Source organism: Streptomyces lavendofoliae, assembly GCF_014649735.1.
GTDB lineage: Bacteria > Actinomycetota > Actinomycetes > Streptomycetales > Streptomycetaceae > Streptomyces > Streptomyces lavendofoliae.
Genome location: NZ_BMTP01000005.1, coordinates 1 through 55,688, shown reverse-complemented (window position 1 = coordinate 55,688; position 55,688 = coordinate 1). Strand labels below are relative to the sequence as shown.

59 protein-coding genes and 4 tRNA genes (1 of these 63 running past the window's edge) are annotated in these 55,688 nt (G+C 71.7%); 25 read left to right on the top strand and 38 right to left on the bottom strand.

Going from position 1 to position 55,688, the window contains the following annotated elements:
• From fusA to IE109_RS11065, 5 genes are all read right to left on the bottom strand, one after another.
• Window positions 1-1,353, bottom strand: the 5' portion of a protein-coding gene (gene fusA, locus IE109_RS11085) for an elongation factor G (RefSeq protein ID WP_189550645.1). The gene continues 774 nt to the left of window position 1, outside the view; only the first 1,353 of its 2,127 coding nucleotides appear in the window; its start codon is at window positions 1,351-1,353; its stop codon lies off the left edge, out of view.
• Window positions 1,354-1,391: 38 nt separating this feature from the next.
• Window positions 1,392-1,862, bottom strand: coding sequence for a 30S ribosomal protein S7 (gene rpsG / locus IE109_RS11080; RefSeq protein WP_031076642.1), 471 nt, complete (start codon window positions 1,860-1,862; stop codon window positions 1,392-1,394).
• Between the two features lie 2 nt (window positions 1,863-1,864).
• Window positions 1,865-2,236, bottom strand: coding sequence for a 30S ribosomal protein S12 (rpsL, locus tag IE109_RS11075; protein WP_003948652.1), 372 nt, complete (start codon window positions 2,234-2,236; stop codon window positions 1,865-1,867).
• A gap of 219 nt (window positions 2,237-2,455) precedes the next feature.
• Window positions 2,456-3,340, bottom strand: a complete 885-nt coding sequence (locus IE109_RS11070) for a hypothetical protein (RefSeq protein ID WP_189550644.1) — start codon at window positions 3,338-3,340, stop codon at window positions 2,456-2,458.
• Window positions 3,341-3,520: 180 nt separating this feature from the next.
• A complete protein-coding gene (locus IE109_RS11065) occupies window positions 3,521-4,006 on the bottom strand; it encodes a transcriptional regulator (protein ID WP_189550643.1) in 486 nt (161 codons plus the stop codon).
• Between the two features lie 212 nt (window positions 4,007-4,218).
• On the opposite strand from IE109_RS11065, the gene IE109_RS11060 reads away from it, so the two are divergent.
• From IE109_RS11060 to IE109_RS11050, 3 genes are all read left to right on the top strand, one after another.
• On the top strand, window positions 4,219-4,545 hold the full coding sequence (locus IE109_RS11060; protein ID WP_189550642.1) for a WhiB family transcriptional regulator: 327 nt from the start codon (window positions 4,219-4,221) through the stop codon (window positions 4,543-4,545).
• Window positions 4,546-4,704: 159 nt separating this feature from the next.
• Complete coding sequence (locus tag IE109_RS11055; RefSeq protein WP_373297683.1) at window positions 4,705-5,511, top strand: hypothetical protein; 807 nt, start codon at window positions 4,705-4,707, stop codon at window positions 5,509-5,511.
• Window positions 5,508-5,720: a MerR family transcriptional regulator gene (locus IE109_RS11050; RefSeq protein WP_189550641.1), complete on the top strand. Its 213-nt coding sequence runs from the start codon at window positions 5,508-5,510 to the stop codon at window positions 5,718-5,720. Before IE109_RS11055 ends, IE109_RS11050 begins: the two co-directional genes overlap by 4 nt.
• A 160-nt stretch (window positions 5,721-5,880) precedes the next feature.
• On the opposite strand, the gene IE109_RS11045 is transcribed toward IE109_RS11050, so the two are convergent.
• Window positions 5,881-6,168, bottom strand: coding sequence for a hypothetical protein (locus IE109_RS11045; RefSeq protein WP_229890891.1), 288 nt, complete (start codon window positions 6,166-6,168; stop codon window positions 5,881-5,883).
• 333 nt (window positions 6,169-6,501) lie between these two features.
• Between IE109_RS11045 and IE109_RS11040 the strand changes: the two genes are divergently transcribed.
• The 4 genes from IE109_RS11040 to IE109_RS11025 all read left to right on the top strand — a co-directional run bounded on the left by IE109_RS11040 (window position 6,502) and on the right by IE109_RS11025 (window position 8,496).
• Entirely contained in the window at window positions 6,502-6,903 is a 402-nt protein-coding gene (locus IE109_RS11040) for a hypothetical protein (protein WP_189550640.1), read from the top strand.
• A gap of 167 nt (window positions 6,904-7,070) precedes the next feature.
• Window positions 7,071-7,655, top strand: a complete 585-nt coding sequence (locus IE109_RS11035) for a phage tail tube protein (RefSeq protein ID WP_189550639.1) — start codon at window positions 7,071-7,073, stop codon at window positions 7,653-7,655.
• Between the two features lie 125 nt (window positions 7,656-7,780).
• Window positions 7,781-8,071, top strand: a complete 291-nt coding sequence (locus IE109_RS11030) for a hypothetical protein (protein WP_189550638.1) — start codon at window positions 7,781-7,783, stop codon at window positions 8,069-8,071.
• An 8-nt stretch (window positions 8,072-8,079) separates the two neighbouring features.
• Window positions 8,080-8,496, top strand: a complete 417-nt coding sequence (locus tag IE109_RS11025) for a hypothetical protein (RefSeq protein ID WP_189550637.1) — start codon at window positions 8,080-8,082, stop codon at window positions 8,494-8,496.
• A gap of 60 nt (window positions 8,497-8,556) precedes the next feature.
• Here the strand turns inward: IE109_RS11025 and IE109_RS11020 are convergent, their stop codons facing one another.
• Window positions 8,557-8,982 (bottom strand): hypothetical protein, encoded by a 426-nt coding sequence (locus tag IE109_RS11020; RefSeq protein ID WP_189550636.1) that lies wholly within the window; start codon window positions 8,980-8,982, stop codon window positions 8,557-8,559.
• A gap of 68 nt (window positions 8,983-9,050) precedes the next feature.
• On the opposite strand from IE109_RS11020, the gene IE109_RS11015 reads away from it, so the two are divergent.
• The 9 genes from IE109_RS11015 (at window position 9,051) to IE109_RS10975 (ending at window position 17,055) form a co-directional block, all read left to right on the top strand.
• Window positions 9,051-9,677 (top strand): hypothetical protein, encoded by a 627-nt coding sequence (locus IE109_RS11015; RefSeq protein ID WP_189550635.1) that lies wholly within the window; start codon window positions 9,051-9,053, stop codon window positions 9,675-9,677.
• Between the two features lie 46 nt (window positions 9,678-9,723).
• Window positions 9,724-10,836, top strand: coding sequence for a hypothetical protein (locus tag IE109_RS11010; protein WP_189550634.1), 1,113 nt, complete (start codon window positions 9,724-9,726; stop codon window positions 10,834-10,836).
• Between the two features lie 179 nt (window positions 10,837-11,015).
• Window positions 11,016-12,275 (top strand): hypothetical protein, encoded by a 1,260-nt coding sequence (locus IE109_RS11005; protein WP_189550633.1) that lies wholly within the window; start codon window positions 11,016-11,018, stop codon window positions 12,273-12,275.
• A complete protein-coding gene (locus tag IE109_RS11000) occupies window positions 12,262-14,637 on the top strand; it encodes a hypothetical protein (protein ID WP_189550632.1) in 2,376 nt (791 codons plus the stop codon). The genes IE109_RS11005 and IE109_RS11000 overlap by 14 nt, the downstream gene beginning before the upstream one ends.
• Entirely contained in the window at window positions 14,634-14,885 is a 252-nt protein-coding gene (locus IE109_RS10995) for a hypothetical protein (RefSeq protein WP_189550631.1), read from the top strand. The genes IE109_RS11000 and IE109_RS10995 overlap by 4 nt, the downstream gene beginning before the upstream one ends.
• On the top strand, window positions 14,882-15,529 hold the full coding sequence (locus tag IE109_RS10990; protein ID WP_189550630.1) for a hypothetical protein: 648 nt from the start codon (window positions 14,882-14,884) through the stop codon (window positions 15,527-15,529). Before IE109_RS10995 ends, IE109_RS10990 begins: the two co-directional genes overlap by 4 nt.
• A 120-nt stretch (window positions 15,530-15,649) precedes the next feature.
• Complete coding sequence (locus tag IE109_RS10985; protein ID WP_189550629.1) at window positions 15,650-16,555, top strand: peptidoglycan-binding protein; 906 nt, start codon at window positions 15,650-15,652, stop codon at window positions 16,553-16,555.
• Window positions 16,556-16,568: 13 nt separating this feature from the next.
• Window positions 16,569-16,805 carry a hypothetical protein gene (locus IE109_RS10980; protein ID WP_189550628.1) on the top strand — a complete coding sequence of 79 codons (237 nt, stop codon included), beginning with the start codon at window positions 16,569-16,571 and terminating at the stop codon, window positions 16,803-16,805.
• Window positions 16,792-17,055, top strand: a complete 264-nt coding sequence (locus tag IE109_RS10975) for a hypothetical protein (protein ID WP_189550627.1) — start codon at window positions 16,792-16,794, stop codon at window positions 17,053-17,055. The genes IE109_RS10980 and IE109_RS10975 overlap by 14 nt, the downstream gene beginning before the upstream one ends.
• A gap of 68 nt (window positions 17,056-17,123) precedes the next feature.
• On the opposite strand, the gene IE109_RS10970 is transcribed toward IE109_RS10975, so the two are convergent.
• The 10 genes from IE109_RS10970 to IE109_RS10925 form a co-directional block, all read right to left on the bottom strand.
• Complete coding sequence (locus IE109_RS10970; protein WP_189550626.1) at window positions 17,124-21,038, bottom strand: DNA-directed RNA polymerase subunit beta'; 3,915 nt, start codon at window positions 21,036-21,038, stop codon at window positions 17,124-17,126.
• 129 nt (window positions 21,039-21,167) lie between these two features.
• Window positions 21,168-24,653 (bottom strand): DNA-directed RNA polymerase subunit beta, encoded by a 3,486-nt coding sequence (gene rpoB, locus IE109_RS10965; RefSeq protein ID WP_189550625.1) that lies wholly within the window; start codon window positions 24,651-24,653, stop codon window positions 21,168-21,170.
• 538 nt (window positions 24,654-25,191) lie between these two features.
• A complete protein-coding gene (gene rplL, locus IE109_RS10960) occupies window positions 25,192-25,575 on the bottom strand; it encodes a 50S ribosomal protein L7/L12 (protein ID WP_189550624.1) in 384 nt (127 codons plus the stop codon).
• A gap of 114 nt (window positions 25,576-25,689) precedes the next feature.
• The gene (gene rplJ, locus IE109_RS10955; protein WP_189550623.1) at window positions 25,690-26,220 is read right to left on the bottom strand and encodes a 50S ribosomal protein L10; all 531 of its coding nucleotides are present in this window, start codon (window positions 26,218-26,220) and stop codon (window positions 25,690-25,692) included.
• A 735-nt stretch (window positions 26,221-26,955) separates the two neighbouring features.
• Window positions 26,956-27,903 (bottom strand): SCO4651 family lipoprotein, encoded by a 948-nt coding sequence (locus tag IE109_RS10950; protein WP_189550622.1) that lies wholly within the window; start codon window positions 27,901-27,903, stop codon window positions 26,956-26,958.
• A gap of 169 nt (window positions 27,904-28,072) precedes the next feature.
• The gene (gene rplA, locus IE109_RS10945) at window positions 28,073-28,801 is read right to left on the bottom strand and encodes a 50S ribosomal protein L1 (protein ID WP_189550621.1); all 729 of its coding nucleotides are present in this window, start codon (window positions 28,799-28,801) and stop codon (window positions 28,073-28,075) included.
• 81 nt (window positions 28,802-28,882) lie between these two features.
• A complete protein-coding gene (gene rplK, locus IE109_RS10940; protein WP_064069966.1) occupies window positions 28,883-29,317 on the bottom strand; it encodes a 50S ribosomal protein L11 in 435 nt (144 codons plus the stop codon).
• Between the two features lie 160 nt (window positions 29,318-29,477).
• Window positions 29,478-30,371 carry a transcription termination/antitermination protein NusG gene (nusG, locus tag IE109_RS10935; RefSeq protein WP_373297682.1) on the bottom strand — a complete coding sequence of 298 codons (894 nt, stop codon included), beginning with the start codon at window positions 30,369-30,371 and terminating at the stop codon, window positions 29,478-29,480.
• 77 nt (window positions 30,372-30,448) lie between these two features.
• Window positions 30,449-30,736: a preprotein translocase subunit SecE gene (secE, locus tag IE109_RS10930; RefSeq protein ID WP_064069968.1), complete on the bottom strand. Its 288-nt coding sequence runs from the start codon at window positions 30,734-30,736 to the stop codon at window positions 30,449-30,451.
• A 102-nt stretch (window positions 30,737-30,838) separates the two neighbouring features.
• Window positions 30,839-30,911 (bottom strand) — tRNA-Trp (locus IE109_RS10925).
• 194 nt (window positions 30,912-31,105) lie between these two features.
• On the opposite strand from IE109_RS10925, the gene IE109_RS10920 reads away from it, so the two are divergent.
• Both IE109_RS10920 and IE109_RS10915 read left to right on the top strand, forming a co-directional pair.
• Entirely contained in the window at window positions 31,106-32,332 is a 1,227-nt protein-coding gene (locus IE109_RS10920) for a pyridoxal phosphate-dependent aminotransferase (protein WP_189550619.1), read from the top strand.
• A 137-nt stretch (window positions 32,333-32,469) separates the two neighbouring features.
• A complete protein-coding gene (locus tag IE109_RS10915; protein ID WP_229890888.1) occupies window positions 32,470-33,561 on the top strand; it encodes an adenosine deaminase in 1,092 nt (363 codons plus the stop codon).
• Window positions 33,562-33,693: 132 nt separating this feature from the next.
• Here IE109_RS10915 and IE109_RS10910 read toward each other — a convergent pair whose 3' ends face one another.
• From IE109_RS10910 to IE109_RS10885, 6 genes are all read right to left on the bottom strand, one after another.
• Window positions 33,694-34,749, bottom strand: coding sequence for a UDP-N-acetylmuramate dehydrogenase (locus IE109_RS10910; RefSeq protein WP_189550618.1), 1,056 nt, complete (start codon window positions 34,747-34,749; stop codon window positions 33,694-33,696).
• A gap of 289 nt (window positions 34,750-35,038) precedes the next feature.
• Window positions 35,039-35,467: a MaoC family dehydratase gene (locus IE109_RS10905; RefSeq protein WP_189550617.1), complete on the bottom strand. Its 429-nt coding sequence runs from the start codon at window positions 35,465-35,467 to the stop codon at window positions 35,039-35,041.
• Between the two features lie 4 nt (window positions 35,468-35,471).
• On the bottom strand, window positions 35,472-35,927 hold the full coding sequence (locus IE109_RS10900; RefSeq protein WP_189550616.1) for a MaoC family dehydratase N-terminal domain-containing protein: 456 nt from the start codon (window positions 35,925-35,927) through the stop codon (window positions 35,472-35,474).
• 85 nt (window positions 35,928-36,012) lie between these two features.
• Window positions 36,013-36,177 (bottom strand): 50S ribosomal protein L33, encoded by a 165-nt coding sequence (gene rpmG, locus IE109_RS10895; protein WP_003948671.1) that lies wholly within the window; start codon window positions 36,175-36,177, stop codon window positions 36,013-36,015.
• A gap of 88 nt (window positions 36,178-36,265) precedes the next feature.
• A tRNA-Met gene (locus IE109_RS10890) sits at window positions 36,266-36,338 on the bottom strand.
• Window positions 36,339-36,382: 44 nt separating this feature from the next.
• A tRNA-Thr gene (locus tag IE109_RS10885) sits at window positions 36,383-36,455 on the bottom strand.
• A 450-nt stretch (window positions 36,456-36,905) separates the two neighbouring features.
• Here IE109_RS10885 and IE109_RS10880 point away from each other — a divergent pair.
• A complete protein-coding gene (locus IE109_RS10880; protein WP_189550615.1) occupies window positions 36,906-38,138 on the top strand; it encodes an amidohydrolase family protein in 1,233 nt (410 codons plus the stop codon).
• Between the two features lie 34 nt (window positions 38,139-38,172).
• Window positions 38,173-38,829, top strand: coding sequence for an SDR family oxidoreductase (locus tag IE109_RS10875; protein ID WP_189550614.1), 657 nt, complete (start codon window positions 38,173-38,175; stop codon window positions 38,827-38,829).
• Window positions 38,830-39,016: 187 nt separating this feature from the next.
• On the opposite strand, the gene IE109_RS10870 is transcribed toward IE109_RS10875, so the two are convergent.
• A tRNA-Tyr gene (locus IE109_RS10870) sits at window positions 39,017-39,098 on the bottom strand.
• A 205-nt stretch (window positions 39,099-39,303) separates the two neighbouring features.
• On the opposite strand from IE109_RS10870, the gene IE109_RS10865 reads away from it, so the two are divergent.
• From IE109_RS10865 to IE109_RS10855, 3 genes are all read left to right on the top strand, one after another.
• Window positions 39,304-39,792: a YajQ family cyclic di-GMP-binding protein gene (locus tag IE109_RS10865; protein WP_064069978.1), complete on the top strand. Its 489-nt coding sequence runs from the start codon at window positions 39,304-39,306 to the stop codon at window positions 39,790-39,792.
• Window positions 39,793-40,065: 273 nt separating this feature from the next.
• Window positions 40,066-40,566: a methylated-DNA--[protein]-cysteine S-methyltransferase gene (locus IE109_RS10860; protein ID WP_189550613.1), complete on the top strand. Its 501-nt coding sequence runs from the start codon at window positions 40,066-40,068 to the stop codon at window positions 40,564-40,566.
• Entirely contained in the window at window positions 40,563-41,285 is a 723-nt protein-coding gene (locus IE109_RS10855; protein ID WP_189550612.1) for an alpha-ketoglutarate-dependent dioxygenase AlkB family protein, read from the top strand. Before IE109_RS10860 ends, IE109_RS10855 begins: the two co-directional genes overlap by 4 nt.
• On the opposite strand, the gene IE109_RS10850 is transcribed toward IE109_RS10855, so the two are convergent.
• The gene (locus tag IE109_RS10850; protein ID WP_189550611.1) at window positions 41,249-41,518 is read right to left on the bottom strand and encodes a GlsB/YeaQ/YmgE family stress response membrane protein; all 270 of its coding nucleotides are present in this window, start codon (window positions 41,516-41,518) and stop codon (window positions 41,249-41,251) included. The genes IE109_RS10855 and IE109_RS10850 overlap by 37 nt on opposite strands.
• Before the next feature lie 86 nt (window positions 41,519-41,604).
• On the opposite strand from IE109_RS10850, the gene IE109_RS10845 reads away from it, so the two are divergent.
• Window positions 41,605-42,819, top strand: coding sequence for an APC family permease (locus IE109_RS10845; RefSeq protein ID WP_189550610.1), 1,215 nt, complete (start codon window positions 41,605-41,607; stop codon window positions 42,817-42,819).
• A gap of 131 nt (window positions 42,820-42,950) precedes the next feature.
• On the opposite strand, the gene IE109_RS10840 is transcribed toward IE109_RS10845, so the two are convergent.
• The 13 genes from IE109_RS10840 to IE109_RS10780 all read right to left on the bottom strand — a co-directional run bounded on the left by IE109_RS10840 (window position 42,951) and on the right by IE109_RS10780 (window position 54,945).
• Window positions 42,951-43,343 (bottom strand): YccF domain-containing protein, encoded by a 393-nt coding sequence (locus tag IE109_RS10840; protein WP_189550609.1) that lies wholly within the window; start codon window positions 43,341-43,343, stop codon window positions 42,951-42,953.
• The gene (gene htpX, locus IE109_RS10835) at window positions 43,340-44,203 is read right to left on the bottom strand and encodes a zinc metalloprotease HtpX (protein WP_189550608.1); all 864 of its coding nucleotides are present in this window, start codon (window positions 44,201-44,203) and stop codon (window positions 43,340-43,342) included. The genes IE109_RS10840 and htpX overlap by 4 nt, the downstream gene beginning before the upstream one ends.
• Window positions 44,204-44,349: 146 nt before the next feature.
• Window positions 44,350-44,805, bottom strand: a complete 456-nt coding sequence (gene mscL / locus IE109_RS10830; RefSeq protein WP_189550607.1) for a large conductance mechanosensitive channel protein MscL — start codon at window positions 44,803-44,805, stop codon at window positions 44,350-44,352.
• A 38-nt stretch (window positions 44,806-44,843) separates the two neighbouring features.
• A complete protein-coding gene (locus tag IE109_RS10825) occupies window positions 44,844-46,376 on the bottom strand; it encodes an NADH-quinone oxidoreductase subunit N (RefSeq protein ID WP_189550606.1) in 1,533 nt (510 codons plus the stop codon).
• Entirely contained in the window at window positions 46,373-47,926 is a 1,554-nt protein-coding gene (locus IE109_RS10820) for an NADH-quinone oxidoreductase subunit M (protein WP_189550605.1), read from the bottom strand. The genes IE109_RS10825 and IE109_RS10820 overlap by 4 nt, the downstream gene beginning before the upstream one ends.
• A gap of 27 nt (window positions 47,927-47,953) precedes the next feature.
• Window positions 47,954-49,993: an NADH-quinone oxidoreductase subunit 5 family protein gene (locus IE109_RS10815; protein ID WP_189550604.1), complete on the bottom strand. Its 2,040-nt coding sequence runs from the start codon at window positions 49,991-49,993 to the stop codon at window positions 47,954-47,956.
• Complete coding sequence (gene nuoK / locus IE109_RS10810) at window positions 49,990-50,400, bottom strand: NADH-quinone oxidoreductase subunit NuoK (protein WP_189550603.1); 411 nt, start codon at window positions 50,398-50,400, stop codon at window positions 49,990-49,992. Before nuoK ends, IE109_RS10815 begins: the two co-directional genes overlap by 4 nt.
• Window positions 50,400-50,951, bottom strand: a complete 552-nt coding sequence (locus IE109_RS10805) for an NADH-quinone oxidoreductase subunit J family protein (RefSeq protein ID WP_189550602.1) — start codon at window positions 50,949-50,951, stop codon at window positions 50,400-50,402. Before IE109_RS10805 ends, nuoK begins: the two co-directional genes overlap by 1 nt.
• Entirely contained in the window at window positions 50,948-51,595 is a 648-nt protein-coding gene (locus IE109_RS10800) for a NuoI/complex I 23 kDa subunit family protein (protein WP_189550601.1), read from the bottom strand. Before IE109_RS10800 ends, IE109_RS10805 begins: the two co-directional genes overlap by 4 nt.
• Window positions 51,595-52,563: a complex I subunit 1/NuoH family protein gene (locus IE109_RS10795; protein ID WP_189550600.1), complete on the bottom strand. Its 969-nt coding sequence runs from the start codon at window positions 52,561-52,563 to the stop codon at window positions 51,595-51,597. The genes IE109_RS10800 and IE109_RS10795 overlap by 1 nt, the downstream gene beginning before the upstream one ends.
• Complete coding sequence (locus tag IE109_RS10790; protein ID WP_189550599.1) at window positions 52,560-53,963, bottom strand: NADH-quinone oxidoreductase subunit C; 1,404 nt, start codon at window positions 53,961-53,963, stop codon at window positions 52,560-52,562. Before IE109_RS10790 ends, IE109_RS10795 begins: the two co-directional genes overlap by 4 nt.
• Window positions 53,960-54,544, bottom strand: a complete 585-nt coding sequence (locus IE109_RS10785) for an NADH-quinone oxidoreductase subunit B (RefSeq protein ID WP_189550598.1) — start codon at window positions 54,542-54,544, stop codon at window positions 53,960-53,962. Before IE109_RS10785 ends, IE109_RS10790 begins: the two co-directional genes overlap by 4 nt.
• A complete protein-coding gene (locus IE109_RS10780; RefSeq protein WP_189550597.1) occupies window positions 54,535-54,945 on the bottom strand; it encodes an NADH-quinone oxidoreductase subunit A in 411 nt (136 codons plus the stop codon). Before IE109_RS10780 ends, IE109_RS10785 begins: the two co-directional genes overlap by 10 nt.
• A gap of 181 nt (window positions 54,946-55,126) precedes the next feature.
• Here IE109_RS10780 and IE109_RS10775 point away from each other — a divergent pair.
• A partial coding sequence (locus IE109_RS10775) for a sensor domain-containing protein (RefSeq protein WP_189550596.1) occupies window positions 55,127-55,688 on the top strand: 562 nt, incomplete at its 3' end.

The following is a 55,688-nucleotide window of genomic DNA, read 5'->3' as shown; positions in this document are numbered from 1 at the left end:
CTGGAAGGAGGGGTCCTCCTCCGCGAGACGCTGGATGGCGACACCCAGCTTCTCCTGGTCACCCTTGGACTTGGGCTCGATGGCGACCTCGATGACCGGCGCCGGGAAGTCCATGGACTCCAGGATCACCGGGTTCTTCTCGTCGCACAGCGTCTCACCGGTCGTGGTCTGCTTCAGACCCATGACGGCGATGATGTCGCCGGCGCCCACCGAGTCGATCTCCTCACGCTTGTTCGCGTGCATGCGGTAGATCTTGCCGATGCGCTCCTTCTTGCCCTTGACCGAGTTCAGCACCGAGGTGCCGGACTCCAGGCGACCGGAGTAGATCCGGACGAAGGTGAGCTTGCCGAGGTGCGGGTCGCTCATGATCTTGAACGCCAGCGCCGACAGCGGCTCGTCGTCGGACGGCTTGCGCTTGACGACCGTCTCCGCGTCCTTGACGTCGTGGCCCTCGATGGCCTCGATGTCGACGGGCGAGGGGAGGTAGCGCACGACCGCGTCGAGCAGGGGCTGGACGCCCTTGTTCTTGAACGCGGTGCCGCAGAAGACCGGGGTCACCGTGGTGCCGGTGCCCTTGCCGGAGGCGATGGTGATGCGACGGATCGCGGCGTACAGCTGCTCCTCGGACGGCTCCTGGCCCTCCAGGTACAGCTCCATGATCTCTTCGTCGTTCTCGGCCACGGCCTCGAGCAGCTTGCCGCGGTACTCCTCGGCAGCCTCGGTGTGCGTGTCCGGGATGTCGACGATGTCGTACATCTCACCCTTGGCCGCCTCGGCGGACCAGACCAGGGCCTTCATACGAACGAGGTCGATGACGCCCTTGAAGTCGGCCTCGGCGCCGATCGGGAGCTGCATGACGATCGGCTGGGCGCCCAGGCGGTCGCTGATCATGTCGACACAGCGGTGGAACTCGGCGCCGGTGCGGTCGAGCTTGTTGACGAAGCAGATACGCGGAACGCCGTAGCGGTCCGCCTGACGCCACACGGTCTCGGACTGCGGCTCAACGCCGGCGACGCCGTCGAACACCGTCACGGCACCGTCGAGCACGCGGAGCGAACGCTCCACCTCGACGGTGAAGTCGACGTGGCCCGGGGTGTCGATGATGTTGATGGTGTGGTCAACGTCTTCCAGCGGCCAGTGGCAGGTCGTCGCGGCAGACGTGATCGTGATGCCGCGCTCCTGCTCCTGCTCCATCCAGTCCATGGTGGCAGCGCCGTCGTGGACTTCACCGATCTTGTACGAGACACCGGTGTAGAACAGGATCCGCTCGGTGGTGGTCGTCTTGCCCGCGTCGATGTGGGCCATGATCCCGATGTTGCGGACCTTGGCCAGGTCAAGCGAAGTGGTAGCCATAAGGCTTCAGTCTTCTCTCGGTCTCGATGTGGGTGCGACTACCAGCGGTAGTGCGCGAAGGCCTTGTTGGACTCGGCCATCTTGTGCGTGTCCTCACGCTTCTTGACCGAAGCACCGAGGCCGTTGGAGGCGTCGAGGAGCTCGTTCATGAGGCGCTCGGTCATGGTCTTCTCGCGACGGGCGCGGGAGTAGCCCACGAGCCAGCGGAGCGCGAGCGTGGAGGCGCGACCGGGCTTGACCTCGATCGGCACCTGGTAGGTGGCGCCACCGACGCGGCGGGACTTGACCTCGAGGGACGGCTTGACGTTCTCGAGGGCGCGCTTCAGCGTGATGACCGGGTCGTTGCCGGTCTTCTCGCGGAGGCCTTCCATGGCGCCGTAGACGATCCGCTCGGCGGTGGAGCGCTTGCCGTTCAGCAGGATCTTGTTGATGAGCGAGGTCACCAGAGGAGAGCCGTAGACCGGGTCGATGATGACCGGGCGCTTCGGGGCGGGGCCCTTACGAGGCATTCTTACTTCTCCTTCTTGGCGCCGTAGCGGCTGCGGGCCTGCTTGCGGTTCTTGACACCCTGGGTGTCGAGCGAACCGCGGATGATCTTGTAACGAACACCCGGCAGGTCCTTCACACGGCCACCACGCACGAGCACGATGGAGTGCTCCTGCAGGTTGTGTCCCTCACCCGGAATGTAAGCGGTGACCTCGATCCCGCTGGTCAGACGCACACGCGCGACCTTACGCAGGGCCGAGTTCGGCTTCTTCGGGGTGGTCGTGAACACACGCGTGCAGACGCCGCGGCGCTGAGGAGAACCCTCGAGTGCGGGCGTCTTGTTCTTCTCGACCTTGTCCTGCCGGCCCTTCCGGACCAGCTGCTGGATCGTAGGCACTACTTCTCCGGTTTCTGTGTGCCGTGTAGTAAAGCTAACCTGGAACGTCGCCGACCCACGCGGTCGGGTGTGTCGAATACCGCGTACTCCCGCCGCGAGGCGGAGAAGGGCGCGGATCGCGGTGGCCGTTCACGGCTCGCCGTGCGGTTGCAGACACGCACAGGAGCCCAGGCACACCCCAGGCACAAGGTCTGAGCGTACCTACCGTACGGACCTGGGTCAAAACAAATGCTCTTGCCCCGAGCGGGCCCCGGGCGCGGCGCGGGCCACGGCACCCGCCACGCCCGGGCCGGCGAGGGCGCTCGCCGGGCCCGCGCACACACCGCGCGCCGGCCTCCGGCGGGGGCGGGGGGTGGGGGTCAGGGGGCGTCGCCGGGGGCGCGACGGCGGCCGGGGAGCGGCGGGATGGTGGGGACCCTGGAGTGCGGTGACTTGGCGACGAGCCCGGGGCGGGTGGCGCCAGGGTCGCGCGCCTCGGGGTCCTGCTCCTTGCCCTTGGCCCCCCCCGCGGCCGGGCGCGCCCTGGGCGCCGTCCCGCTCGCGGCGGGGGGCGGCGGCGCGGCGGTCCTGCGTGTCCCGGGAGCGCCGCCGCTCGGGTGCGCCGGGGCCGGCGCCGGTGCGGCCGGCGGGCGGGGCGGACGCCTCGGGGCGGCGGGGGGCGGGGGCGCGGGGCCCGTCGGGGGCGGGGCGCGGGTCGCCCGGCCCGGGGGTCGCGTCGTCGGGGTCCCCGCCTGCCGCGTCCCGGCCGTCGCCGTGCGGGAAGGGGATGACCGCCGCCTGGCCCGGGGTGCGGCCGACCAGCCGCAGGCGGCGGGCCTGCGCGATGCGGCGGGCCTCCTCCAGGACGGGTTCGTACTGGTCGGCGGCGTCGCGCCAGCCGTTGACGTACGCCTCGAACTCGCGGCGGGCCAGTTCCTCGCGCAGCAGCACCACCACCTCCTCGGGCGCGTGGCCCTCCAGGTGGCGGCCCAGGGTGGCGAACAGCGTCGGGAGGTCGGCGGCCGGTTCGGGGAGTCCGCGGACCGGGCCCCGCGCCCCGGGCGCTTCGGGCTCGCTCTCGCGCGGGTCGCCGGTCGGTCGGGAGCACCCCTCGCCCTCGACCATGACACTCTCTTCCGCGACCCGTCGCTGCCGGTTCCACCACTGCCGCTTCCACCGCTGCCGCCGGTACGGCCTCGCCGGCGACCCGGGCGTGCGGCGGCGTTCCCGGGGCGTGGGCGCCGCCGGGACGTTCAGCCTGCGAAATCGTGGGGACAGGCGTCAACAGCTTAGAGAACGGCCGCGTCAGGCCTGGCGGGCACCCTTGGCGTCCGCGGGTCTCGGCCCCGCGGCCGCGTCGTGCTCGGCGCGGGCGGGCGACCAGCCGGGCAGGAACTGCCCCGCGACACGGATGAACATCTCCCGCTGCTCGGGCGGGATGCCGAGCCCGGCCGCCGCCTGTTCGAGCGTGAGGGCGGCGGGCGCCGTCTCCTCGGCGGGCGGTACGTCCTCCGGGAGGCCGGGCAGGGGGAGGTCCTCCTCCGTCAGGCGGCCCGACTTGATGAGCATGTCGCGCACCGGGATGCGCAGCACGTGCGCGAGCCGGCGCATGGTCTCCAGGTCCGGCATGCTCTGCCCCTGAAGGAGCCGGGTGATGGCCGCCCGGTGCACCCCCGCCTCGTCGGCGAGGCGGGACTTGCCGCCGCCGCGCGGGCTGTCGATGTCGTACCCCTGGCGTCGGATCACTCCTTCGATCCAGGCAGTGAACTCTTCCAGTTCGCCGGCAGACATGGGCAACGTCCCTCCCTTCGCGGTGGCGACCAGAGTATCGCGCTTGCACGCACGAACTACGCGCTATCGCGCACGCAATTGTGAAGGTTGCGTCGACGTACGGAGTCGCCGCCTCCCATTTCTTGGTTGCGTGCACGCTCGCAACATGCGAAGGTGCGTGCTCGCAACGCACTTCGCTCGTTCGTTCGCATGCGCATCCAGGGGGTCCCGCCATGTCCGTACCTTCCTCCCACAGCGACCACTCCGGCTGGCGCGCCGCCGCCGCGTGCGCGGGCATGCCGCCCCAGGTGGTCTTCGCCCGCCGTCCCGCCGACGCCGAACCCGCCCTCCGGGCCTGTGCGCGGTGCCCGGTGGCGCGGGAGTGCGAGGAGACCGTCGACCCGGCGCACACCTGGTTCGACGGCGTCAGCGCCGGCCGGCTCTGGCACAACGGGCGGCCGGTCGACCCGTCCCGCCGCAACCGCGCTCACGCCGGCGGCGGCACCAGCGGCGGCGGGCAACACGGCGGCACTCCCGCCCCGCTCCGCCGAGCGGCCTGAGGCAACCCGCCGACGCCCGCCGCGCGGCCGAGGCGACCCGCCCGCGCACCCGGCACGCCACCCGTCCGGCCGTCACGCACCCCGGCCGGCCCGCGCCCCGCCGTAAGCACCGCCCCACAGGGTCGGCGTCCTCGCCGACCGCACAGGAGGGAGCACCCCATGCCCGCCACCCAGCCGCCGGCCGCCACCGCCGTCGCCCACGCCATCCCCGTCCCCACGGCCCCCGCACGCGTCCCCGACGCCCCCGGAGCCGTACGGGACGCCGCGCTGTGGACCGCCATGCTGCTGCGCCAGTTCCCGGAGCTGCTCACCGAGCTGGCCCCCGCCCCGGGGCGCGGCGGCGCCGGGGCCGCCGACCGGCCGGCCCCCGGGCCCGCCCAGCTCGCGGCCCGCTCCGCCCGGCTGCGCGACGAGCGCCGCGAGGCGCTGCTGAACGAGCAGCGGCACGGACTGTCCGTACCGGGGCACACCGCCTCGCCCATCCGCCTGCACGTGTCCGACGCGCTCCGGGACATCACCGACGGGGTGACCGAGCTGGAGGAGGCGGTGTACGACCGGCTGGGCCTCGGCCGGCCGCGCCGGGCCGACGTGCCGGAGCGGCTGCGGCGGCTCACCGCGCTGCTCGGCCGGGTCTCCGGCGACCCCACGCTCGCCGCGCACGTGCGGGACGAGCTGCGGCGCATGGCACGGCGCTGTGCCCGCGCCCTGGGCGAGGCCGAGACGATGGTGCGGGTGTCCGGCCGCTGTCCGTGGTGCGACTCGGTGTCGCTGCGGGCGTTCCCGGAGAGCCGGGCCGTGGTGTGCGTGAACCCGGGGTGCCGGTGCGGGGTGCCGGACTGCGACTGTCCGACCGACCCGGCGTTCCGGCACGTGTGGGAGGAGGACGCCTGGCAGGACCTGGCCGGTGCCGCGGAGGGCGGGGCGGAGCGGATCGCCGCCGGGATGGACGAGGGGGTCGCCCGATGAGCCGTACGTCCACCGCGCCCGGCCGCACGGCCGGTCCGACGCTCGTCACCGGCCAGATGGCCGCGCGGGAGGCGGGCGTCCTGCCCGCCACGATCCGCAAGTGGGTGCAGATCGGGCGGCTGGCGCCCGCCGGGCGGCAGGGCCGCGCGCGGCTCTTCCGGCTGGAGGACGTGTTCGCGGCGGAGCGCTCGGCCCGGCGCGGAGGCTAGACCCGTACCGCCCGCCCCACGCACCGCACACGCACCTCTGCACGGACGTACACCCGCACGCCGCGCACGACGCCGGGGCGGCCTTCCCTCAGGGAAAGGCCGCCCCGGCGTTTTCCGCGTCCATGGTCGTGGTCCGCGTCCTCGTCCGCGTCCTCGTCCGTCAGGCGTGTTCCGCCGGGTCGCGCCGGGTGGGCATGGGGAAGACGGGAGCGGGGGCGGGGGCCGGCCCGGGGCGGTCACCGGACATCGTCGCCACGGCCTCCTGCCAGCCGCTGGAGAAGCCGCGCACCTCGGCGTCGATGGTGAGGCGGGCGCCCACCTTGGCGATGACGGCGCTCAGCGCGCGCCCCACCCCTCCGGTGTACGTACCGGCTTCCGCGCTCTCCGCCGCCACCTCCACGGCGGCGGCCGCCACATCGGCCAGTCGCTCCTGCGGGCTGGTCGTCATCGGCCCTCACCGTCCGCGAACCGCCCGCTCCTCGTGCTCGTCTCCACGCCCCACCACTCCTCACGCCCCGCTGGGTGTTTCCGTACCTTCCGCGCCGTGCCTCGGAGAACCATCCGACTTATTCGAATGTCTGTTCGGACTAAGGAGCGTAGCGCAGACGGACGACCAAGGTCGGGTACGGCGCCACCAGGGGCGCGGGAAGTTGGTTGCGGGCCGCCGGGCACTCGATCACACTTGGAGCAGCGGCAGAGCTGCGCCCTCAACCGGGCGGCGGTTCCTGCCGCTTCGTGTTTTCCGCACCCCCGCCGAACGTCTCTCGAAGGGAGCGTCCATGTGAGCCCTCTCGCCTTCCCCGACGTGGAACGACTCGTGGTCGACCACCTCAGGAACCGGCCCGAGCTGACCGGGGTCGTGGTCGACAACCGGCCGCCCGCCGGATTCGACGGCACCCAGAAGGCCGTCCTCGTCTCCCGCGTCGGCGGCGCCTGGGTGGACGACCTCCACCTCGACCGGCCGCTGCTCGACCTGGAGGTCTACGGGCCGGACAAGACGGCCGCCCACACGGTCGCCCTCACCGCCCGGGCCGCGCTGCTCGAAGCCGCCGGCACGGTGTACGGCGGCGCCGCCGTCACCGAGGTGGTGGAGGCGGACGGACCGCGCTGGCTGCCGGACTACAACCGGCCGAACGGCAACCGCTACCTCGCCACGGTCCGGCTGTCGATCCGGCCCGCCTGACCACCGCGGGACCGCCGGCCCTCCCGCACCGGTCCGCCCGTGCGCCCGCCGGCCCTCCCGCACCTCCCCCGCGCGTGCGCCGCACGCCCGCGCCCCACGAACAGGCCCCGCCGCACCCGCGTCGGGGCCTTCGCCATGTCCGCTCCACCCTTACCGAAGGAGTCCCCATGCCCGCCAACAACGGTAGCCAGATCCGCGTCGCCGGTACCGGCCGCATCCTCGTCGCCGCCGCCGGTGCCACCGGCCCGGCCGCTCCGAAGAACACCACCGAGGAGTGGGCGGCCGGCTGGACCGAGCTCGGCTACACCAGCACGGACGGCATCAAGTTCAACAAGAAGGACAAGATCGACCCGGTCGACACCTGGCAGTCCGTCAGCCCGGCCCGGTTCATCTACTCCGACCGGGACCTGACGGTGAAGTTCCAGCTCCTGCAGTTCAACAAGGACACGCTGCCGTTCTTCATGGGCGGCGGCGCCGTCGCCCCGGTGACCGCGACCGGCGTCACCGACACCTACACGTACGCCATGGGCGCCGAGCCGCAGAAGGACGAGCGCCAGCTCGGCATCGAGTTCAAGGACGGCTCGGACGTCACGTACCGCTTCATCGTCCCGCGCGGCCAGGTGACGGAGACCGAGGAGATCTCCCTGACCCGCACGGGCGCGCTGAAGCTCGGTGTCACCTTCACCGCCCTCGCCGCCGAGGGCAGCTCCACGCTCGCGACCTGGATCATGAAGGACAAGTCGTACGCGTAACGGCGCGGCGCTCCCCGGCGCCCGTCCCTCCCCACCGCCGGTGCCCGGCGCGCGCCCCCTCGTGGCCGCGCGCCGGGCACCGGCTGCTTCGTTCCCGCCCGTACGCATCCCCCAAGGAGCCACTCATGTCCTCCTTCAACGTCAACGCAGCACGCGCCCAGCGCCTGGAAGCGCTCGGCCGCGCCTGGACGTTCGAGCTCGACGACCAGAGCTTCCAGCTGCCGACCGAGCTGACCCGCGCCACCGCCCGCAAGCTGCGCGAACTCGACGACAACGACGTCGACGGGCTGCTGCGGCTGCTCCTGGGCGAACAGCAGTACGCCCGCTTCGACCGCCTCGACGTCACGATGCAGGACATCGCGGCGATCCTGGAGGCGTACGGCAAGGAGACGGGGCTCGGCCTGGGGGAAGGCTGAGCCTCGGCGTGCTCGTCGAGGAGCACGCCGAGGCCCTGGAGGCCGACCTGCTGCGCCACTACGGCGTCGACCTGCTCGACTGGCACCGCGGCCGGCTCTCCTCCCGCCGGCTCGCGGTGCTCGTCCGGCACATGCCGCGCGACAGCGTGCTGGCCCGCGCCCTGCACGGGGAGGCGGCGGAGTGGACGGTGGGCGACTACCTGCTCGCGTCGGCGGTGGACCACCTCGCCGAGGCCAACTGGATGTTCGCCACCGTGAACCAGGACGAGGAGGCGGAGGCGCTGGAGTACCCGACGCCGGTGCCGCGGCCGTCCGGCGGCGCCCCGGAGGACGGGAGCGCGCAGCCGGGCGGGCAGCCCTCGGAGGACGCGGAGCGCAGGGACACCCGGCCCGGCCCCTCGGAGCTGCTGCACTTCTTCGCATGACGAACCGGAGCCGGGACGGGCAGCCGCACCGGGAGTCCGTCCGCCGTCAGCGGATCGCCGTCAGCGGATCGTCCCCGCCTCGTACAGCGTGACCAGGACGAAGCCGAGGACCATCACGACCTCCATGCCCAGCATCCACCAGAGGATCGTCCACGCCTCGGGGCGGGAGCCCAGCTCGCTCCTGCTGCGCACGAAGCGGCGGGGGAAGCCGGGGTCGTACACCAGCACCGCCTCCCGGCCGGGGGTTCCCCAGCTGCGCCAGCTCAACGGCGAGCGGTAGTAGACCTTCTCGCCCGCGGCGGTCGTGAACACGAAGCTCGTGCTGCGCCGGTTCTCCGAAGTGGTGACGTTCCGGCACTCACCGACGGCCTCCACCCCGACCCGTGCGAGACGCCGCCTCAGCCAGAGCGGATAGACGCCGAACCACACCATGAACGGCAGCGGCACCACCACCCACACCACAGCGACCCACATCAGGCTCGTCACGCACGGATGGTCGCACGTGGCAGCGCGGGGTGACAAGGATTCCCGTCGCCCCAGGAAGGTGACCAGAATTGGCAACCAACGACGAAAAGGTCCTGCATTACTGGACGAAGGACGAAGCGGACAAGGTCAAGCACAAGCTCAACGGGCTGAGCGCGACGGTCGAGGGTCTCAAAATCGCCGTCGGCGTCGTAGGACTCGGCTTCACGCCCTTCAAGTTCGATGCGTCCGTGCTGAAGGGTGACGAGAAGGGCATCGTCTTCCTCGGACGGCAGTTGGTCACCTTCCCCTGGGCGAAGGACAAGGACGAGCGCGAGGACCGCAAGCTCGTCCGCCTCGTCGACAGGGCGGAAAGGGCCGGGGACAGGGCCGTACGGGCCCGCAGGGACGCCGAGGTCCTCAAGTCGCAGGTGGCCGGGCGGTTGTCCGGCCAGAACGGCGCACGGATCGGCGACAACACCGCCGTCAGAACCGCCCAGCGCCAGGCCGAAGTGGCCGCCGAGGAAGCCGAGAAGGCGCTCAAGAAGGCGCGTCGGCATTACGTCGACACGTTGAAGGCGGCACAGAAGTCCCGCCACGAGGAAAAGGACGCGGAGAAGTCGAAGGAAACCGCGATCAAGACCTTGCACTCGGTGCGGAGCAATCTCGGCACCACCAGGGAACACCTGCGGAGACTCCAAGAGGAACTCGCCGGATGACACCCACCGACGACCACCTTTCCGAGGTGATCGGTAAGGAGAAGACGTGAGCCTGAACAGCGCATTCGGCAAGGCCGCCGGCGGAGCCGGGAGATTCCGCTCCGCGATGGATCGGACCAATTCCTCGCTGGGCCGCCTGAGGCAGTCCTCCCGTACCGCGTCCAGCGCGGTGGGGAACATCAAGTCGTCCGCGGGCCAGGCGAGTACCGCCATGACGAAGGTCAGGACCGGGGCCGACCGGGCGCATTCCTCCCTCGGCAAGCTCCGCACCTCCGCCGGCAACGGCAACACCGCCGTCGGCAGGCTGCGGACCGGTCTGAACAACGCCAACACGGCCTTCGGCAAAGCCAAGGGCGGTACCGACAAGTTCAAGACCTCGCTCGACAAGCTCAAGGGCTCGGCCGACAAGGCCAAGAACGCCCTGCGTGACGTCAAGCGCCAGGCCGACGCCGTCGAGAAGTCCGTCGGCAAGGCCGGCAAGGGCGCCGACAAGACCGGGAAGACCATGGGCGGTGGGCTCTCCAAGGGCCTGAAGGGCGCGAGCCTGGCGCAGAAGGGCCTCAACCTGGCCATGGCGGCCAGCCCGTTCGGCCTGATCATGACGCTGCTGGCACCGCTCATCGCCAAGTTCGTCAACGTCGACAAGATCGTCTCGGTGGTCACCAAGGGCTTCAAGTCCGGGATGAAGGCGATCCAGGGCGCGGTGTCGACGGCGACCGGGGTGATCATCCCGATCCTCAAGGGCATCGGCAACGTCATGCTCGCGCCGTTCCGGGCGTTCGCCACCGCCGTCAACACCATCATCGGCGCCCTCAACGGCTTCAAGGTCTCGATCCCCGGCTGGGTGCCGGTCTTCGGCGGCAAGAGCTTCTCCATCAACCTGCCGAAGATCCCGATTCCCGCCCTCGCCAAGGGCGGCATCGTCCAGCCCCGCAACGGCGGCACCCTCGCCCTGGTCGGCGAGGCCGGCGAGCACGAGGCCGTCATCCCGCTCAGCAAGCTGGAACGCATGATCGGCCCCGGCGGCAGCCGCGCCCAGATCGCCCGGCTCGCCGAAGCGGTCGAGCGCCTCGCCGACCGGCCCGTCCACGTCCAGGTCGACGGCCAGACCATCGCCCGCGCCGTGATCGCCGGCCGCCGGCAGCTCGCCCGCCGCTAGCCGCCGGCCGCACGGCCTCGCCATCCCGGCTCCGCCGGCCCCACGACCGCGCCACCGGCGCCGGCGATGGCACGACCGCGCGGCGACCGCACGACCGCGTCGACGGCCACGGCCCCGCCACCACCGGCCCGGCAGCCCGCGGCCCCCGTCGCCATGACCCAAGGAAGGAGGCTCGTCCCATGCCAAGGAATCTCTGGGTCGGCCTGCCCGGACAGCTCCGCGAGATCAGTCAGGCCGCCACCGCCTTCGAGCGCGGGGCCGAGCTCAACGTCTCGCAGTTCACCGCGCTGAGCGGCCAGATCACCACCATCGCGCCCCGCCACTCCCCCCGCCGGATCAAGCTCGGCTTCGACCGGCTCACCCGGGAGGACGCCGCCCACTTCGACCGGCTGGCCCGCCGCATCGACGGCCCCGGCCCCATCGAGGTCATCGACCCGGTCGGGCGCAACCTGCTCGACCCGCTCCAGGCGGAGGGCCGCAGCGTCTCCGACAGCCCGTACAACGTCTGGTACACCTCCGCCGCCGGCAGCGGCAGGCTGGAGCCGTCGGCCGCCGCGGGCGCGCCGCCCCAGACGTACGTGTGGAAGGCGGACTCGGCCACCGCCCAGCTGAACTGGCACCGCAGGCCCCGCGCCGGCTTCCCGGTCGCCCCCGGCATGCGGGTGCGGTTCACGCTGCCGACCTCCTGGCGGGTGGGCCCCTGCACCACCCGGCTGCACTGGCGCGACGCCGACGGCACCTACCTGTCGTCGGCCACCGACACCGGCCACACCGTCGTCGCGACCGCCCCCGCCGGCGCCGCCCTGGTCACTCCCGCGGGCGTCGCCGGCGAGGCCGGGACGTACGGGCTCGACGGCGCCGTGCTCACCCTCGACGACGACCACGTGCCCACCGCCCCGGTGAACCTGCTCGGCGCGGACCAGGCGGCCGGCCGGGGCGCGCTCACCCAGTGGTCGGCGACCGGCGTCACCCTGTCGACCGACGCGTCCGGCTACGCGGTGGCGTCCCTGGCCGCCTCCACCGCCGGAACGCTGACCTTCGTCAACGGCACCCAGAAGGGCCACGCGGTGCCCGCGGGACCCGGCCTGACCGGGCTCGTCCTGCCCGCCGCCGTACGGTCGCGGGCCCAGGGCTGCGCGCTGACCTTCCACGACGCCGCCGGTACGTCCCTGGGCACCGCCAACGGATGGGCCCCCGCGACCGTGCCGGCCGGCACCACCCACGTGTCCGCCACGGTGTCCTTCGCCTCCGCCACCACCGCGTTCCAGTCACGGATCGGCCCGGCGAGGCTCCTGCACCTGGACCCGACGGTCACCGAGCTGCCCGGCGACGGGTGCCCGGTCATGGCCGTCACCGCCTACACCGACTCCCCGGCCCGGCCGCTGCCGTACCGGAACATCTCGATCGACCTCGCGGAGGTGACCAGTGCAAGCGTCTGACGACGACCTGACCCGCACCCTCCGGTCCGGGTCGCGCGTCACCGCCCACACCACCCGCCTCGGCGGCCGGGACGTCTCCGCCCAGGTCCAGTCCTGGCAGCTGGAACGCAGCTACAGCACCGACCTGCCGGACGCCATGCGCGCCTTCTCCGGCAGCTCCGCGGCCCAGCTCCAGCTCCAGGTCTCCGGCACCGGCGACACGTCCGCGCCCGCCCTGTACTCGCCCTGGGCTCCGCGCTCCACCGGCGACGCGGCCCGCCCCGGCCAGTCCGTCGTCCACCGCTACGGCACCGACGGCGGCGTCCTGCCCGCCTTCCGCGGCACGTTGCGCAACCGCTCGGCCGCCTCCGGCACCGACAGCGTGCAGCTCACCGCCCTGGACGGCGCCGAGCGGCTGCGCGGGCCCGCCGACCTGCCCAAGCCGTACGCCGGCTTCTACTGGCGGCGCCCGGTCGCCACCGCCACCTGGTGCGTCGACGAACTGCTGCGCCAGGCGGGGCTGCACTCCTGCCCGCCGCCGCGCCACCCGGAGTTCGACCCGGCCTCACCGCTCACCGTGGTGTACGCCTCCCTGCACGGCGGGTTCGCCGCCACCTACGGGCAGCCCGAGGTCGTCCCGGACCCCCGGCACTACGGCTGGAGCCGGGACGGCGCCCCGCACGAGATGGCGCTCGTCCCGCACGCCGCGGCGCCCGACACCAACGCGCTGACGGCCACCTGGTTCCCGCGCAGCCGGGTCACCGTGCCGGGCAGCCGCCTGTTCGCCGAGGCATGGGTGAACAACGCCGTCGGCTTCGGCTCCACCGTCGCCCTGGAGCTGGACCTCAACCGCACCGGTACCGAGACCGGCCGGCTGCGCATCGCGGTCGACTTCTCCACCGGCCAGGTCTTCATGCACTCCGGCACCCGGGAGGGCAGCGGCTGGTACTACTCCTGGGGCGTCTCCGCGCTCAAGGAGAAGCGGGGCGTCTGGCACATCGGCGGCCTGTTCGACACCGTCTCGACCGGCACGTCCGTCCTGCCGACCGTCCAGCCCTTCCTGACCGGACCGGACGGCAAGCACTACCCGTGCGGCCCGGCGACCTTCACCGACGCCACGGCCGCGCAGCCGGCCGCCGAGCTGTACCAGCTGCGGCTGGTGACCCAGCTCGCCACCGAGTCCGTGCAGCTGTCCACCGGTCTGCCCGCGGCCCCGACCGCCACCGAGTTCGCGCAGACCGGCGCGTGGGCCAAGGAGGTGCGGCTCGACGACGCGATCCTGCCGCTCCACGCGATCCCGCGCGTGTCCGGCTCCCAGTGGGAGGTGCTCACCCAGATCGCCCGGGCGAGCATGTCCACCGCCGAGTTCGACGAACGCGGCGTCTTCCACTGGCGCAACTACACCCGCTTCGCCAAGCCGCCCACGGCCCCCGACCTCACCCTGACGTCGGTGCGGGACATCGCCGCGCTCACCGTCACCGAGGAGATAGACGCCTGCCGCAACTACTGCGTGCAGCCGTACAAGGACTGGTCATCGGTGAAGGTCACCAGCGGCACCACCTACCACGACACCGTGGTGCGCGAGATCCCCGGCAACGCGTCGGTGACGCTCAAGTACGTCCTGGCGGACGAGGAGTTCGACATCGGACCGCCGAACGTCGACGACGACCAGAGCGTCGCGCCCGGCTTCTCGGTCCGCTTCGCCGCCGCCAACGCGGCCGGCGCGGCCGCGGTGAAGGGCGCCGTGGACATCCTCGCCCGGCGCGAGGAGGGCTGCCTGGTCCTCCGGCTCACCAACCGCACCGCCCGGCGGCTCTACACGGTCGACGAGGACGGCAGGCCCTCGGTCCACATCCAGACCCTGAAGCCGTCCACCGAGCCCGTCGAGCGCCAGGCGACCTCCTGGGTGCCCGGCAGTACCAGCGAGCGGTACTACGGCCGTCAGGAGTACTGCGCCGAGGCCGGCGACTGGGTGCAGGACTACCGGGCGGCGCAGGACCTCGCCGACGCCATGCGGGCCGCGGGCCAGTACCCCGTACCCGTCCTCGGCGACGTCGAGGTGCTGTACGACCCGGCCATCCAGCTCGGCGACGTGGTGCGGGTCGTGGACACCAGCGGTGCCGCGCTCGACACCCTCGCCTGGGTCGTCGGCGTCAAGACCGCGGCCACCGCCGCCGGAACCGTCCAGCAGACCCTGACCCTGCGCGGCACCCGGACCAACGGCGTGCCCGCCGACACCGGCCTGACCCCCGACACCCCGTCCGACCGCGAGCCGCTGCCGGCCGGCGCGACCTACGCGGCCGTCGCCGCCGCCCACCCCACCCTGGCCGACCTCACGGCCACCGGGTCGACCTGGCGGGAGATCAAGGAGAGCGGACTGTGAGCGACGAACCGACCGCGAGCGGGGACCCGGCCGCTCCCGCCCCGGTGGAGATCACCATCGAGGCCCCGACGGACCCCGCGTACCCCGTCGAGGTCCTCCTGGAAGAGCACCCCGACCCGCCGGTCCCGGGAGAACCCGGCACACCCGGCACACCCGACCCGGCCGGTCCGGAAGTCCCCGGCACCCCGGCACCCGACACCGCCCCCGTCGTGCCCGTCTCCGGCGGCGGACAGGAGGAGATCGCATGACCACCCAGTACACCTCCCTCAGCGGCCTGCCCTACCCGCAGCCCAGTGACCCGGCGGACCTGCCCGCGCACCTCCAGTCACTGGCCCAGACCCTGGACGGCAGGACCGTGCTCCGCTTCGGCACCGCCGCGGAGCGCGACACCAAGATCCCCACGCCGGTGGCCGGCATGGTCGCGTGGATCGCCTCCCCGGGGCGGCTGATGTACCACACCGGCTCCGCCTGGGCGCCGGTCGGCCCCGTCCCCGTCTTCCGGGTCAACCTGGACGGCGGCAGCACCACCAGCACCGCCTGGGCGGAGACGCTGACCGACGCGGTGGGCGACCCGATGAACGCCGTCTTCACCGTGCCCGCCTCCGGCCAGGTGATCATCACGGTGGGGTGCTACATGCACTCCACGGCGAACGTCGGCTCCTACATGTCCGCCAACGTCCGCAACGCCGCCGGCGCGATCGTCCTCGCCGCCTCCGACGACCGGGCGGCGCTGGTCAACACCCCGAACCGGTCCTCGGTGTCCACGCAGTTCCTGGTCGGCGGCCTCGCGGTCGGGACCACGCACACCGCCACCCCCGCCTACCGCACCGCCGCCGCCACCAGCACCGGCAACTTCGACACCCGGTTCATCCGGATCGACCCCGTGATGTGAGACCACGGGCCGGGCGCGCCCCCACGCGTCCCGCCCCTTCCCCGGGCCCGGCCCGCCCCGCCCTCCCCCGGCGCGGCGGGCCGGGCCCTTTCCCGCCCCCACGACGAGGAGGCCCACCGAATGGCAGCTCCCCTCTCCCCCGACCGGCTCCTGGCCGCCCTGCGCGCCGAGGGCGTCCGCGTCGTCGAGCACCCGGGCTGGCGCACCCGCAACCGCAACCACAAGGGCGCCTGGGGCCCGCTGCACGGCGTGATCGTCCACCACACCGTCTCCAGCGGCTCCGCCGCCTCCGTCGCGCTGTGCCGCGACGGGTACGCCGCCCTGCCCGGCCCGCTGTGCCAGGGCGTCATCGACAAGACCGGCACCGTCCACCTCATCGCCAACGGCCGCGCCAACCACGCCGGAGCCGGCGACGGCGACGTCCTGCGCGCGGTGGTCGCCGAGAGCGCCCCGCCCGCGCCGGACCGGCAGGACACCGACGGCAACGCCCACTTCTACGGGTTCGAGTGCGTCAACCTCGGCGACGGCAGGGATCCGTGGCCCGCCGCCCAGCTCGACGCCATCGAGCGCGCCTGCGCCGCGCTGTGCCGGGCGCACGGGTGGTCTGCCGCCTCGGTGATCGGCCACAAGGAGTGGACGGCCACCAAGACCGACCCGCGCGGCTTCGGGATGCGGGCGCTGCGCGGCAGGATCGGCTCCCGCCTGCGGTCCGCCGCCGGGTCCGGTACCCCCGGCCGCCCGGGGTCCGGCGGGCCGGCCGCCCCCGGGCCGCCGCGCCTCCAGCCCTTCCCCGGCGCCTCGTTCTTCACCTCCGCCACCAGTTCCCCGGTCATCACCGCCATGGGCCGCCGCCTGGTCGCCGAGGGCTGCGGGGAGTACGCCGTCGGCCCCGGGCCGCGCTGGTCCGACGCCGACCGGCGCGGCTACGCCCGCTGGCAGCGCAAGCTCGGCTTCTCCGGCTCCGACGCGGACGGCGTGCCGGGCCGCGCCTCCTGGAACGCCCTGAAGGTCCCGTACACCCGCTGAGGAGTCACCGATCATGACCGACGCCGCCAAGCGCACGGCCCGCACCATCCTCCAGTCCGCCGTCGGCATCGCCGTCGTGCTCCCCGCCATCGTGGACGCGTCCGGTGTCCCGGCCACCCTCCCCTGGGTCGCCGGGGCGCTGGCCGTCGCCGGCGCGCTCGCGCGGATCATGGCCCTGGAGGCCGTACAGAACCTGCTGCCGCCCTGGCTCGGCACCGCGTCACCGGGGGCCGCCGATGACCGAGACTGAGCGGAACGACCCGGTCACCGTCGCCCTGGAACTGGAGCGGCTGCGCGGCACGCTGGAAGCCGGGTTCGCCCGGGCCGACGGCTCGCTCGCGCTGCTCGTCCAGCGCAGTGACCAGACGGACAAGCAGCTCGCCGACCACGAGGCGCGGCTCGACGCGCTGGAGCGCAGCCGCTGGCCGGTCGCCAGCGTCATGGCGCTCACCTCCGGCGCCGGCTTCACCCTCGCCCTCTGGCAGGCGGTCGGCCGGTAGGAAGCCCGAAGGGCGGTCACCCCGTCTCGCAACGGGGTGACCGCCCTCCGGTCGATCAAGCGACTCGCTTACTGGTTGTACGGACCGTAGTCGTAGTCCTCCAGCGGAACGGCCTGGCCGGAGCCGGTGCCGAACGGCGAGTAGTCGATGTCGTCGTAGCCGACGGCCGAGTACATCGCGGCCTTGGCCTCCTCGGTCGGCTCGACCCGGATGTTGCGGTAGCGGGACAGGCCCGTACCGGCCGGGATGAGCTTACCGATGATGACGTTCTCCTTGAGGCCGATCAGGGAGTCGGACTTGGCGTTGATCGCCGCGTCCGTCAGGACCCTGGTCGTCTCCTGGAAGGAGGCCGCGGACAGCCACGACTCCGTCGCCAGCGACGCCTTGGTGATACCCATCAGCTGCGGACGGCCGGAGGCGGGGTGACCGCCCTCGGTGACCACACGACGGTTCTCCGACTCGAACTTCGACCGCTCGACCAGCTCGCCCGGCAGGAGCTCCGCGTCGCCGGACTCGATGATCGTCACGCGGCGCAGCATCTGCCGGATGATGATCTCGATGTGCTTGTCGTGGATCGACACGCCCTGCGAGTTGTAGACCTTCTGGACTTCGCCGACCAGGTGGACCTGGACGGCACGCTGGCCGAGGATGCGCAGCACGTCGTGCGGGTTGGTGGCACCCGCGGTGAGCTTCTGGCCCACCTCGACGTGGTCGCCCTCGTGCACCAGGACCTTGGCGCGCTTCGAGATCGGGTAGGCCGTCTCGTCGCTGCCGTCGTCCGGGGTGACGACGATCTTCTTGGTCTTCTCGGTCTCCTCGATCCGCACGCGGCCGGAGGCCTCGGAGATCGGGGCGACACCCTTGGGCGTACGGGCCTCGAAGAGCTCGACGACACGGGGCAGACCCTGGGTGATGTCGTCACCGGCCACACCACCGGTGTGGAAGGTACGCATCGTCAGCTGGGTACCGGGCTCACCGATGGACTGGGCGGCGATGATGCCGACCGCCTCACCGATGTCGACCAGCTTGCCGGTGGCGAGCGAGCGGCCGTAGCAGAAGGCACAGGTGCCGACGGCGGACTCACAGGTCAGGACCGAGCGGGTCTTGACCTCCTCGACACCCGCGTTGACCAGGGCGTCGATGAGCACGTCACCCAGGTCGACGTTGGCCGGCGCGATGACCTTGCCGTCCACGACGACGTCCTCGGCGAGCATCCGCGCGTACACGGACGTCTCGACGTCCTCCGCCTTGCGCAGGACGCCGTCGGCGCCGCGCTCGGCGATCCGCAGCTTCAGACCGCGCTCGGTGCCGCAGTCCTCCTCGCGGATGATCACGTCCTGCGAGACGTCCACCAGACGACGGGTCAGGTAACCCGAGTCGGCGGTACGCAGGGCGGTGTCCGCGAGACCCTTACGGGCACCGTGCGTGGAGATGAAGTACTCCAGCACGGACAGGCCCTCACGGAAGGACGCCTTGATGGGACGCGGGATCGTCTCGTTCTTGGCGTTCGACACCAGACCACGCATACCGGCGATCTGACGCATCTGCATCATGTTGCCTCGTGCACCCGAGTTCACCATCATGAAGATCGGGTTGGTCTTCGGGAAGTTGTCGTTCATCGCCTCGGCGACCTCGTTGGTCGCCTTGGTCCAGATCGCGATGAGTTCCTGCGTGCGCTCGTCCTTGGTGATCAGACCGCGCTCGTACTGCTTCTGGACCTTCTCGTCCTGAGCCTCGTACGACTTGACGATCTCCTTCTTCGCCTCGGGAACGACGACGTCGGAGATGGCGACGGTGACACCGGAACGGGTCGCCCAGAAGAAGCCGGCCGCCTTCAGGTTGTCGAGCGTCGCCGCCACGATGACCTTGGGGTAGCGCTCGGCGAGGTCGTTGACGATCTCGGAGAGCTGCTTCTTGCCGACCGAGTAGTCGACGAACGGGTAGTCCTCGGGCAGCAGCTCGTTGAAGAGCGCACGGCCCAGGGTCGTCCGCAGGCGGAACGAGTCACCCTGCTGCCACGCACCGGCGCCGACGGAGTCGTCGCCGTCCTCCTCCACCGGCGGGGTCCAGCCACGCGGCGGGACGGTGCCGATCGGGAAGCGGATGTCGACCTTCGCCTGGAGCGAGAGCTCGCCCCGGTCGAACGCCATGATCGCTTCGGCGGTGGAGTTGAAGGCGCGGCCCTCGCCCTTGACCTCGCGCTCCTCCTCGTCCGTGGTGAGGAAGAAGAGGCCCAGCACCATGTCCTGGGTCGGCATGGTGACCGGCCGGCCGTCGGCCGGCTTGAGGATGTTGTTCGAGGACAGCATCAGGATGCGGGCCTCGGCCTGCGCCTCCGCGGACAGCGGCAGGTGCACGGCCATCTGGTCACCGTCGAAGTCCGCGTTGAACGCGGTGCAGACGAGCGGGTGGATCTGGATGGCCTTGCCCTCGACCAGCTGCGGCTCGAAGGCCTGGATGCCGAGGCGGTGCAGCGTGGGCGCACGGTTCAGCAGCACCGGGTGCTCGGCGATGACCTCTTCGAGGACGTCGTAGACCACGGTGCGGCCGCGCTCGACCATGCGCTTGGCCGACTTGATGTTCTGCGCGTGGTTCAGGTCGACCAGGCGCTTCATCACGAACGGCTTGAAGAGCTCCAGCGCCATGGCCTTGGGCAGACCGCACTGGTGCAGCTTCAGCTGCGGGCCGACGACGATCACGGAACGCGCCGAGTAGTCGACTCGCTTGCCGAGCAGGTTCTGACGGAAGCGACCCTGCTTGCCCTTCAGCATGTCGCTGAGGGACTTCAGCGGGCGGTTACCGGGACCGGTGACCGGGCGACCGCGGCGGCCGTTGTCGAACAGCGCGTCGACGGCCTCCTGCAGCATCCGCTTCTCGTTGTTCACGATGATCTCGGGGGCACCGAGGTCAAGGAGACGCTTGAGGCGGTTGTTGCGGTTGATGACGCGGCGGTACAGGTCGTTGAGGTCGGAGGTCGCGAAGCGGCCACCGTCCAGCTGCACCATCGGACGCAGGTCCGGCGGGATGACCGGTACGCAGTCCAGCACCATGCCCTTGGGGCTGTTGCTGGTCTGGAGGAACGCGGACACGACCTTCAGCCGCTTCAGGGCGCGGGTCTTCTTCTGGCCCTTGCCCGTGCGGATGATCTCGCGGAGCTTCTCGGCCTCCTCGTCGAGGTCGAAGGACTCCAGGCGCTTCTGCAGCGCCGCGGCACCCATCGACCCGTCGAAGTACGTGCCGAAGCGGTCGCGCAGCTCGCGGTAGAGCAGCTCGTCGCCCTCGAGGTCCTGGACCTTGAGGTTCTTGAAGCGGTTCCACACCTCGTCGAGACGGTCGATCTCGCGCTGGGCGCGGTCGCGCAGCTGCTTCATCTCGCGCTCGGCGCCCTCGCGCACCTTGCGGCGCACGTCGGCCTTGGCGCCCTCGGCCTCCAGCTCGGCGAGGTCGGTCTCGAGCTTCTTGGCGCGGGCCTCGAGGTCGGCGTCGCGGCGGTTCTCGATCTGCTGGCGCTCGACGGAGACGTGGGCCTCCAGCGACGGCAGGTCGCGCGTGCGGCGCTCCTCGTCGACGTACGTGATCATGTACGCCGCGAAGTAGATGACCTTCTCCAGGTCCTTCGGGGCGAGGTCCAGCAGGTAGCCCAGCCGGGACGGGACGCCCTTGAAGTACCAGATGTGGGTGACGGGAGCGGCCAGCTCGATGTGGCCCATCCGCTCACGGCGCACCTTGGCGCGGGTGACCTCGACGCCACACCGCTCACAGATGATGCCCTTGAAGCGGACACGCTTGTACTTGCCGCAGTAGCACTCCCAGTCCCGGGTCGGACCGAAGATCTTCTCGCAGAAGAGTCCGTCCTTTTCGGGCTTCAGGGTGCGGTAGTTGATGGTCTCCGGCTTCTTGACCTCGCCGTGGGACCACTGACGGATGTCGTCCGCGGTGGCCAGGCCGATCCGCAGCTCGTCGAAGAAGTTGACGTCGAGCACTATGCGTCAATCCCTCTCAGGGTTTGAGTCTCAATCATGGTCTGATGGGCCCCCCACGCCCGCCAGGGCGTAGGGGGAGGGTCCGGGGGGAGGGCCCGGGGCCTCACGAGGAGGCCCCGGCCAGACCCGTCAGACCTCTTCGACGCTGCTCGGCTCGCGCCGGGACAGGTCGATACCGAGCTCTTCCGCAGCGCGGAAGACGTCCTCGTCGGTGTCGCGCATCTCGATGGACATGCCGTCCGAGGACAGCACCTCCACGTTGAGGCACAGGGACTGCATCTCCTTGATGAGCACCTTGAAGGACTCGGGGATGCCGGGCTCGGGGATGTTCTCGCCCTTGACGATGGCCTCGTAGACCTTCACGCGGCCGGTGACGTCGTCGGACTTGATGGTCAGCAGCTCCTGGAGGGCGTAGGCGGCGCCGTAAGCCTCCAGCGCCCACACCTCCATCTCACCGAAGCGCTGGCCACCGAACTGAGCCTTACCACCCAGCGGCTGCTGGGTGATCATCGAGTACGGACCGGTCGAACGCGCGTGCAGCTTGTCGTCGACCAGGTGGTGGAGCTTGAGGATGTACATGTACCCGACCGAGATCGGGTCCGGGAACGGCTCACCGGAGCGGCCGTCGAACAGCCGGGCCTTGCCGGTGGGCAGCACCATCCGGTCGCCGTCGCGGTTCGGGATGGTGTGCTGGAGCAGACCGGCCAGCTCGTCCTCACGCGCACCGTCGAAGACGGGGGTGGCGACGTTGGTGCCGGGCTCCACCTTGTCGGCGCCGATCGCCTGGAGGCGCTGCGCCCACTCGTCCGCGAGGCCGGAGACGTCCCAGCCGCGGCTGGCGAGCCAGCCGAGGTGGATCTCCAGGACCTGTCCCGGGTTCATTCGGGACGGGACACCCAGCGGGTTGAGGATGATGTCGACCGGGGTGCCGTCCTCCAGGAACGGCATGTCCTCGATCGGCAGGATCTTGGAGATGACGCCCTTGTTGCCGTGGCGGCCGGCGAGCTTGTCACCGTCGGTGATCTTGCGCTTCTGCGCGACGTACACGCGCACCAGCTGGTTCACACCGGGGGGAAGCTCGTCGCCCTCCTCGCGGTCGAAGACGCGGACGCCGATGACCTTGCCGGTCTCGCCGTGCGGCACCTTCAGCGAGGTGTCACGGACCTCACGGGCCTTCTCACCGAAGATCGCGCGGAGCAGGCGCTCCTCCGGCGTCAGCTCGGTTTCGCCCTTGGGCGTGACCTTGCCGACGAGGATGTCGCCGGCGACGACCTCGGCACCGATACGGATGATGCCGCGCTCGTCGAGGTCGGCGAGGACCTCCTCGGAGACGTTCGGGATGTCCCGGGTGATCTCCTCCGGGCCGAGCTTGGTGTCACGGGCGTCGACCTCGTGCTCCTCGATGTGGATCGAGGAGAGGACGTCGTCCTGCACGAGGCGCTGCGACAGGATGATCGCGTCCTCGTAGTTGTGACCCTCCCACGGCATGAACGCGACCAGCAGGTTCTTGCCGAGCGCCATCTCACCGTTCTCGGTGGCGGGGCCGTCGGCGAGGACCTGGCCCTCGATCACCCGGTCGCCCTCGGAGACGACGACCTTCTGGTTGACCGAGGTGCCCTGGTTGGAGCGGGAGAACTTGGCGACGCGGTACGTGGTGTACGTGCCGTCGTCGTTGGCGACGGTGATGTAGTCGGCCGAGACCTCCTGGATCACACCGTCCTTCTCCGCCTTGATGACGTCGCCGGCGTCGGTGGCACAGCGGTACTCCATGCCGGTGCCGACCAGCGGCGCCTCCGCCTTGATGAGCGGAACGGCCTGGCGCATCATGTTCGCGCCCATGAGGGCACGGTTGGCGTCGTCGTGCTCGAGGAACGGGATCATGGCGGTCGCGACCGACACCATCTGGCGCGGCGAGACGTCCATGTAGTCCACGTCGTCGGGCGCGACGTAGTCGACCTCGCCACCACGGCGGCGGACCAGCACGCGGGCCTCGGCGAACCGGAGCTCGTCGGTCAGCGGCGCGTTGGCCTGGGCGATGACGAAGCGGTCCTCCTCGTCGGCGGTCAGGTAGTCGACCTCGTCGGTCACCTGGCCCTCGACGACCTTGCGGTACGGCGTCTCGACGAAACCGAACGCGTTGACGCGTCCGTACGAGGCGAGCGAACCGATCAGACCGATGTTCGGGCCTTCGGGCGTCTCGATCGGGCACATGCGTCCGTAGTGGGACGGGTGCACGTCACGGACCTCGAAGCCGGCCCGCTCACGGGACAGACCACCCGGGCCGAGCGCGGACAGACGACGCTTGTGCGTCAGCCCGGACAGCGGGTTGTTCTGGTCCATGAACTGCGACAGCTGGCTGGTGCCGAAGAACTCCTTGATGGAGGCGACGACCGGCCGGATGTTGATCAGGGTCTGCGGCGTGATCGCCTCGACGTCCTGGGTCGTCATCCGCTCGCGCACGACGCGCTCCATACGAGCCAGACCCGTGCGGACCTGGTTCTGGATGAGCTCGCCGACGTTGCGCAGACGACGGTTGCCGAAGTGGTCGATGTCGTCGGTCTCGACGACGATCTGCGTGCCGTTCTCGCCGACCGTCTCGGTCTCGCCCGCGTGGAGCTTCACCAGGTACTTGATCGTGGCGATGATGTCGTCGGTGGTGAGCACACCGGCGTCCAGCGGCTCGTCGGCGCCGAGCTTCTTGTTCACCTTGTAGCGGCCGACCTTGGCGAGGTCGTAGCGCTTGGGGTTGAAGTAGAGGTTCTCGAGCAGCGTCTGAGCGGCCTCGCGCGTCGGCGGCTCGCCCGGACGCAGCTTGCGGTAGATGTCGAGCAGCGCGTCGTCCTGGCCCTGGGTGTGGTCCTTCTCCAGGGTGGCGCGCATGGACTCGTACTCGCCGAACTCCTGGAGGATCTGCTCGGTGGTCCAGCCGAGCGCCTTGAGGAGGACGGTGACGGACTGCTTGCGCTTGCGGTCGATGCGGACACCGACCATGTCGCGCTTGTCGATCTCCATCTCCAGCCAGGCACCCCGGGACGGGATGATCTTGGCGGAGAAGATGTCCTTGTCGGACGTCTTGTCGATGGAGGAGTCGAAGTACACACCCGGCGAGCGGACGAGCTGCGACACCACGACACGCTCGGTGCCGTTGATGACGAAGGTGCCCTTGTTGGTCATGAGCGGGAAGTCGCCCATGAAGACCGTCTGGGACTTGATCTCGCCGGTCTCGTTGTTGGTGAACTCGGCCGTGACGAAGAGCGGCGCGGCGTACGTGAAGTCGCGCTCCTTGCACTCGTCGATCGAGTTCTTGGGGGGCTCGAAGCGGTGGTCGCGGAAAGTCAGCGACATCGACCCGGAGAAGTCCTCGATCGGCGAGATCTCCTCGAAGATCTCCTCCAGACCGGACTTGGTGGGAACGTCCTGTCCGGACTCCAGAGCCGCCTCGACACGAGCCTTCCACGCGGCGTTGCCGAGCAGCCAGTCAAAGCTCTCGGTCTGCAGCGCGAGGAGGTTCGGAACCTCGAGGGGCTCCTTGATCTTTGCAAAGGAGATGCGCAGCGGGGCGGTGCTTGCGCCGTTGTTCGTATTCGCGGTCGAGGCGTTGCGCGAGGCGGCCAAGAGGGGGTCCTTCCGAGGGCTCGGACTCACTACGCGCGTACCGGTCCCACGCCGGACACGGAGACAGACTTCCCGATGTCGGCCAAAAGGCCAGGTCAGGAGAGTCGGTCAACTGTGCTCTTGCGAGGGTATGCCCCTGGTGACGGGCAGGGGGCAGCTAACAGGCAGCGCAAAGGGTCAGTGTAGCCACTTGGCCCACTGATGTCCAGGGCGGGTAATTCGCGACCCTCGTTGTTCTCAACTCCGCGGCACCTCGCGCCGTTGGCGCACATCGATACTGCCCGTTCGGCCGTCGATCCATGCCTCGGATCCGGATCGTGTGACGGCGCGTCCTGAGAATTGCGCGCGGCGTGCGGTTCGTCAAGGCCCCCAGCCGAGTGGGGCCCGGAGGGGCGCACGGCGAAGATCACCATACTCCGCGCTGCGCTCAGCGCAAGGCAGGCGTTCCGGCAACGCCGAAGGGCGACCACCCGGATGGGTGATCGCCCTTCTGAACGCCCCTGAGGGGCGCTGAGCGAGTCAGGAGACTCGCGAGGTGTTACTTGACCTCGACGGAGGCGCCGGCGGCCTTGAGGGACTCGGCAGCCTTCTCCGCGGCGTCCTTGGCGACCTTCTCGAGGACCGGCTTCGGGGTGCCGTCGACGAGGTCCTTGGCCTCCTTCAGGCCCAGGGAGGTCAGCTCACGCACGACCTTGATGACCTGGATCTTCTTCTCGCCGGCGCCGGTGAGGATGACGTCGAACTCGTCCTGCTCCTCGGCGGCCTCGGCCGGGGCGCCCGGGGCACCGGCGGCGGCGACGGCGACCGGAGCGGCGGCGGTGACGTCGAACTTCTCCTCGAACGCCGAAACGAACGCGGCGAGCTCGATGAGGGTCATCTCCTCGAACTGCGCGAGCAGGTCTTCCTGAGACAGCTTCGCCATGATGGCGGTCCTTCCACTAATTCGGCTGGTGCCGGGTGTACATGTGAGGCGGGCGTACGTTGGGCCCGCTGCGACCGTCGCCCCTAGGGGGCCACGATCAATGCGCGAGCCGAATTACTCGGCACCGCCCTGCTCGGCCTGCTTGGCACGGAGCGCGTCCACGGTGCGGACGAGCTTCGAGGGAAGCGCCTGGAAGAGCGCGGCAGCCTGGGACTGCTTGCCCTTCATGGCGCCCGCCAGCTTGGCGAGCAGAACCTCGCGGGACTCGAGGTCCGCGAGCTTCTTGATCTCATCGGCGGACAGCGCCTTACCGTCAAGGACACCGCCCTTGATGATCAGGTTGGGGTTGTCCTTGGCGAAGTCACGAAGACCCTTCGCCGACATCACCGGGTCACCGGTGATGAAGGCAACCGCCGTCGGACCAGCGAACTGGTCGTCGAGCGAAGTGATCCCGGCCTCGTTGGCCGCAATCTTGGTCAGCGTGTTCTTCACCACGGCGTACTGGGCGTTCTCACCGAGCGAACGGCGCAGCTGCTTGAGCTGTGCCACGGTGAGACCGCGGTACTCGGTCAGCACGGCGGCGTTCGAGCTGCGGAACTTGTCCGTCAGCTCGGCAACCGCAGCAGACTTGTCGGGCCTCGCCATGAGCCTCGGCCTCCTTCCGGGTGATTCGGACCGCGTGGGCTGAAGGAAGGAGACTGGGCAAAACGAAACGCCCCGGCGCAGGCGCACGGGGCGTGACTCGACCGGCTGCGCTCAGGGCGCATCCAGGAGTTCATCCACAGTCACCTGCGCGGGTCGTCCGCAGCTAGCGGATCCTTCGGCCGCCGCGACTCTGACGAGCGCAGCAACGACCAGCGGTCTTTGGCTTCTGTGGAAGCGTACGGGACGGGCCCGAGGTCAGGCAAATCGGCCCACTCGGGTGATCCTTCGCCGCTCCCGCCGACGCCCGTGGTCGCGCCCCCGGAGTCCCCGAGCCCCCGGGCCCACGGGGCCGAGCCGCGCCGCGCCGCCGGAGCGAGCCGGCTCCCCGGCGCCCCGCCCCGCGCGGCCCCACCCGCGGGGCGGATGGCCGACCTGGCGAGCGAGGGCCGGCGGAGCGAGGGTCCCCGGGACGGGGTCCGCACCGGAAGCCCGCCGGCCGGGGCGTCGCCCGAAGCCGGAGGCCACCCCGCCGTACGGGTCGACCTCCGGCCGGGCGGGGCACCCACCCGGAGGCTTGTCGGCCGTCGCGTGGTTCGAGCCGGCCAGGCCGGCGGAGCCGTCCCGCAGCCGGGCGCCCACCGGGCCGCCGCGCCCGCCAGGGACAGGGGGCCGCCGTCCGCGTCCCGCAGGGCGCCTTCCCCGCCCCCGGTGAGGGGACGGGGAGCGGGCCGTGGGTCAGACGCCGTTTCCGGGGCCGTCGGCACCCGGGCCCGCGCCGGCCGCGCCGAGCTGCTCCATCAGCTTCATGAAGTCGAACGTCTCGGCGGCCGGCGGCGCCACCACGGCGGCCTTGACTCCGTAGTCGGAGTAATTGGCGGTGATCTCGACCGTGCCCTGCGGCATGGTCATGCCGAGGTCCATCTTCACCGGGAAGCCGTCCCCGTCGACCCAGACCTCGGTGTCGTAGCCCTTGATGCCCGACTTCTCGGCCCGGTCGACCAGCTCCTGGCGCTCCTTCTCCGTGAGCACCTCCAGAGACTTGTCGGACTTCACCATGTCCTGGAAGGTCAGGGTGCCCTTGTAGTGCTGGGCCTCCACACCGCCGACCTTCTCGGGGCCGACGTGCTTGAGGTTCGGCGAGTCGAGGAGCAGGGCGAGCTGCTGGGCCGGGGACTGGTTCATGTCCTCCAGGCCGCGTGTCATCTGCTTCTGGAGCTGCTTGTCGCCGGACGCCTCGGCCAGCGCGCCGAGGTCCATCTTCATCCAGCGCTTGCCGTCCATCTCCTGGGCGGCCTTGGCGCCCAGATCCATGTACATGGCGTCGTCGAGCCACCTCATACGGATCTGCCCGGGCATGTCCGCCCCGGCGCCCGCCATGCCCTTCGGCATCTTCATGGTCATGTCCATGAGCGTGGGGTCCCACCCCATGACGCCCGACATCTCCATGGTGCCCGCCGCCTGGGCCGACCCGGACATCTCCACCGTCATGCGGACCCTGGCCGTCCTGGCCTCCGCCGTCTTCCGGTACGCGGCCTGGACGACCTCGGTCACCGCGTCCCGGTTCTGCAGCCGGGGCGCCCCCGCGGTCTTCTTGCCCTCCGTGTCGCCGTCCTGACAGCCGGCTGCGCCGACGAGAACCGTCGCCGCGACCGCCATGATCCCCACACGCTTCGCTACGGACATGCGTACGTCCCCCACCCCTGTGTTCTCCCCTACGACAGGAAAAAACCCTAACGCAGCCCTCTGACACCGTCCCCGGAACAACCGGTCCGGAAAAACAAGCCGGCCCCCGCGGTTCCGGAGAACCGCGGGGGCCGGCTTCAGCGCGCGAGACCCGCGACTGCCGTCACGATCAGACGGCGGCCGGGTCCTCCTCGACGAGGAGGTTGCGGGTGCGGTTGGAGTCCAGCGGGATGCCGGGGCCCATCGTGGTGCTGAGGGTCGCCTTCTTGATGTAGCGGCCCTTGGCGGCGGACGGCTTCAGACGGAGGATCTCCTCCAGCGCCGCCGCGTAGTTCTCGACCAGCTTCGTCTCGTCGAAGGAAACCTTGCCGATGATGAAGTGCAGGTTCGAGTGCTTGTCGACGCGGAACTCGATCTTGCCGCCCTTGATTTCGTTGACGGCCTTCGCGACATCCATGGTGACGGTGCCGGTCTTCGGGTTCGGCATCAGACCACGCGGGCCGAGGACGCGGCCGAGACGGCCGACCTTGCCCATGAGGTCCGGGGTGGCGACGACCGCGTCGAACTCGTTCAGGCGGTTGCCCTTGGAGATCTCGTCGATCAGTTCGTCGGAGCCGACGATGTCGGCGCCCGCGGCTTCCGCGGCCGCAGCACGGTCACCGGTCGCGAAGACCAGGACCCGGGCGGTCTTACCGGTGCCGTGCGGAAGGTTCACGGTGCCACGGACCATCTGGTCGGCCTTGCGCGGGTCTACGCCCAGGCGGAAGGCGACCTCGACGGTGCCGTCGAACTTGGTGGCGGCGGTGTCCTTGGCGAGACGGACGGCCTCGAGGGGGGCGTAGTTACGCTCCCGGTCGACCTTGGCGTCCGCGCCGCGGAGTGCCTTGCTGCGCTTCACTGCTTCTCCTGGTGTGGTTCAGGTGTGGAGTTGTGGTCCGGGCCAGCGCGTGGCCCTCCCACAGGTCGGACGGGGGGCTGCTCAGCCCTCGACCGTGATGCCCATGGAACGGGCGGTGCCGGCGATGATCTTCTCGGCGGCGTCCAGGTCGTTGGCGTTCAGGTCGGGCAGCTTGACCGAGGCGATCTCGCGGACCTGGGCGCTGGTGAGCTTCGCGACCTTGGTCTTGTGCGGCTCGCCGGAGCCCTTGTCCACACCCGCGGCCTTGAGGATCAGCTTGGCGGCCGGCGGAGTCTTGGTGATGAAGGTGAAGGAACGGTCCTCGTAGACCGTGATCTCCACCGGCACGACCATGCCACGCTGCGACTCGGTCGCGGCGTTGTAGGCCTTGCAGAACTCCATGATGTTGACGCCGTGCTGACCCAGGGCGGGGCCGACCGGCGGAGCCGGGTTGGCCGCGCCGGCCTGGATCTGGAGCTTGATAAGCCCCGTGACCTTCTTCTTCTTGGGAGGCATTGCTCTCTCCGGGTCCTAGTGAGAGTTTTCAGCCACCATCCGACGTCATCCGGATGGAGGCATACCGCACAACGATAACGGGTATCCATGCGGGGCCAAAAACCGAGCAGGTCAGAGCGGGCGCGAGACCCGGTCTGACCTGATCGGAAACCTGTGTCGGTTAGTTCTTCTGGATCTGGTCGAAGCTCAGCTCGACCGGGGTCTCGCGGCCGAAGATCTCGACGAGGCCCTTGACCTTCTTCGAGTCGGCGTTGATCTCGTTGATCGTCGCCTGGAGCGTCGCGAACGGGCCGTCGGTGACGGTGACCGAGTCGCCGACCTCGAAGTCCAGCACCTGGACCTCGACCTTGCGGGCGGGAGCCGGCTTGCCCTCGGCCTCGGCGGCCTCACGGGCGGCCTTCTCCTCGGCCTCGGGGGCGAGCATCTTGACGATCTCGTCCAGGGTCAGCGGGTACGGGTCGTAGGCGTTGCCCACGAAGCCGGTGACACCCGGGGTGTTGCGGACGACGCCCCAGGACTCGTTCGTCAGATCCATGCGGACCAGAACGTAACCGGGCAGCTTGTTCTGCCGGACGTTCTTGCGCTCGCCGTTCTTGATCTGGACGATCTCTTCCTCGGGGACCTCGGCCTGGTAGATGAAGTCCTCGACGTTCAGCGAGACGGCACGCTGCTCCAGGTTGGCCTTCACGCGCTTCTCGTAGCCCGCGTAGGTGTGGATGACGTACCACTCGCCGGGGAGACCGCGCAGCTCGTCGCGGAGCGCGGCGACCGGGTCGACCGGAGCCGCGGGCTCTTCCTCGGCCTCGGCGGCCTCGTCGTCCGTCCCGGCGGCCTCGTCGTCCGTCTCGTCGTCGGCCTCGGCGGTCCCGTCGGCCCCGACCTCGGCCTCGTCCTCGACGAGTTCCTCGTCCGCGCCCTCGTCCTCGACGTGGAGCGCGGCCTCGTCGGCGGCCTCGCCGACAGCGGCGTCCGCAGCTTCCGCCTGGTCCTCGTCGGCCGCCTCGACGACGTCGAGCTCGTCCTGGGCGGACTCGTTCAGGTTCGGGTCAGACACGGTGGCTGCTTCTTCCTGGATACAGATGGGGTGGAACATGCGAAAAGGGGCGCCGGGGTGGGCGCCCTCCGCGGGAATCAGCCGAAGACGTACTTGACTGCTTCCTGGAAGCCGAGGTCAATCACGGTCACCAGACCGATCATGATGACGACGAAGACGATAACGACGGTCGTGTACGTCGTCAGCTGGCTGCGAGTCGGCCAGACGACCTTGCGCAGCTCGGCGACAATCTGACGGTAGAAGAGCGCGAGACGGCCCAGGGGGCCCTTCTTTCCGCGCTTGCCGCCCTTGCGGCCCTTCTTCTTCGACTCCTGTGCTTCGTCCTCGGCATCAGGCATGTCGATGGAGCCTACGGCATCCGTCATGTCTCTCACCTGATTCCGGGTCGGCCGTGCCGCGCCCGGGTGGAGCCGCACGGCGGTGCAATGAAGTACATACCTGCGCACACAACCTGGCGGTGTGTGTAGCAGGGCCGGAGGGACTTGAACCCCCAACCGCCGGTTTTGGAGACCGGTGCTCTACCAATTGAGCTACGACCCTTTGTCGTTCTCCCCCAACCTACCGCATCCGAGGAAGTGGTCGGTGAGGGCCAACGAGCAGAGAGTGTACGTGGTCAGCGGCGCCGCGTCGAACAGATAGCTCCTGACACGGCTCGCGCACCCGCCGCCGACGGGGGTGTCCGCTCGGTGAAACCTGTGTGCCGCGCTCTTTCCCGGTCTGGGACGATGGGCCGCATGAGCGCTGCAACCCCTCCCACCGAGCGCCGGGTCTCCGCCCGCATCGGCGCGATCTCCGAGTCCGCGACCCTCGCCGTCGACGCCAAGGCCAAGGCCCTCAAGGCCGCCGGCCGGCCGGTGATCGGCTTCGGCGCGGGCGAGCCCGACTTCCCGACGCCGGACTACATCGTCGAGGCCGCGATCGAGGCCTGCCGCAACCCGAAGTACCACCGCTACACGCCGGCCGGCGGTCTCCCCGAGCTGAAGACGGCCATCGCCGCGAAGACGCTGCGGGACTCCGGCTACGAGGTCGACGCGTCCCAGGTGCTGGTGACCAACGGCGGCAAGCAGGCGATCTACGAGGCGTTCGCCGCGATCCTCGACCCGGGCGACGAGGTCATCGTCCCGGCCCCGTACTGGACGACGTACCCCGAGTCGATCCGCCTGGCGGGCGGTGTCCCGGTGGAGGTCGTCGCCGACGAGACCACCGGCTACCGGGTGTCCGTGGAGCAGCTGGAGGCGGCCCGCACCGAGCGGACGAAGGTCGTCCTGTTCGTCTCCCCGTCGAACCCGACCGGCGCCGTCTACAGCGAGGCCGACGCCGAGGCGATCGGCCGCTGGGCCGTCGAGCACGGCCTGTGGGTGCTGACCGACGAGATCTACGAGCACCTGGTCTACGGCGACGCGAAGTTCACCTCGCTGCCGGCGATCCTGCCCGAGCTGCGCGACAAGTGCGTCGTCGTCAACGGCGTGGCCAAGACGTACGCCATGACGGGCTGGCGCGTGGGGTGGATCATCGGCCCGAAGGACGTGGTCAAGGCCGCGACGAACCTGCAGTCGCACGCCACGTCGAACGTGTCGAACGTCGCCCAGGCCGCCGCCCTCGCGGCCGTCTCGGGGAGCCTGGACGCGGTGGCGGAGATGCGGACCGCCTTCGACCGCCGCCGCCAGACCATGGTGCGGATGCTCAACGAGATCGAGGGCGTCTACTGCCCGACCCCGGAGGGCGCGTTCTACGCGTACCCCTCGGTGAAGGGGCTGCTGGGCAAGGAGATCCGCGGGAAGCGCCCGCGGACCTCCGTGGAGCTGGCCGCGCTGATCCTCGACGAGGCCGAGGTGGCGGTCGTCCCGGGCGAGGCGTTCGGCACCCCGGGCTACCTGCGGCTGTCGTACGCGCTGGGCGACCAGGACCTGGTCGAGGGCGTCTCCCGGATGCAGAAGCTGCTGGCGGAGGCGCGCGACTAGGGCTTGTCCCTTTCCGGACCGGAGCCGGTGCGCGGCGGAGCGGGTCCCCTTCGGGGGGGCCCGCTCTTCCGTTCCCCGGGGCACCCGATCGGTGAAAGGGGCTCCCGCGCGGGCGGGGGTTTTGGCAAGATCCCCAGATGGAGCACGTACGAGATCTGCGGTTGTTGCCCAAGGCCCATCTGCACCTGCACTTCACCGGGTCGATGCGGCCCGCGACACTGCTGGAGCTCGCCGACAAGTACGGCGTCCATCTCCCCGAGGCGCTGACCGGCGGGGAGCCTCCGCAGTTGCGGGCGACCGATGAGCGGGGCTGGTTCCGCTTCCAGCGGTTGTACGACCTCGCCCGGTCCTGTCTGCGCGAGCCGGACGACATCCGGCGGCTGGTGCGCGAGGCGGCCGAGGAGGACGTCAGGGACGGGTCGGGGTGGCTGGAGATCCAGGTCGACCCCACCTCGTACGCGCCGCGCCTGGGCGGGCTCATCCCGGCGCTGGAGATCATCCTGGACGCGGTGGAGAGCGCCTCCCGGGAGACCGGCCTCGGGATGCGGGTGCTGGTGGCCGCGAACCGCATGAGGCACCCGCTGGACGCCCGTACCCTGGCCCGCCTGGCGGTGCGCTACGCGGACCGGGGGGTGGTCGGGTTCGGGCTGTCGAACGACGAGCGGCGGGGGATGGCGCGGGACTTCGACCGGGCCTTCGCGATCGCCCGCGAGGGCGGGCTGCTGGCGGCGCCGCACGGCGGCGAGCTGACCGGGCCGGCGTCCGTGCGGGACTGTCTGGACGATCTGCGGGCGGCCCGCATCGGGCACGGCGTACGGGCGGCGGAGGACCCGCGGCTGCTGCGCAAGCTGGCCGAGAAGGGCGTGACCTGCGAGGTGTGCCCGGCGTCGAACGTGGCGCTGGGCGTGTACGAGAAGCCAGAGGACGTTCCGCTGCGGACGTTGTTCGAGGCGGGGGTGCCGATGGCGCTCGGCGCGGACGACCCGCTGCTGTTCGGGTCCCGGCTCGCGGCACAGTACGAGTTCGCGCGCGTGCACCACGGTTTCAGCGACGAGGAGCTGGCGGAACTGGCGCGCCAGTCGGTGCGGGGCTCGGCGGCCCCCGAGGACGTCAGGGCGAAGCTGCTGGCGGGCGTCGACGACTGGCTGGCGGCGGGTCCGGCCGTCCGACGCGCGCCCGGGGCGGATACGCCCCGGGCGGGGGCGCCCGGCGGGCGTCGGGTTCGGTGAGACGCCCGGCCGCGACCGCCGGCCGCCGGTCGGCGCGATCGCGCCCCCGGGCGCCGGCCCGCCGGACGCGGCGGCGCGGACGCCCCCGACCGTACGGGAGGGGCGGGGTCCGCGCGCACGGCGGTCAGGCGCTCACAGGGAGACGCCGACCGTCACCGGCTCGTTGACGAGGGTGACGCCGAAGGCGTCGCGCACACCGGCGACCACCTCGCGTGCCAGGGCCAGGAGGTCCTCGGTGGTGGCCCCGCCGCGGTTGGTGAGGGCCAGGGTGTGCTTGGTGGAGATACGGGCGGGCCCGGTGCCGTACCCCTTGGTGAAGCCCGCCCTGTCGATCAGCCAGGCCGCCGAGGTCTTGATCCTGCCGTCGCCGGCCGGGAAGGCGGGCGGGGTGACGTCGGGGCCGAGGCGGTCGCGGACGCGGCCGAGGAACTCCTCGTACCCCGCCTGCTCCAGGATCGGGTTGGTGAAGAACGACCCGGCCGACCAGGTGTCGTGGTCCTCCGGGTCCAGGACCATGCCCTTGCCGGCGCGCAGCTTGAGCACCGTCTCGCGCGCGGTGGCGGCCGGTACGCGGTCGCCGGGCTCCACGCCGAGGGCACGGGCCGTCTCGGCGTACTTGATGGGCGCGCTCAGGCCCTGCGCGTCCTCCAGTGCGAAGCGGACGCGGAGCACGACGAACCGGTCGGGGTCCGCCTTGAAGCGGCTGTGGCGGTACGAGAAGTCGCACTCGGCGTTCGGGACGGTGACCGTCTCGCCGGCCCGGCGGTCGTAGGCGACGACCTCGGTGATGGTGGCCGAGACCTCCTGGCCGTACGCCCCGACGTTCTGGATCGGCGTGGCGCCCGCCGAACCGGGGATGCCGGCCAGGCACTCGATGCCGGCCAGCCCGGCCTCCACCGTGCGGGCCACGGCGTCCGTCCACACCTCGCCCGCCGCGAGCTCCAGCCGCGTGCCGTCCAGGGTGAAGCCCCGGGTCGCGATGCGCAGGGCGGTGCCGTCGAAGCCCTTGTCGCCGATCACCAGGTTGGAGCCGCCGCCGATGACCAGCAGCGGCGTCCCGGACCGGTCCGCCTCGCGTACAGCGGTGACGACCTCGTCGTCGGTGGTGGCCGTGACGAGGCGGTCGGCGGGGCCGCCGAGGCGGAAGGTGGTCAGCGGGGCGAGGGGAGCGTCATGGAGTTCCTGCACGCGCCCAAGCCTACGGTGCGGTCCCGGCGCCCCCGGGAGGCCCGGTCCCGGGCCGGCGGGACGTACGGCCCGGGGCGGGCGGGCGGCGCGGGCGGCGTGGTGAAGGTCACGGAGGCGGCGTACCGGCGGGGCCGGGCGGCGCGGTGGCCGGGCGGGCGCGAGGGCATGCCGCCGGGGCGCGGCGACCACGTGAGGCGCCGGCCGGGCCGCCCCGCGTCCCCGTGGGGCGCCGCCGTGGCCCGTGCGCCGGGCGCCGCGGGGCGGGGCCGCCGCGGCGCCGGGTGTCCGGTCAGGCGAGCCGCACGACCGCGCGGGACATGCCCAGCACCTTCTGGCCGGCGCTCATGGCGGTCAGGTCCACGCGCACCCGGTTGTCGTCCAGCTTGGCGGCGACCTTGCCGCTGACCTCGATCAGGGCGCCCGTCTCGTCGTTCGGCACGACGACCGGCTTGGTGAACCGCACCCCGTACTCGACGACCGCGCCGGGGTCGCCCGCCCAGTCGGTGACCACACGGATCGCCTCGGCCATGGTGAACATGCCGTGCGCGATGACGTCCGGCAGCCCGACCTCCTTGGCGAACTTCTCGTTCCAGTGGATCGGGTTGAAGTCCCCCGAGGCACCGGCGTACCGCACCAGCGTGGCGCGCGTCACGGGGAAGCTCCGCGCCGGCAGCTCGGTGCCGACCTCGACCTCGTCGAAGGTGATCTTCGCGGTCATCGCCTCACGCCTCCTCTGCCGCCGCACGGGCCACGAGCTTGGTCCACGCGGTCACCACGTGCTCACCGGCCTCGTCGTGGACCTCGCCGCGGATGTCGATGATGTCGTTGCCGGCGAGCGACTTGATCGCCTCGATGGTCGACGTGACCGTCAGCCGGTCCCCCGCCCGTACCGGCCGGGTGTACGCGAACTTCTGGTCGCCGTGCACCACCCGGCTGTAGTCCAGGCCCAGCCGCGGGTCCTGGACGACCTGGCTCGCGGCCTTGAACGTGATGGCGAACACAAAGGTCGGCGGCGCGATCACCTCCGAGTGACCGAGAGCCTTCGCGGCCTCGGTGTCGGTGTACGCCGGATCGGCGTCCCCCACGGCCTCCGCGAATTCGCGGATCTTTTCCCGGCCGACCTCGTACGGCGCGGTGGGCGGGTAGGTCCGCCCCACGAAGGACTGATCGAGCGCCATGAACTCGCTACCTCCTGAGTGTGTGTCGTCGAACAACGACACGAGGCCGCCCCCTGACGGGGACGGCCTCGTGTACGAGCCTGATTCAGCGCGTTTCGCGGTGCGCAGTGTGCGCGTTGCAGCGCGGGCAGTGCTTCTTCATCTCAAGACGGTCCGGGTTGTTACGCCGGTTCTTCTTGGTGATGTAGTTCCGCTCCTTGCACTCCACGCAGGCCAGCGTGATCTTCGGGCGGACGTCGGTGGCAGCCACGTGAGTGCTCCTTGGACGGACGATGGACGGATGAACGCATAAAAGAGTAGCCGATCGAAGGACCGACCCCACAATCGGCTACCGTGTGTAGCGGTGACCGGACTTGAACCGGTGACACAGCGATTATGAGCCGCTTGCTCTACCGACTGAGCTACACCGCTTTGATACGGCTTCCCTCACCCGAAGGTGAGGGCTACCGCACCAGAGCCCCAATACGGAATCGAACCGTAGACCTTCTCCTTACCATGGAGACGCTCTGCCGACTGAGCTATTGGGGCGAGCGATGAAGACATTACACGGTCGGCCGCCGATCGCCCAAATCCGATTCGGGCGGCTACCCGACCGGGGTCCGCCCACACCTCCGGCCACCCTCCCGGCAGCCCTTCGGCCACCCTTCCGGCCGCCCGGCCGCCCGCCCGCCCGGGCCCCCTCCACCGCCGCCGGAGCGCCCTCGTACGGCCTCGGGTCCGCCCTCCGGCCACCCTCCCGGCCGCCCCTCCGGCCGCACCCTCACGCCCCCGTCGGCAGCCGCGGCTCGGGGGCCTCGTGGGCCACTCGCGCCCCACGCCGGTACGACTATTGCGCTCCTCCTCGATGGCCGGACGGACGGCCCCTAGGCTCGCCTCACGCTGCGTGATCGCGCCAGTACATCCGTACGCCGCGCCACCGGCGGCCCCCGTCCCGGATCCCGCCCGAGCCACCGAGCCCCCGAGCCCGCCAGGAGCCCGATGTCCTCCGACAGCCAGCAGCCGCAGCCGCCCGAAGGCGCCACCGCCGACGCCACCGCGCTGCTGCTGTGCGGCGCCCGCCTGACCGACGGCCGGACCGTGGACGTCCGGATCGGCGGCGGGCGCATCGAAGCCGTGGGCACCACGGGCAGCCTGCCCACCCACGGCGCCCGGGTCGACCTCGCCGGCTACCTGCTGCTCCCCGCCGCCGCCGAACCGCACGGCCACGCCGACACGGCGCTCAGCGCCGACTCCCCCGGCCCCGTCTCGTACGCCACCGAGGACGTCCAGCGCCGTGCCACCGAGGCGGCCCTGCTCCAGCTCGGGCACGGCGCCACCGCGCTGCGCGCCCACGTGCGCATCGGCGACGTCCAGGGGCTCGGCCCCCTGGAGGCGGTCCTCCAGGCGCGGCGCTCGCTGCGCGGGCTGGCCGACCTGACGGCCGTCGCCGTACCGCGGCTGCTGACCGGCGTGGCGGGTGCGGACGGGCTCGCGATGCTGCGCGACGCGGTGAAGATGGGCGCCGCGGTGGTCGGCGGGTGCCCCGACCTGGACCCGGACCCGGCCGGCTACGCGGAGGCGGTCCTGGAGGTCGCGGCGGAGCACGGCTGCCCGGTGGACCTGCACACCGACGGGGACGACCCGGCGCGGCTCGCGCGCCTGGCGGCGATGGCGGGCGGTCTGCGGCCGGGGGTCGCCATCGGGCCGTGCGGGGCCCTGGGGCGGCTTCCGGAGGACGTGGCCGGGCGGGCGGCCGACCAGCTCGCCGCGGCCGGTGTGACGGTCGTGTGCCTGCCTCAGGGAGGCTGCGGCGGTACGGCAGTGCGGGGCGTCGCGCCCGTGCGCCTGCTGCGGGCCGCCGGGGTGCGGGTCGCGGCCGGGAGCGGGGCGCTGCGGGACGTGGCGAACCCGGTGGGGCGGGGCGATCCGCTGGAGTCGGCGTACCTGCTGGCCTCGCAGGGCGGGTTGCGGCCGACGGAGGCGTACGCGGCGGTGAGCGGGGCGGCGCGGGAGGCGATGGGGCTGCCGGCCGTGCGGGTGGAGGCGGGGTTCCCCGCCGAACTCCTGGCGGTGCGCGGGGAGCGGCTGTCGGGCGTGCTGTCGCTGGCGTACAGCCGGATCGTGGTGCACCGGGGGCGGGTGGTGGCGCGGACGAGCGCGGTGCGGGAGTACTGCGACTCGGCGGCGGCGCTCGAACTGCCGCGCCAGGGGCGGCCGGACGCCCGTCCCTGAGCACTTCGGGCCGCGACGTCGTACGGTCGGGAGCATGCGCATTGTCATCGCTGGAGGACACGGACAGATCGCCCTGCGGCTGGAGAGGCTGCTCTCGGCGGGCGGACACGAGGTGGCGGGCATCATCCGCGACCCCGAACAGGCGGACGCCCTGCGGGACGCGGGCGCCGAACCGGTCGTGCTGGACCTGGAGTCGGCGACCGTGGAGGCGGTCGCCGAGACGCTGACGGGCGCCGACGCGGTGGTGTTCGCGGCGGGCGCGGGGCCGGGCAGCGGCGTCGAGCGCAAGGCGTCCGTGGACCGGGGCGCGGCGGTGCTCTGCGCGGACGCGGCGGAGCGGGCCGGGGTGCGGCGCTACCTGGTCGTGTCGTCGATGGGCGCCGACGCGGACCGCGCCGGGGACGAGGTCTTCGACGCGTACCTGCGGGCCAAGGGCGCGGCGGACGATCACGTACGGGCCAAGCGGGGCCTCGACTGGACGATCCTCAAGCCCGGCATGCTGACGAACGACGCCGGGACGGGCCTCGTACGGCTGGAGGCGTCGACCGGACGCGGCCCGGTGCCGCGCGACGACGTGGCGGCCGTCCTGGCCGAGCTGGTGGAGACGCCGGCCACGGCGGGGCTGACGCTGGAGCTGATCAGCGGCTCGGTGCCGGTGACGGTCGCGGTGAAGGCGGTCGCGGGCGAGTGACGTCCGGCCCGGGCGCGTGACGTCGGGCGCGGGTGCCGTGGCGCGCCTCGGCCGGCGCCAGGCCGGCCGGCCGGCCGGCGGGACCCGTGCGCCCGGCCCCCGGCGGGCCGGGCGCGACCACCGGGTCCACGGCCACGCAAGACGGCCCCTGATCGCGTTTCCGCTGATCAGGGGCCGTCTCATCACGTGGCGGCGCCAGGATTCGAACCTGGGTAGGCTAAGCCGACGGATTTACAGTCCGCTCCCATTGGCCACTCGGGCACACCGCCATGGGATGTCGCGAGGAGGGTGACCGCTTTTCGGCGGCGCTCCTCGGCAACGACGTAAACGATACCTGATGTGCGGGGGTGCTTCGCCACCGGATTGATCAGCACTCACGGCCGGTGGCATGGCTAGGCTTTGCGGGGGCGGTCCGGGGAGTCCGGACGTACCTCTACGCACTCTCTACGCACGCGACCCAAGGAGCCACAGGACATGGCCGACTCCAGTTTCGACATCGTCTCGAAGGTCGAGCGGCAGGAGGTCGACAACGCCCTCAACCAGGCGGCGAAGGAGATCTCGCAGCGCTACGACTTCAAGAACGTCGGGGCCTCCATCGCCTGGTCCGGCGAGAAGATCCTGATGCAGGCCAACTCCGAGGAGCGGGTCAAGGCCATCCTCGACGTGTTCGAGTCCAAGCTGATCAAGCGCGGCATCTCGCTGAAGTCGCTCGACGCCGGTGAGCCGCAGCTCTCCGGCAAGGAGTACAAGATCTTCGCCTCGATCGAGGAGGGCATCTCCCAGGAGAACGCCAAGAAGGTGGCGAAGATCATCCGCGATGAGGGCCCCAAGGGCGTCAAGGCTCAGGTGCAGGGCGACGAGCTGCGGGTCAGCTCGAAGAGCCGCGACGACCTCCAGGCCGTGATCGCGCTGCTGAAGGGTCAGGACTTCGACTTCGCCCTGCAGTTCGTGAACTACCGGTAGGTCCCGGCCGCACACCGGGCACCCGCGCGGCGGGCACCCGCGGGCCGGACCCGGGCGGATCGGGGGCGGACACGGCTGCGGCCGGTCCGCCCCCGCCCCCTGTCCCGGCGGCCCCCGGCGCCGGTGCGGGACCCCGGGCCCTGCGGGGACCCCCGTGTCCGGAAACCGCCGGCCCGGCGGGTGGCGGGCGGCGGAGACTGAGAGGGACCGGTAGGGGCTCGTGGTGGCTACTGGAGGCCCGTGAGGTCCGGCCGCCGAGGAAGGGAACGGATCATGACCGTGTACGCGTACGCCGACGGCCCGCTGGGCGAGATGCTGCTCGTCGGCGAGGAGTCCGCGGACGGTGGCGGCACCGCGCTCGCCTCCCTCTCCGTGCCGGGCCAGAAGGGCGGCGCGGTCGTCGGCGACGGGTGGCGGCACGCCCCCGAGGCGTTCACCGGTGTCACCGCCCAGCTGAGGGACTACTTCGCGGGCCGGCTGACCCGCTTCGACCTCCAGTACGCCGACACCGGCACGGACTTCCAGCGACGGGTGTGGCGGGCGCTGGAGGACATCCCCTACGGCACGACCGTGACGTACGGGGAGATCGCGGCGCGCGTCGGTGCGCCGGGTGCCGGGGTGCGGGCCGTGGGGACCGCGATCGGGCGCAATCCGCTGCTGGTGGTGCGGCCCTGCCACCGGGTGATCGGCGCGGACGGGGCCCTGCGGGGGTACGCGGGCGGGCTGGAGCGCAAGGAGCGGCTGCTGGGGCTGGAAGGCGCGCTCGTACGGTGACGGACGGGCTGTTCGCGGTGGCGCGCGAGCCGGTGGAGGTCGCCCCCGGCGCGGTGCACGTGCCGGGGTGGCTGTCGGTGGAGCGGCAGCGGGAGCTGGTCGGGGCGTGCCGCGCGTGGGCGCGGGGACCGGTGCCGATGCGGCGGATGGTGCTGCCGGGCGGGGGTGTGATGTCGGTGCGGACGGTGTGCCTGGGATGGCACTGGCAGCCGTACCGGTACTCGCGGACGGCCGGTGACGTCAACGGTGCCCGGGTGGCGCCCTTTCCGGACCGGCTGGCGGACCTGGGCCGGGCGGCGCTGGCGGCGGCGTACGGCGAGGGGGACGAGGACGGGGGCGCCGGGAGTTACGCCCCGGACGCGGCTCTGGTCAACTTCTACGACGGGGCGGCCCGGATGGGCATGCACCAGGACAAGGAGGAGCGGTCCGGTGCCCCGGTGGTGTCGCTGAGCATCGGGGACAGCTGCGTCTTCCGGTTCGGGAACACCGTGTCGCGGAACCGGCCCTATACGGACGTGGAGTTGGTGTCGGGCGACCTGTTCGTCTTCGGCGGTCCTTCACGATTCGCGTTCCACGGGGTGCCGAAGGTGTTCCCGGGTACGGCCGATCCGGCGGTCGGGCTGCGCACGGGCCGGCTGAACATCACCCTGCGGGAGACGGGTCTCGCGTCCGGGCCGGGCGCTCAGCGCGGGCGTGAGTGGCCGAAGAGGACGCGGTAGGCGATCAGCAGCACCAGCGAGCCCCCGATGGCTGCGAGCCAGGTGGGGCCGTCGTAGAACTGGTTGCTGATGGGCCGGTCCAGGAAGCGTGCCGACAGCCAGCCACCGACGAAGGCGCCCGCGATGCCGATGAGCGTCGTGCCGATCAGCCCGCCGGGGTCACGGCCCGGCAGGAGCACCTTGGCGATGACGCCGGCCAGCAGTCCCAGGATGATCCAGCTGAGGATGTCCACGCCGTGAACCTGCCTTTCGTGCGGTGTTGTCCGGGAGGACGCCCGGGGTGCGGAGGGTGGTTGCGCGGATCAGTAGGGTGCGGCGCATGACACACGAGTTGCGGCGGTCGCTGGGCGTCTTCGACGCCGTCGTCATCGGCCTGGGCTCGATGATCGGCGCCGGGATCTTCGTCGCCCTCGGCCCGGCGGCCGGGGTCGCCGGGAGCGGCCTGCTGCCGGCGCTGGCGCTGGCCGGGGCGGTGGCGTACTGCAACGCGATGGCCTCGGCACGGCTGGCCGCCCTTTACCCCGCCTCGGGCGGGACGTACGTGTACGGGCGCGAACGGCTGGGTCCCTTCTGGGGATACCTCGCCGGCTGGGGGTTCGTGGTCGGCAAGACGGCTTCCTGCGCGGCGATGGCGCTGACGGTCGGTGTGTACGTGTGGCCGGGGCAGGCGCACGCGGTGGCGGTCGCGGCGGTCGTGGCCCTGACCGCCCTGAACTACGGGGGCGTGCGGAAGTCGGCCCTGCTCACGCGCGTGATCGTGGCGGTCGTGCTGGCGGTGCTGGTCGCTGTGGTGGTCTCCTCCCTCCGGTCGGGGGCGGCGGATGCCGGGCGCCTGGCGCTCGGTGGGGACGTGTCGCCGGGTGGGGTGCTGCAGGCGGCGGGGCTGCTGTTCTTCGCGTTCGCCGGGTACGCGCGGATCGCCACGCTGGGCGAGGAGGTGCGGGATCCGGCCCGGACGATCCCTCGGGCGGTGCCGCTGGCGCTGGGGATCGCGCTGTTGGTGTACGCGGGGGTGGCGGTGTCCGTCCTCTCGGTGCTGGGCGCCCGGGAACTGGGCGGCTCGGTGGCTCCGCTGGCGGACGCGGCGCGGGCGGCCGGTGCGGACTGGCTGCTGCCGGTGGTGCGGGTGGGCGCGGCGGTGGCCGCGCTGGGTTCGCTGCTGGCGCTGGTCCTCGGGGTGTCCCGGACGACGCTGGCGATGGCGCGCGACGGTCACCTGCCCCGTACGCTCGCGGCCGTCCACCCCCGGTTCCAGGTGCCGCACCACGCGGAACTCGCGGTGGGGCTGGTCGTCGCGGTGGCGGCGGCGACGGCGGACGTGCGCGGGGCGATCGGGTTCTCGTCGTTCGGGGTGCTGGTGTACTACGCGATCGCCAACGCCTCGGCGTGGTCGCTCGGTTCGGGGCGGGTCCTCGCCGCGGGCGGGCTGGTGGGCTGCCTGGCGCTCGCGTTCGCACTGCCCCTGTCGTCGGTCCTGGCGGGGACGGCGGTGCTGGCCGCGGGCGCGGTGATGTACGCGGTGCGGCGGAGCTGACGCGCCGCACGCGTCATATTCGGGCGCGCGCCGCGGTGCCGTCGCCGGGCGCCGGCCACTCGTACTCGGTCATGCGTCCATGGTGCACCACGGCACTGACACTCACGCGGGAGCGGCATCGCGGGCTGTCCTCACCGGGCGGCGAACGGACGGTCGCTTGGCACGATCTCCTTGCCCAGCGGCAGCAGGGAGACGGGGATCAGCTTGAAGTTCGCGATGCCGAGCGGGATGCCGATGACGGTGACGCACAGGGCGATGCCCGTGACGACGTGGCCCAGCGCCAGCCACCAGCCGGCGAGGACCAGCCACAGCACGTTGCCGACGCAGGACGCGGCGCCCGCGTCACGGCGGTCCACCACGGTCTGGCCGAAGGGCCACAGGGCGTAGAGACCGATGCGGAAGGCGGCCAGCCCGAAGGGGATGCCGAGGATCGTGACGCACAGCAGCAGACCCGCGGCCATGTAGCCGAGGAACAGCCAGAAACCGCACAGGACGAGCCATATGACGTTCAGGATTGCTTTCACGGGCGACGACCTGCCATCTGTTCGAGTCGGGCGATGCGTTCCGCCATCGGCGGGTGCGTCGAGAACATCCTGGCGAACCCCTGGCCGGGCCGGAACGGGTTCGCGATCATCATGTGACTCGCGGTCTCGATCCTGGGTTCCGGTGGGAGCGGGAGCTGCTTGGTGCCGGCCTCCAGCTTGCGCAGGGCGCTGGCCAGGGCGAGCGGATCACCGGTGAGCTGCGCGCCGGAGGCGTCGGCCTCGTACTCGCGGGAGCGGCTGATGGCCAGCTGGATCACCGACGCGGCGAGCGGACCCAACAGCATGATCAACAACATGCCGAGCAGGCCGGGGCCGTCGTCGTCGTCGGAGCGGCCGACGGGGACCAGCCAGGCGAAGTTCACCAGGAACATGATCACGGAGGCGAGGGCTCCGGCGACCGACGAGATCAGGATGTCCCGGTTGTAGACGTGGCTCAACTCATGGCCGATGACGCCGCGCAGTTCGCGTTCGTCGAGGATCTGCAGGATTCCCTCGGTGCAGCACACCGCGGCGTTGCGGGGGTTGCGGCCGGTCGCGAACGCGTTGGGCGCCTGGGTGGGCGAGATGTAGAGGCGGGGCATCGGCTGGCGGGCCTGCGTGGAGAGCTCCCGGACCATCCGGTACAGCCGGGGCGCCTGGAACTCGCTCACGGGGCGGGCCCGCATGGCCCGCAGCGCGAGCTTGTCGCTGTTCCAGTACGCGTACGCGTTGGTGCCGATCGCCACGAGAAGCGCGACGACGAGGCCCGTACGGCCGAAGAAGCTGCCGATCAGGATGATGAGTGCGGACAGTCCCCCGAGGAGTACGGCGGTCTTCAGCCCGTTGTGCCGGCGGTGCACGGTACGCCCTCCAAATGGTGCGGCAGGGGAACCCTTTGCCTGGTGCTGGTCCACTGTTCAGTGGACCCTCCCGTACTGGTCAACGCCAGGCGGGCATGGCGGGTTCCCTGCGCCCCCGGGGGCGGGGGGTGGGCCGTTCGGGTGAGTCAGCGCTGGGCGGGCAGTCCGGCCTTCTCCAGCGCCTCCGGTACGGGCTCCACCTCGCTGGTGCAGTGGGCGCAGCGGCTGGCGACGGCCGGGATCGCGGAGAAGCAGCGCGGGCAGTCGCGCACCGCCGCCTTGACGTCGACGGGCTCGTCGCGCTTGAAGCGGGTCTGGATCTTCATCATCGGGACGACGACGCAGAAGTAGAGCACGGCCGCGGTGATCAGGAAGGCCAGGGCGGCGCTGATGAACAGGCCGTAGGGGAACTTGGCGTTCCGGACCGTGAAGTAGGAGTGGCTGAAGTCTCCGACGGTGCCGGTGGCGAGACCGATGAGCGGGGTGATGAAGGCGTTGCTGAAGGCGGTGACGACCGCCGTGAAGGCCGCGCCGACGGCAAGGCCGATCGCCAAGGAAATGACGTTTCCACGAAGAATGAAGTCCTTGAAACCGTTCAGCACGGCCGTGCTCCTCGATGCTGCGGGGGGGTTCGACGAGGTCAGAAGAGGGTGTCCGCGGCGAAGCGCAGGACGAGCTGGGGGTAGCCCGACAGGGCCACGCCCGCGGCGGCCGTCACGACGACGGCCACGGTGACGGCGGCGGGGACGGGCTGCTTCGCCGGGGCGGGCCGGTCCGCCGGGGCGCCCTCGGGCGCGCGGAACAGCACGGCCGTCCACTGCAGGTAGTAGTAGAGGGCGATGACCACGTTGACGCCCATGACGACGGCGAGCCAGCCCAGGCCCGCGTCGACCGCCGCCGAGAAGACGGTGACCTTGGCGAAGAGGCCGATGACACCGGGCGGCAGGCCGGCCAGGCACAGCAGGAAGAAGCCCATGGCGAGCGCGGCGCCGGGCCGGGTCGCGTACAGCCCCCGGTAGTCGGAGATCCGGTTCAGCGGGTGCGCGCGGGCGACCAGGGCGGCGACCGCGAAGGCGCCGAGGTTCACGACCGCGTACATCAGCGCGTACGCGACGGTGGCACCGATCTGGTCGTCACCGGAGTACGCCGCCGCCGCGATCGGCACCAGCAGGTAGCCCGCCTGGCCCACCGAGGACCACGCGAGCAGCCGTACCGCGCTCCACGCGCGCGTGGGGGCCTGCCGGAGCGCGCCCGCGTTGCCGACGGTCATGGTGAGCGCGGCGAGCACCGCGAGCGCCGGGCCCCACACGTCCGCGTACGTCGGGAAGGCGATGACGGTCACCAGGATGAGCCCGGTGAAGCCGACCGCCTTGCCGACGACGGAGAGGTACGCGGCGATGGGCAGCGGCGCTCCGACGTAGGTGTCGGGCACCCAGAAGTGGAACGGTACGGCGGCCGTCTTGAAGGCGAACCCGACGAGGGTGAGCGCGACGCCCGCCTTGGCGAGGGTCTCCAGGGGGGCCGGGACGTCGTCCAGGTTCTGGGCGATCTCGGTGAGGTGGAGGCTGCCGGTCGCCGCGTACACGAAGCTGACGCCGAGCAGCATCACGGCCGTGGCGGTGACGGAGGACAGGAAGAACTTCAGCGCCGCCTCGCCGGACATCCGGTCGCCGCGCTTGAGGCCGACGAGCGCGAAGGCGGGCAGCGAGGCGACCTCCAGGGCGACGACCAGCGTCGCCATGTCCCGGGAGGCGGGCAGCAGGGCCGCGCCGGCGACGGAGCAGAGCAGCAGGAACCAGAACTCCCCGGGCGGCAGCCTCTCCTCGGTCTCGTGGAGCGACAGGAGCGCCGTCAGGAGCGCCCCTCCCAGCACCAGGAACTGGATGACCAGGGTGAAGTGGTCGGCCGTGTAGCTGCACGCGTCGGCGCCGGTGGTCAGGCAGAAGGTGCTGCGGTCCCCCTTGCGCAGCGGTACGAGCGCGACGATCGCGGCGACGAGGCCGGCGATCGCGCCCCAGCCGAGGAGCTGCTTGCGCGCCGCCGGTACGAAGAGGTCGGCGACGAGCACGGCCAGCGCGACCACGGCGGCGATGGCCGGCGGCGCGACGGCGGCCCAGTCGACGGACTGGACCAGGTTGGCCGCGCCTGCGGCGCTCGTGGCGGCGAGGGTCACGACTTGCCTCCTGCGAGGAGCTTCTGCACGGCCGGGTCGGTCAGGCCGAGGAGGACCGCGGGCCAGAGGCCGGCGACGACGGTGAGGACGGCCAGCGGCGACCAGGCGGCGAACTCGTACCGCTGGATGTCCGGAAGCGGCGGCCGGCCGGCGTCCGGCCGGGCTCCCATGCAGACGCGCCGCACGACGACCAGGAGGTACGCGGCGGTGAGCAGCGTGCCGAACGCGCCCACGGCCATGAACGTGAGGAAGGCGGGGCGGCTGAGACCCTCGGCCGGCCGGAACGCGCCGAACAGCGCGAGCATCTCGCCCCAGAACCCGGCGAGGCCGGGCAGTCCCAGGGAGGCCACGGCGGCGAAGGCGAGGAGCCCGCCGAGGCGGGGCGCGCGCCCGTAGAGCGCGGCACCGGTGGCTCCGGCCAGGGTGTCGAGGTCGGCGGTGCCGTAGCGGTCCTTGATGGCGCCGACCAGGAAGAACAGCAGTCCGGTGATGAGGCCGTGGGCGACGTTGGCGAAGAGCGCGCCGTTGACGCCGGTGGGTGTCATGGTCGCGATGCCCAGGAGGACGAAGCCCATGTGGCCCACGGAGGAGTACGCGATCAGGCGCTTGAGGTCGCCCCTGGCGCCGGTGCGGGCGAGGGCGAGGCAGGCGAGCGATCCGTAGACGATGCCGGCGGCCGCGAACGCGGCCAGGTAGGGCGCGAGGACGTGCATGCCGTCGGGGGCGATCGGCAGGACGATCCGGACGAATCCGTACGTACCCATCTTGAGCAGGACGCCGGCGAGGAGGACGGAGCCCACGGTCGGGGCGGCGGTGTGGGCGTCCGGCAGCCAGCTGTGCAGCGGCCACATCGGGGTCTTCACCGCCAGGCCGACGCCGATCGCGAGAACCGCGATGACCTGCACGGACGTGGTGATGTCGCGGCCGTTGTCAGTGGCGAGTGCCACCATGTCGAAGGTGCCGGCCTTCAGCCCGACGAGGAGCAGGCCGAGCAGCATGACGACCGAGCCGAGCAGCGTGTAGAGGATGAACCGCCAGGCGGCAGCCCGGCGGCCCTCACCGCCCCAGCGGGCGACGAGGAAGTACATCGGGATGAGCACCATCTCGAAGGCCAGGAAGAACAGCAGCAGGTCGAGGACGGCGAAGGTCGCCAGGGTGCCGGACTCGAGGACGAGCAGCAGGGCGACGAATGCCTTCGGGGAGGGCCCCGCGGGCATCTTGAAGTAGCTGTACAGCGCGCACAGGAAGGTCAGCAGCGCGGTCAGGACCAGGAGGGGGAGGGAGATGCCGTCGACACCGAGGTGGATCCGCACGTCGAGTGCCGGGATCCAGCTGATGTCCGTCGTGGCCTGCATCCTGGCCGGCCGGCCGTGGTCGAAGCCGATGGCGAGGACGATCGCCGCGGCGAGGATCGCGCCGGTGACGGTCACGCCATGGCGGAGCACGGCCTGGTCGGGGGACTTCCCCCTCAGCCCGGGCGGGGCGGGCAGGAGGGCTGCCGCGGCGCCGGCGAGCGGCCCGGCGACGAGGAACACGAGAAGGAACTGCATCACGGATTCGCTGATATCGAGCACGGCTCACGCTCCGGCGGCTACGAGGACGGCGGCGATCGCCAGGACGACGGAGCCGGCGAGCAGGGCGCTGAGGTAGGTCTGCACGTTGCCGGTCTGGGCGCGCCGGACGGCCCGGCCCAGCAGCTCGGTGCCGCTGCCCGCTCCTCGGACGTACGTCTCGACGACCTCGCGGTCGAGGAAGCCGACCAGTGAGGCGGCCGCCCTGACGGGGCGCACGAAGAGGGCGGAGTAGACGGCGTCGAGGTGGAAGCCGGCGGCGGCGTGGCGGTGCAGCGGGCCGAGCAGCAGCCGGGCGGGGTCTGCGGGGTCGGGCGCCGTCGACGGCTCGGCCAAGCCGATCGGCGAGGGGTGGCGGTCGGGCGACGGGCCGGCGTCGCCGTAGGCGTGCGTGTGCGTGGCGATCGCCGCGGCCTCGGAGACGGCGGGGTCGGCCTGGGGGTGGGCGGCGACCGCCCCCATCGGGTGCCGGGGGGCCATCGCGATGGTGTGCCGCCAGGTGGCGTAGGTGACCAGCCCGCCGACGAGGGCGATGCCCGTGCCCAGCACGGCGGTGGTGACGGTCGGGGTCAGGGCGTGGCCGTCGAACCAGTCCCCGAGCACGCCCACGGCCAGGCCGAAGGCGAGGGAGGGGACGGCGAGCACCCACAGCACGGCGTTCATGACAAGCGGCTGCCTGCCGTGCTCGGGGGCCTCGGTGCCCCGGCCGCGGAAGGCCAGCAGCCACAGACGGGTCGCGTACGCGGCGGTGAGGAGGGCGGTGAGGAGACCGGACACCAGGACGATCCAGCCCGCCCCGGCGGGGGCGACGGTCCGGTCGCCCAGCGCGGTGTGCTCGGCGGCCACGAGGACGGCTTCCTTGGAGAAGAAGCCGGCGAAGGGCGGGATCGCGGCCAGGGCGAGCAGGGCGACCGTCATCGTCCAGTAGGCGTCGGGGATCCGGGCGGCCAGCCCTCGCATCCGGGACATGGTGGCCAGCGAGTTCGTCCCGGCGGCGTGGATGATCACGCCGGCGGCGAGGAACAGCAGCGCCTTGAAGGCGCCGTGCGACAGGAGGTGGAAGACGGCCGCGCCCCGGTCGCCCACGGCCAGGGCGCCGGACATGTAGCCCAGCTGGCCGATGGTCGAGTAGGCGAGGACCCGCTTGATGTCGTCCTGAGCGAGGGCGGCGAGCCCGGAGCCGACCATCGTGACCGCGGCCATCACGGCGAGCACGGTCATGGCGGCGGCGGAGGCGGCGAAGACGGGAAGGAGCCGGGCCACGAAGTACACACCGGCGGCGACCATCGTCGCGGCGTGGATCAGCGCGGAGACGGGCGTCGGGCCGGCCATGGCGTCCGGGAGCCAGGTGTGCAGCGGGAACTGCGCGGACTTCCCGGCGACACCCGCGAGCAGCAGCAGCGCCACCAGGGTGGGGTGATCGATGCCGCCGGTGGCGACGGCGCCCAGGACGCCGGTGATCCTGAACGTGCCGGCGTCGGCGGCCAGCGCGAACAGACCGATCAGGAAGGGGACGTCGCCGAGCTTGGTGACGAGGAATGCCTTGAGGGAGGCGGCCCGCGCCTCGGGCGTCTCCCAGTAGTGGCCGACCAGGAAGTACGAGCAGATGCCCATGATCTCCCAGCCCACCAGCAGCACCATCAGGTCGCCGGAGTAGACGACGAGCAGCATCGCGGAGGTGAACAGGGAGACGAGCGCGGCGTACGAGGTGTAGCGGGGATCGTCGCGGAGGTAGCCCGTGGAGTACAGCTGCACGCAGGAGGCGACGACGCCCACCAGGACGGCGGTCAGGACGGCGAAGCCGTCCAGGTGCAGGGCGAGGTCGATCGGCACGGAGCCGGTCGGGGTGAGCTGGGTCGCCGCGTCGATCGCCTTGCCGCCGCCCTGCCGTACGGCGACGAGCACGGCGAGGACGAGCGCGGCGAGCGTCGGGAGCACGGCCAGCGGACGCACGAACCCGGGGGCGGTGCGGCCGAGCAGCAGCCCGGCGAGGGCGCCGAGGAACGGCAGGAGGGGGACGAGGACGGCGAGGGTCGTGGTGGTCACGCGGCGGCCTCCGCCTTCTCGTCGGGGCCCGCCGTCGCGCCGGAGCCCGCGGTCCGGCCCGCGCCGGGCGTCCCGTCGTGGCCGGCGGTCTCGGCGTCGTGGGTCTCGGCGTTGTCGCGGAGCTTGTCGATGTCCGAGGTGCCGCGGTTGCGGTGCACCATCAGGACGATCGCCAGGCCGATGCCGATCTCGGCGGCGGCGATGGCGATGGTGAAGAGGGTCAGCGCCTGGCCCGCGTGCAGGGCGTCGCGCAGCCACACGTCGAAGGCGACGAGGTTGAGGTTGACGGCGTTGAGCATCAGCTCGACGGACATCAGGACCAGGATCGCGTTGCGGCGGGCGAGCACTCCGTACAGGCCGGTGCAGAACAGCAGGACGGCGAGGACCGCCGGATAGGCGAGGTGCATCAGTTGCCGCCCTCCCGCTCGCGGTCCCTGCGGGAGAGGACGATCGCGCCGACGAGCGCGGCCAGAAGGAGGACGGAGAGCGCCTCGAAGGGCAGCACCCAGTGCCGGAAGAGGATGGCGCCCGACACCTTGGTGGAGCCCTGCGCGGGCCCGTCGAGGTCGATCCAGGTGGCGCGGAAGGCGTCGATCACCACCCAGATGAGGGCGGCAGCGGCGGCGACGGCCACCGCGAGGGCGGCGGGACGGTTGCCCGAGTCGGCGTCGGGGGAGCGGCCGATGGGTGCCCTGGTGAGCATGAGGCCGAAGAGGAGGAGGACGACGACCGAACCGACGTAGATCAGCACCTGGACCCAGGCGATGAACTCCGCGGTGAGGAGGAGGTACTCGACGGCGAGTCCGCCGAGCGCCACGACCAGCCACAGGGCGGCGTGCACCAGTTGCTTCGTCGTGACGGTGATGACGGCGGCGCCGAGGGTGACGATCCCGACGAGGAGGAAGGCGATCTCCACGCCGGTGGGCGACAGGAAGCCGTGACCGGCGGCGAGCGTCACGCGGTCCCTCCCTCGGCCGGAGGCTGCTGGCCGGGCCCGCCGGTGCCGGGCGCGGAGGGCGTCACGTCGCCGGTCCCGGTGGCCCGGGCGGCTTCGGCGGCCGGATCGGCCTGGGCGGCTTCGGCGGCGGCGAGCTTCTCGGCCGTCTTGCGGGCGGCCGCGAGCTCCTTGGGCTCCTCGGCGCCGGGGTCGAGCGCGGGCGGTTCGGGAACCGTCCACATCCACTCCCGGAGCTTGTCCCGCTCATGGGTCAGCTCGTGGATGTCGGTCTCCGCGTACTCGAACTCCGGCGACCAGAACAGCGCGTCGAAAGGACAGACCTCGATGCAGATACCGCAGTACATGCAGAGCGCGAAGTCGATGGCGAACCGGTCGAGGACGTTGCGGCTGCGCTCGCGACCGCCGGGAGCGGTGGCGGGGAGCGTCTCCTTGTGGGAGTCGATGTAGATGCACCAGTCGGGGCACTCACGGGCGCAGAGCATGCAGACCGTGCAGTTCTCCTCGAACAGGCCGATGACGCCGCGGGTGCGCGGCGGCAGGTCCGGCTGGACGTCGGGGTACTGCGCGGTGTGGCTCTTCCTGGTCATCGTGCGGAGGGTGACGGCCAGGCCCTTGGCGAGGCCGGATCCGGGAATCGGAGCCATTACTGGATCACCACCTTGACGACGCCGGTGAGGGCGATCTGAGCGAGGGCGAGCGGGACCAGCGTGGTCCAGGCGAGCTTCTGCAGCTGGTCCTCGCGCAGCCGCGGGTAGCTCACGCGCAGCCAGATCACGACGAAGGCGAGGACGGCGGTCTTGAGCAGGGTCCACACCCAGCCGAGGCCCTCGGCCCCGAACGGGCCGTGCCAGCCGCCGAGGAACAGGACGGTGGTCAGGCCGCACAGGACGACGATGCCGGCGTACTCGGCGAGCAGGAACAGGGCGAACCGCAGACCGGTGTACTCGGTGTACGCGCCGAAGATGATCTCGGAGTCGGCGACCGGCATGTCGAACGGCGGGCGCTGGAGCTCGGCGAGCCCGGCGACGAAGAAGACGAGCGCCCCGGTGATCTGCCAGGGCAGCCACCACCACTCGAAGGCGTCGACGATGCCGGGCAGCGACACCGTGCCCGCCGCCATGGCGACGGACGCGGCGGCCAGCAGCATGGGCAGCTCGTAGGCGAGGAGCTGGGCGGCGGTGCGCAGGCCGCCGAGGAGCGAGAACTTGTTGGCGGACGCCCAGCCCGCCATGAGCGAGCCGAGGACGCCGACGCCCATGACGGCGAGCACGAAGAAGATGCCCGCGTCGACGACCTCCCCGACGGCCCCCTCGCCCGGCCCGACCGGGATGGCGACCAGGACGAGGAGGTACGGGAGGAGGGCGATGGCGGGGGCGAGCTGGAAGACGCGCCGGTCGGCGTTGGCCGGGACCACATCCTCCTTCTGCGCGAACTTCACCCCGTCGGCGACGAGCTGTGCCCAGCCGTGGAAGCCACCGGCGTACATGGGGCCGAGGCGGCCCTGCATATGGGCCATGACCTTGTGCTCGGTCTGTCCGATCACCAGGGGCAGGACCAGGAACACGGCGAAGACGACGAGCAGCCGGAGGGCGACGTCGAGTACGTCGTTCACGCGTCTCCCTCGGTGTTCGTGGGCCGGGTCGTTCTCGGGGATGTTCCTCCCGGCCCGGCGCCGTCGTCGGTGGCGGGGCGCCCGGCGTCCCGGCCCGGTGCCGGCGCGGCGTGGGGGTCGGGGGCGGGCGCGGCTTCGGGGTCGGGGGCCGGTGCGGCGTCCCGGTCCGGTGCCGGCGCGGCTTCGGGGTCGGGGGCCGGTGCGGCGTCCCGGTCCGGTGCCGGCGCGGCTTCGGGGTCGGGGGCCGGTGCGGCGTCCCGGTCCGGTGCCGGCGCGGCTTCGGGGTCGGGGGCGGGCCCGGTGCCGGAGTCGGGCGTGGGCGTGGGCGTGGGCGTGGGCGTGGGGTCCGCTTCCGGCGCCGGGGGCGGCTCGGGTGCGGGCGCCGCGGGTGCCGGAGCGGTCGCCGCGGGCGCGTCCGGCGCCGGGGCGTCCCGGCCGGGCGCGGGGGCGTCCTCGAAGGCGGGGCGCGGGTTGTTCCACGGGGCGTCCGCGCTGCGGGTCCGGGGCGGCGGCGTGGGGGACGCCGTCGGCTCCGCCCCGTGCCCGGTGCGCGGACCGGCATCCGCGCCCGCGCTCGCCGAGCGCGTACGGCGGGGGGCGGCGGACTGGCTCGCGGAGCCGTCCGAGGCGCTGCGCGCGCGGCGCGGCGGGGCAGCCGCGGGCGCGGGCGCGGGGGTTTCCGGCGCGGTGGCTTCCGGTGCGGCCGTCTCGGGGGCCTGGCTCGCCGATCCCTCGCCCGCCGTGCGGGTACGCCGGGCCGGGCGGTCGCCGGCGGCCCGCGCACCACGGGCGGGACGGGCCGGGGCGGGCGGAAGCTGGCCCTTCAGGGGGCCCCAGTCGTTCGGGTCGGGGACGCCCGGCGGCAGCATCTGGCGCCGCTTGGGGCCGCCGTGCCCGGCACCCGCCGCGGACTCGCCCGGCTCCTTGGCGCCCGGCCACGCCTTGGCCACTCGGGCGGCCAGCACGAAGTCCTTGCGCAGCGGGTGACCCTCGAAGCCCTCCGGCAGCAGCAGCGGCACCAGGTGCGGGTGGTCGGTGAACGTGACGCCGAACATCTCGTACGTCTCGCGCTCGTGCCAGCCCGCGCCCGCGTAGACGCCCACGGCGCTCGGCAGGACGGGGGCGTCGTGCGGGACGGTCGTCCGCAACAGGAGCCGCCGCACCCGGCCGCCCTCCAGGGCGACCACGTGGGCGCAGACCGAGAAGCCGATGGCGGGCTCGTCTACCGCGCTCAGCCAGTCGAAGTACGTGCAGTGCAGCTCGTCCCGGGCGGTCTCCAGCGCGGAGATCCAGGACGCGGCGGGGACGTCGACCGTCAGCAGGTCGTACGCGCTCTCCGCCGTCGCCCCGTCGCCGAAGATCTCGGCGGCGGCGTCCGGGAGGCGGTCGTAGGCGTTCACGCCGTACCTCCCGGCGGGGGCACCAGGCCGCTGCGCAGCTGGCCGACGGAGGAGGGGCGTCCGTGGCCGTACCGCTCGCCGAGCGACTCGCGGGCGATCTTCTCCTGGAGCTTGAGGATGCCCTGGAGGAGCGCCTCCGGCCGGGGCGGGCAGCCGGGTACGTACACGTCGACCGGGATGATCTGGTCGACGCCCTTGGTGACGGAGTACGAGTCCCAGTACGGACCGCCGCAGTTGGAGCAGGCGCCGAACGAGATGACGTACTTGGGCTCGGGCATCTGCTCGTACAGCCGCCTCACCGCGGGCGCCATCTTGTCGGTGACCGTGCCCGACACGACCATGAGGTCGGCCTGGCGCGGGCCGGGGGCGAAGGGGATCACGCCGAGCCGGATGAAGTCGTGCCGCGCCATGGACGCGGCGATGAACTCGATCGCGCAGCAGGCGAGCCCGAAGTTGAAGACCCACAGGCTGTAGCGGCGGCCCCAGTTCAGGACCACCTTCATCGGCTCCGGCGCGAGGCGCGCGAGGGCTCCCAGCCTCTTCGGCTCGGGAAGGTCGACAGGGGTCTGGGTCACGTCCATGTCAGGACGCCCTTCTTGTACGCGTAGAGCAGTCCCACGGCCAGGAAGCCGAGGAAGATGAACATCTCGACCAGCGTCGTGGCGCCGTAACCGGGTGCGGCGAACACGGTCGCCCACGGGAAGAGGAAGATCGAGTCCACCGCGAAGATGACGTACAGAAAAGCGTAGACGTAGTAGCGGACCTGTGTGTGGGCCCAGCCCTCGCCCACCGGGTCGACGCCGCACTCGTACGTCAGCAGCTTCTCCGGCGTCGGCACGACGGGCCGCAGCAGCCGCCCCGCCCCGAAGGCGACCGCGACGAACAGCACGCCGATGAGGGCGAGCAGGCCGACGACCGAATAGCTCTGGAAGTAGTCGACGGCGAGTACGGCCGGTACGGCCCGTACGGTCGGTTCCGGCACGTCCGTCTCCCTCGCTCCCTGCCCTCGCGGCGGTCCTTATGCGATCTGTACGCACGGGAGTCTAGGCCCTGGCCTCACGCCGGTAATCAGCCGTGCCGCACTTCAGGTGGGGTTATCCCTACTTCCCGTCCCCCCACGGACCCCATGGCGTGCGCGGGCCCCGCCCGGCAGGCTGGTCGGCATGACCGCACGCATCGCATTCGACCGGCATGTCCGGAAGGAAGTCGCCCACCTTCTGGCCAACCTTCCGCTGGCCCTCCTCGGCTTCGTCTACGTGGTGCTCATGGTCGCCGTCGGTGCGGGTTTGTCGGTGACCGTCGTCGGACTCCCGCTGCTGGCGGCCGGTCTCGTGGGAGCGCGCCGGCTGGGGCGGGTGGAGCGGGCGAGGGCGAGGGCGCTGCTCGGCATACGCGTCGAGGAGCCCAGCCCGCTGCCGCACCGGCCCGGCGGCGGCTTCTTCCCCTGGCTGTGGACGGTCCTGAAGGACTCGGTGGCGTGGCGGACGGTGCTGTACGGGTTCGTCCGGCTGCCCTGGGGTGTGCTGACGTTCGTCGTGACCCTGGTGGCGCTGGTCGTCCTGTGGCCGGTGCTGCCCTACGTCGCGCGGATGCTGGGCAACGCCGACCGGGCGATGGTGCGGGGTCTGCTGTCGCCGTCCGACGGACTGGAGCGGCGGATCGCGGAGCTGGAGTCGGACCGGGGTGTGGTCGTCGACACCGCCGCCGCCGACCTGCGCCGCATCG

Bases quoted from the DNA above. Each gene is read 5' to 3' on its own strand.
- rpsG (WP_031076642.1), bottom strand. From the start codon at position 1,862: ATGCCTCGTAAGGGCCCCGCCCCGAAGCGCCCGGTCATCATCGACCCG.
- IE109_RS11070 (WP_189550644.1), bottom strand. From the start codon at position 3,340: ATGGTCGAGGGCGAGGGGTGCTCCCGACCGACCGGCGACCCGCGCGAG.
- IE109_RS11065 (WP_189550643.1), bottom strand. From the start codon at position 4,006: ATGTCTGCCGGCGAACTGGAAGAGTTCACTGCCTGGATCGAAGGAGTG.
- IE109_RS11060 (WP_189550642.1), top strand. From the start codon at position 4,219: ATGTCCGTACCTTCCTCCCACAGCGACCACTCCGGCTGGCGCGCCGCC.
- IE109_RS11055 (WP_373297683.1), top strand. From the start codon at position 4,705: ATGCCCGCCACCCAGCCGCCGGCCGCCACCGCCGTCGCCCACGCCATC.
- IE109_RS11050 (WP_189550641.1), top strand. From the start codon at position 5,508: ATGAGCCGTACGTCCACCGCGCCCGGCCGCACGGCCGGTCCGACGCTC.
- IE109_RS11045 (WP_229890891.1), bottom strand. From the start codon at position 6,168: ATGACGACCAGCCCGCAGGAGCGACTGGCCGATGTGGCGGCCGCCGCC.
- IE109_RS11035 (WP_189550639.1), top strand. From the start codon at position 7,071: ATGCCCGCCAACAACGGTAGCCAGATCCGCGTCGCCGGTACCGGCCGC.
- IE109_RS11030 (WP_189550638.1), top strand. From the start codon at position 7,781: ATGTCCTCCTTCAACGTCAACGCAGCACGCGCCCAGCGCCTGGAAGCG.
- IE109_RS11005 (WP_189550633.1), top strand. From the start codon at position 11,016: ATGCCAAGGAATCTCTGGGTCGGCCTGCCCGGACAGCTCCGCGAGATC.
- IE109_RS10990 (WP_189550630.1), top strand. From the start codon at position 14,882: ATGACCACCCAGTACACCTCCCTCAGCGGCCTGCCCTACCCGCAGCCC.
- IE109_RS10985 (WP_189550629.1), top strand. From the start codon at position 15,650: ATGGCAGCTCCCCTCTCCCCCGACCGGCTCCTGGCCGCCCTGCGCGCC.
- IE109_RS10980 (WP_189550628.1), top strand. From the start codon at position 16,569: ATGACCGACGCCGCCAAGCGCACGGCCCGCACCATCCTCCAGTCCGCC.
- IE109_RS10975 (WP_189550627.1), top strand. From the start codon at position 16,792: ATGACCGAGACTGAGCGGAACGACCCGGTCACCGTCGCCCTGGAACTG.
- rplL (WP_189550624.1), bottom strand. From the start codon at position 25,575: ATGGCGAAGCTGTCTCAGGAAGACCTGCTCGCGCAGTTCGAGGAGATG.
- rplJ (WP_189550623.1), bottom strand. From the start codon at position 26,220: ATGGCGAGGCCCGACAAGTCTGCTGCGGTTGCCGAGCTGACGGACAAG.
- IE109_RS10950 (WP_189550622.1), bottom strand. From the start codon at position 27,903: ATGTCCGTAGCGAAGCGTGTGGGGATCATGGCGGTCGCGGCGACGGTT.
- rplK (WP_064069966.1), bottom strand. From the start codon at position 29,317: ATGCCTCCCAAGAAGAAGAAGGTCACGGGGCTTATCAAGCTCCAGATC.
- secE (WP_064069968.1), bottom strand. From the start codon at position 30,736: ATGACGGATGCCGTAGGCTCCATCGACATGCCTGATGCCGAGGACGAA.
- IE109_RS10920 (WP_189550619.1), top strand. From the start codon at position 31,106: ATGAGCGCTGCAACCCCTCCCACCGAGCGCCGGGTCTCCGCCCGCATC.
- IE109_RS10915 (WP_229890888.1), top strand. From the start codon at position 32,470: ATGGAGCACGTACGAGATCTGCGGTTGTTGCCCAAGGCCCATCTGCAC.
- IE109_RS10905 (WP_189550617.1), bottom strand. From the start codon at position 35,467: ATGACCGCGAAGATCACCTTCGACGAGGTCGAGGTCGGCACCGAGCTG.
- IE109_RS10900 (WP_189550616.1), bottom strand. From the start codon at position 35,927: ATGGCGCTCGATCAGTCCTTCGTGGGGCGGACCTACCCGCCCACCGCG.
- IE109_RS10880 (WP_189550615.1), top strand. From the start codon at position 36,906: ATGTCCTCCGACAGCCAGCAGCCGCAGCCGCCCGAAGGCGCCACCGCC.
- IE109_RS10875 (WP_189550614.1), top strand. From the start codon at position 38,173: ATGCGCATTGTCATCGCTGGAGGACACGGACAGATCGCCCTGCGGCTG.
- IE109_RS10865 (WP_064069978.1), top strand. From the start codon at position 39,304: ATGGCCGACTCCAGTTTCGACATCGTCTCGAAGGTCGAGCGGCAGGAG.
- IE109_RS10860 (WP_189550613.1), top strand. From the start codon at position 40,066: ATGACCGTGTACGCGTACGCCGACGGCCCGCTGGGCGAGATGCTGCTC.
- IE109_RS10845 (WP_189550610.1), top strand. From the start codon at position 41,605: ATGACACACGAGTTGCGGCGGTCGCTGGGCGTCTTCGACGCCGTCGTC.
- IE109_RS10820 (WP_189550605.1), bottom strand. From the start codon at position 47,926: ATGCAGTTCCTTCTCGTGTTCCTCGTCGCCGGGCCGCTCGCCGGCGCC.
- nuoK (WP_189550603.1), bottom strand. From the start codon at position 50,400: ATGCACCTCGCCTATCCGGCGGTCCTCGCCGTCCTGCTGTTCTGCACC.
- IE109_RS10800 (WP_189550601.1), bottom strand. From the start codon at position 51,595: ATGGCTCCGATTCCCGGATCCGGCCTCGCCAAGGGCCTGGCCGTCACC.
- IE109_RS10785 (WP_189550598.1), bottom strand. From the start codon at position 54,544: ATGGACGTGACCCAGACCCCTGTCGACCTTCCCGAGCCGAAGAGGCTG.